Consider the following 56,785-nt stretch of genomic DNA (forward strand, 5'->3'; position numbering starts at 1 on the left):
AACCCTGCGGGTTGGTGTCCGGCGACTGGCCGGCCCACAGCGGCGCTTTGCCGGTGATGGACGGTGCCGCGAAGGTGACCGGGGCGGTCGTGCTCGTCGACGTGATCAACGTGCTGCTGGCCGTCGTCGTCTCGGACGGGGCCGCCAGCACGCCCGCACATACCGCTACGGCACCCATCGCAGCGCTCCCGCCGATGATGCCGATCGCCCATTTCAAGGTGATGCCGGAAGTTCCTGGTCGACTCATGATTTGCCTCCCGCGTACTCGGGACCGCTTCGCCGCGCCGTCGGGGCGCGGCTGGTCATATATTTCGAGTCAAGCGCGCCACTCTGACAGCGCGCTGGACTGGTTCTGCCAGTTCGCCAACGCCGCAATTGCCCACCTGAGAGGCCGCTGGACCGGCTCTGACAGTTCCCAACACCGCACGAGCCGGTCATCGATGCCGGGTTCACGAATTGGGCTCGACAAACACCCACGATGCACGGGGATTTCGGAAAAACTGTTACCGGACAACCGGTTGCGGGAGAGTTGGGCCGGGGTTGTGAATGCGCCCCCGCCGCGAACTCATCAGCCCGGGTCCTGGCCCGGGTACAGCGGAGCGGGGCCGGTAATGGCCGGCGCGGCGCTGATGATCGGCCCGACTGTCGTGGCGCTGACGACTGAACTGACCGAGGTGCCGTTGGCCGATGTCGATTGCACGGACTGCGCCTGCGCTCCGACAAGTATCACGGTCGTCACACCGACGACCATGCTCCCGGCGATAACGCCGATGGCCCACTTGTTGCTTACTTCAGAATTCTTGGTTCGACTCATCGCGGGTCTCCCACCTAGACGCGATCTGCCGCGATTTCACCACACCGTTGGGGCACGCAGCCGGTCATCTGTTTTCAAGTCGCCCCGACCGTCAGGTATTCCCACCGAATCAGAATTGGCACGTCACCAGCTCGCGCCGAAGCGGCCGCGGCCAGTAGGCGCCAATCCCGCACTAGTGCGCCGGGATCTCCTAACCTGTCCAGATGCGGATTCCAGCGAGCGGCCCATGACGCGGTTCCTGATCCGCCGATTGTTCAACTACGCGATCCTGTTGACGCTGGCGACGTTCCTGACCTTCGCGCTGACGTCGGTCACCTTCCATCCGCTGGACAACCTGTTGCAGCGCAACCCGCGGCCACCGCAATCCGTCATCGACGCCAAGGCCCACGACCTGGGTCTCGACCGGCCGCTGCTGCCGCGCTACGCCAACTGGGTGTCCGGTGCGGTACGCGGGGACTTCGGGAAAACCGTTACCGGGCAACCGGTTTCCGAAGAACTGGGACGACGGGTGTGGACCAGCCTGCGGCTGGTGGCCATCGGGTCGATCCTGGGCTCCATCATCGGCGTCATCATCGGGGCGTGGGGCGCCATCCGGCAGTACCGTCTCTCCGACCGGACCATCACCGTGCTCGCGCTGCTGATTCTCAGCGCCCCGACGTTCGTCATCGCGAACCTGCTGATTCTCGGCGCGCTCGGCGTCAACGAGGTGCTGGGCTTCCAGCTGTTCCAGTACACCGGTGAGACGTCGCCATATGCCGCGGGCGGCTGGCACGGGTTCGTCGACCGGGTACAGCATCTGGTGCTGCCGACGACGACCCTGGCACTCGGCGCCATCGCCGGTTACAGCCGCTATCAACGCAACGCGATGCTCGATGTGCTCGGCCAGGACTTCATCCGGACCGCCCGGGCCAAGGGCCTGACCCGGCGCCAGGCGCTCTTCAAGCACGGCCTGCGCACCGCACTGATCCCGATGGCCACGCTGTTCGCCTACGGCGTCGCCGGTCTGGTCACCGGCGCGGTGTTCGTCGAGAAGATCTTCGGCTGGCACGGCATGGGTGAGTGGATGGTGCAGGGCATCAACGGCCAGGACGCCAACATCGTCGCCGCGTTCACCTTGTTCTCCGGGACGACGATCCTGATCGGCGGCCTGCTCTCGGACGTGGTCTACGCCGCCCTCGATCCCCGGGTGCGGGTCTCATGAGCGTCCAGTTCGGGCTGCCCCGCGCCCGGTTCGCCTCGCGCCGTACGTTGGTGGCGCGGCGCTTCGTCCGCAACCGGCCCGCGGTGGTGTCGCTGGTGCTGCTGGTGGTGCTCTTCGTCGGCTGCTACGCCCTGCCGCCGCTGCTGCCCTACTCGCACACCGACATGGATTTCGACGCGCTCCTGCAGCCACCCGACGGCCGGCACCTGTTCGGCACCAATGCGCTCGGGCAGGACGTCTTCGCGCAGACGTTGCGGGGCATGCAGAAGTCGATGCTGATCGGTGTGTGCGTGGCCGTCATCTCGACGGCCATCGCCGCGACGGTCGGCTCGGTGGCGGGCTACTTCGGGGGCTGGCGCGACCGCGTGTTGATGTGGATCGTGGACCTGTTGCTGGTGATCCCGGGTTTCATCCTCATCGCGATCGTGACGCCGCGCATCCGGCATCAGAGCACGGTGCTGTGGCTGGTGATCCTGCTGGCGGCGTTCTCGTGGATGATCAGCTCACGCATGGTGCGCGGCCTGACGATGAGCCTGCGCGAACGCGAGTTCGTCACGGCGGCAAGGTATATGGGTGTCAGCCATGCCCGCATCATCGCCCGGCACATCGTGCCGAACGTGGCGTCCATCCTGATCATCGACACCACACTCAACGTCGGCATGGCGATCCTGGCCGAAACCGGTTTGAGTTACCTCGGTTTCGGTGTGCAGCCACCCGACGTGTCGCTGGGCACGCTGATCGCCGACGGTACGCCGTCGGTCACCACGTTCCCCTGGGTGTTCCTGTTCCCGGCCGGTGTCCTGGTGCTGATCGTGCTGTGCGCCAACCTGATCGGTGACGGCCTGCGCGACGCGCTCGATCCCTCGGCCCGGCCACGTCGGCGGCGGGTGGTGAAGCGATGAGCGCGCCGTTGCTCGAGGTCCGCGACCTCACCGTGACCTTCCAGACGTCCGATGAGGACGTCTCGGCGGTGCGCGGCATGAACTTTTACATCGCCCCCGGCGAGGTGCTGGCACTGGTCGGGGAATCCGGCGCCGGTAAATCGGCGACCGCCATGGCGGTGGTGGGCCTGCTGCCCGAGCACGCCCACGTGACGGGTTCGGTGAAGCTGCAGGGCAAGCAGCTCGTCGGGCTCGACGACGACGCGATGTCCCAGGTGCGCGGCCGGGTGATCGGCACGGTGTTCCAGGACCCGATGTCGGCGCTCACCCCGGTGTACACCGTCGGCGACCAGATCGCCGAAGCCCTTCGCGTGCATGACCGTTCGATGGACCGGCGGGCGGCGCGGACCCGGGCGGTGGAACTGCTGGAGCTGGTCGGCATCAAGCAGCCGGCGGCCCGGGCGCGCGCGTTCCCGCATGAGCTGTCGGGCGGTGAGCGCCAGCGCGTCGTCATCGCCACCGCGATCGCCAACGACCCGGACCTCATCATCTGCGACGAACCCACCACGGCGCTCGACGTCACGGTGCAGGCACAGATCCTGGACGTGCTGCGTACCGCCCGCGACGTCACCGGCGCCGGGGTGCTGATGATCACGCATGATCTGGGTGTGGTCGCCGAATTCGCCGACCGCGCAATGGTGATGTACGCCGGCCGGGCGGTGGAGACCGCGCCGGTGGCGAATCTGTACCGCGACCGCGTGATGCCGTACACCGTCGGCCTGCTGGGCTCGGTGCCGCGGCTCGACGCGCCGCAAGGCTCACGACTGGTGCCGATCCCCGGCGCACCGCCGTCGATGGCGGCACTGCCGCCGGGATGCCCGTTCGCACCGCGCTGCCCGCTGGCCGACGACGACTGCCGGGCGGTCGAGCCCGCGCTGCTGGACGTCGCACCCGGGCACGCCGCCGCCTGCATCCACACCGACCAGGTGACGGGCCGCAGCGCAGCCGAGATCTACGGCGTGGCAACCGAACCCGAGGTCGTGGCCGAGGATGACGCCGACCGACCCGTGGTGCTCGCGGTCAGCGATCTGGTCAAGACTTTCAAGCTCAGCGGCGGGATGCTGCGGCGCAACGTCGGCGAGCTGCGTGCCGTCGACGGTGTCAGTCTGCAGCTGCGGCAGGGCCGGACGCTGGGCATCGTCGGCGAATCCGGTTCCGGCAAGACCACGACGCTGCATCAGATTCTGAACCTGACCGCGCCGCAATCGGGTTCGATCACGGTGCTCGGCCACGACGTGGCCGGACTGACCCGCGACACTCGCCGCGAGTTGCGTGGCGACCTGCAGGTGGTGTTCCAGGACCCGGTGGCGGCACTGGATCCGCGGCTGCCGGTGTTCGACGTCCTGTCCGAGCCGCTGCGGGTCGGCGGCTTCGACAAGAACCGCATCGATGACCGCGTCACCGAACTGCTCGGCATCGTCGGCCTCCGGCACGAGGACGCTGCCCGCTACCCCGCCGAGTTCTCCGGTGGGCAGAAGCAGCGCATCGGCATCGCCCGCGCCCTGGCGCGTCAGCCCAGGATTCTGGCGCTCGACGAACCGGTGTCGGCACTCGATGTCTCGATCCAGGCGGGCATCATCAACCTGCTGCTGGACCTGCAACAACGCTTCGACCTGTCGTACCTGTTCGTCTCGCACGACCTTTCGGTGGTCCGCCATCTCGCCCACACCGTGGCCGTGATGTACAAGGGCGCCGTCGTCGAACAAGGTGACGCCGCAGAGGTTTTCGGCGCCCCGCAGGACCCGTACACCCAGCGGTTGCTCGATGCCGTGCCGCAGCCGGGAGGTGAATGATGCGTGCCGATCGCCGCAGTCGACTGTGGGTGGCCCTGATGGCTACGGTCGCGCTGGTCCTCACTGTCAGCGGCTGCTCGACTCAGTACCGCGGATCCAGTGCCGGCGCACCGAAACTCGGTGCGGCCAACGACCTCAACCCGCGCGACCCGGCGACCCTGAAGGTCGGCGGCAATCTGCGGCTGGCGCTGACGGCGTTTCCGGACAACTTCAACACCCTGAACATCGACGGCAACACCGTGGACACCGCCTCGCTGCTGCGGCCCACGCTGCCGCGGGCCTTCATCGTCGGCCCCGACGGGTCGACCACCGTCAACCACGACTACTTCACCGACATCCAGCTGACCGGCACCAATCCGCAGGTCGTCACCTACACGATCAACCCCAAGGCCGTGTGGACCGACGGCGCCCCCATCACCTGGGAGGACATCGCCGCGCAGGTCACCGCCACGACAGGTAAGGATCCCAGGTTCCAGATCGCCAGCCCCAACGGCAGCGAGCGGGTGGCCTCGGTGACCCGCGGCGTCGACGACCGGCAGGCCGTCATGACGTTCTCCCGGCCCTACGCCGACTGGCGCGGCATGTTCGCGGGCAACGGCATGCTGCTGCCCAAGGTCTCGACGACCGATCCCGAGGTGTTCAACAAGGGGCAGTTGAACAAGCCCGGGCCGTCGGCGGGTCCGTTCGTCATCTCGAACGTCGACCGCGGCGCACAACGAATCACGTTGACCCGCAATCCGAAATGGTGGGGCGCCCGGCCGCTGCTGGACAGCATCACGTTCCTCGTGCTCGACGATGCAGCTCGTATCCCGGCGCTGCAGAACAACGCCATTGATGCCACCGGGCTGGGCTCGATCGACGACATGGTGCGCGTCCGGCGTACCAAAGGCGTCGACATCCGCACCGCGCCCGGGCCCACCTGGTCGCATCTGACGTTCAACGGCGCGACCGGCTCGATCCTTGCCGATCCGGCACTGCGCCACGCCGTCGCCATGGGCATCGACCGGAAGACCATCGTGACCGTCCTGCAGCACGGCCTGGTGGACAACCCGGTGCCGCTCAACAACCACATCTACGTTGCCGGGCAGGAGGGCTACCAGAACAACAGCGGCGGGACACCTTTCGACCCCGCGGGAGCCCGACGCGAGCTCGACGCGCTGGGCTGGAAGCTGCCCGCGGGCCGCTCGGTGCGGGAGAAGGACGGCAAGCCGTTGAAGGTGCGGATCGTCTTCTACGACGCCCCCAGCGGTCGGCAGATCGGGCAGCTGACGCAGAAAACCCTCGCCGACATCGGCGTCAAGCTGGAACTCGTGGTGTCCTCCGGCGCAGACTTCTTCAGCCAGTACATCATTCCGAGTAACTTCGACATCGCCGCCTTCGCCTGGCAGGGCGACGCCTTCCCCTTGAGCGGTCTGACCCAGATCTATGCCTCGGGCGGCGAGAGCAACTTCGGCAAGATCGGCACGCCCGAGATCGACGCCAAGATCGAGCAGACGCTCGACGAACTCGATCCCGTCAAGGCACAGGCCCTGGCCAACCAGCTGGACCGCATGCTGTGGGCCGAAACGTTCAGCCTGCCGCTCGCGCAATCCCCCGGAAATGCGGCGGTCCGAAGCACTTTGGCCAACTACGGCCCGGCGGGCCTGGGCGACCTGAACTACATGACGATCGGCTTCACCAAGTCCTGAGCTGCCTGATGGCCCGTGGCAGCCCGGCCGGCACCAGCGACTCGGCGGCCGCGGCCGTCGCGATGCCCTTGACCATCAGGCGCACCGTGAAGTCCGGCGGCATATTGTCCAATTCCGTTGCGCGGTCCGGCAATTCCGCATATTCGCCGGCACACACCGCAGTGGCGATGGTCAGTGCCGCACCCTCACGCATGTCGAGCACGCTATGTCCGGCGCTGGGCAGTTCCAGCAGCACAGCGTCCGGAATCAGGTCGGCGACCCGCTGGGCGATAGCCGGCGGCGTGATCAAGTCCCGGCCGCCGGAGATCACCACGGTGGGCCAGTCGAATCCCGGCATCGCGGCCACCAGGTCGAAAGGTTCGGCAACGAAATCGGGGTCGCCGGTGGCCGATTCGCGGTATGCCAGCGCCGGGTCGAGCGGCAGACCGTCGGGCTCGGGGGCATAGTTGAGCTCCTGGTAGCCGATGTGCTCGACCAGGTCGGGCTCATGCCGGTACGGCGTCTTGCTCTCGAACAGCAGCTTGGTGCTGTGCCCGATGGCGCCCCAGAGGAGCCCGCGTCCGGTGAGCAGCAACTCGAGCTGCTGCTCCAGAACTTCCGGGCCGACCAGGCCGTACAGACCCGTCGCCAGTTGCACGACCCAAGGCGTCAGCTGCCCGTCGGCGGCCAGGTCCCGCACCCTCTTGGCGAGCCCCTCCGTCGCCGGTTCGGTGCCGTCCCACAGCACGGCCCGGGTGGCCTCGCGCACCGCGTCGATGTCGTCGGCGCACAGCAGCGGTGAGTCCAGCACCATGGCATGCACGCGGGCGGGATGGCGCACGCCGACGCCGGCGGCCAGGTAGCTGCCGTAGGACGTGCCGTAGATCACCGCGGACTCGACGCCGGCGTCGTCCAGGACCGCCGCGATGTCGTCGACCGCGGCCTCGATGGTCAGCGCCTCAGTGGGCAGGTCGGCGCCGTCGTCGTCGTGTCGGGACATGCCGACGCCGCGGTGCTCGACCATGATGACGTCCAGACCGGCGGCCGTCGCCCGGCGGCGCAAATTGCGGTAGTGCCCGATGGACGCCGCACCCGGCCCGCCCGGAATGATCACCAGCGGATGCTCGCTGAGCGGCCCGGTCCGCACGTAGAACAGATCGAATTCCTCTGCGCCACTTGACCGGACCGGCCGCCGCACCGACCGTACCCCCGGCAGCGCCGCGAGCTTGTCGTGCGCCTTGCGGCGCTTGGCGTTCATGGTCATCGACACTCATTCTGCCGCGTTTGGTTCGGCGCGAGCGTAAGCCGTGCCTGTGACTGTCCTGGTACGTAGAACTGGGACATGACCATCCTCGACCTCCCCGACACGACAACGTGGACCGACCTGCTGGCCGATATCGCAGCGGGCGCCAAAGACCGCGATCTGGACGACGTGAATCCCTTCGACCAGGTGGCCGCGCTCAAGCGCGCCGGATTCGGCACCCTGCGCCTGCCCACCGAGCTGGGCGGAGCCGGACTCACGGTGCCGCAACTGTTTTCCGCCGTCATCGACGTCGCCCGCGCCGATCCGGTGGTGGCGCACATCTTCCGTACGCATTTCTGGTTCGTCGAGGAGCGGCTGCGCACCCTGGACCAGCCCGGGTCCCGGGCCTGGCTGGACAAGGTGGCCGACGGCAAGGTGTTCGGCAATGCGTTCAGTGAGAAGGGCTCCCACGCGGTGGGCAGCCTGGTGTTCAACACCCGCTTGACGCCGGGCCACGACGGCGGATTCATCTTGACCGGCGAGAAGTTCTACAGCACCGGAACCCTGTTCTCGGACTACCTGACCGTGACAGCGACCACCGATCATGATTCGGTGGCGACCGTCATCGTCCCGGCCGATCGCGCCGGCGTGACGATCATCGACGACTGGGACGGTTTCGGTCAGCGCCGTACCGGCACCGGCACCACGCGGTTCCAGGACGTGACGGTGCTGCCCGACGAAGTGCTCACGGACACGCGGTACGACGCCGAGCCTGTGCCGTCGGTGCAGTACACCCTGTTGCAGCTGTACATCCACGCCGTGGTGGCCGGAATCCTGGAGAACATCGTGGACGACGGGATCGCGCTCCTGCGGTCCCGCGAGCGCAGCTTCAGCCACGCCTCTGCCGCATCACCGACCGACGACCCGCTGCTGCAGCGCCAGCTCGGCGAACTGGCCAGCTCCGCCTACATCGCCCGGGCCGCAGTGCTGGATGCGGCGGCAGCGATCGGGGCGGCCATCGATTCGACCGGCCCGGACGGTGTGCCCGACGCGGCGCTGGTCGCCCAGGCCCAGCTGCAGGCGGCGAAGGTGAAGGTGCACCTGGACGACATCGCGCCGCGCGCCGCCACCAAGCTCCTGGAGCTCGGCGGTGCCAGCGCGGCCAGCCGGCAACGCAACCTCGACCGGCACTGGCGCAACATCCGCACCATCACGCTGCACAACCCCGTCGGTTACAAGGCCCGGGTGGTCGGGCAGAACCTGTTGCACGGCACCGCGATTCCCGCCAACGCCTACTTCTGACCTCAGTCGGTAATGAGGTCGGCGGCCTTCTCACCGATCAGCACGCTCGGGGCGTGAGTGTGGCCCCGGATGATGGTCGGCATCACCGAAGCGTCGGCGACCCGCAGCCCCGCGACCCCACGGACGCGGAGCTGCGGGTCGACCACGCTGGCCTCGTCGCTGCCCATCCGGCAAGTGGTGGTCGGGTGATACAGCGTGTGCGACGTGGTGGCCAGTGCCAGCTCCAGCGTGCGGTCGTCGAGATCGTGCGCACCCACCGGGCGGGCGATGTCGCCCAGCAGTCCCTTCAGCGCCGGGGCCTGGGTCATGTCCGCCAGCATCCGCAGGCCCGCCAGCAGTGCCTTGCGGTCCGCACCCTCGGGGTCGGACAGGTAGCGCGGGTCGATGATCGGCTTGGCCAATGGATCGGCCGAGGCCAGCCGGATGGTGCCGGTGCTCTTGGGCTTCACCAGGATCGGCCCCATCGCCACCGCGTCGCGCGGGTAGGCGTCGCCGAGGCCCTCGTCGAAGAACGGCGCCGGGGCGAAGATCAGCTCGATGTCGGGTTGCGCGAGTTCAGGGTCACTGCGGACGAAGCCATATGCCTCACCGACATTCGAGGTCAGCATGCCGCGGCGGCGGGTCAGGTAGTTGAGCAGCTGCACCGGTTTTTCCGCGCTGATCAGGGTCTCGCAATGGGCGTCGAACCCGAGCAGCACGACCAGGTGGTCCAGCAGGTGCGACCCGACGCCCGGCGCGTCGTGGACCACGTCGATGCCGTGCTCGGCGAGATGTTCGCGCGGACCGATGCCGGACAACATCAGCAGCTGCGGGCTGTTGATCGCGCCGCCGCACAGGATCACCTCACGGCGCGCCCGGACGATCTGACGACGCCCGTCCGCCTCGTACTCGACGCCGACCGCCCGCCCGTCCTCGATCAGCACGCGGGTTGCGGTGGCGCCGGTGCGCAGATGCAGGTTCGACCTGCGCAGCGCCGGCCGCAGATAGGCGTCGGCGGTGCTCCACCGCGCGCCGCGGCGCTGACACACCCGGGTCTCGACGAACCCCTCGTAACCGGACTGCTCGGCGGCCTCCAGCCACGCGGCCGTGACGCCGCGCGGGCTGCGCTGGGGGCTGAGCACCAGCGGCCCGGCCTCGATCCGGTCGAAATACTTCTTCACGGCCGCGTACGACCACTCTTCGCCGGCGAGCTCACCCCACTCGTCGTAATCGGCGGGCAGGCCGCGCACCCACATCATGGCGTTCATCGACGACGAGCCGCCGAGGGTCTTGCCGCGCGGCCAGTAGATGCGGCGGCCGGCGAGCTCGGGCTGCGGTTCGGTCGAGTAATCCCAATCGAACTCGCCGCGGAACAGCTTCGCGAAAGCCGCCGGGATACGGATGAACTGGTTCTTGTCGACGGCCCCGGCCTCCAGCACCACCACCTGCGCGGTGCCGTCGGCGCTCAGTCGATCAGCCAGCACCGCACCGGCCGAGCCGGTCCCCACGACGACGAAGTCAGCGATCACCGCCGCAGTCTGTCACGAAACGCGGCCTACCAGGGGCCTAAGCGGTGAGCTCGATGCGCGTCGCGTCGCCGACGCTGGCATAACGCTCGGGGCTGCAGGTCAGCACGATCACCTGGCCGTCGCCGCCGACCGCGTCGAACACCTCACCCATGCGCGTCAACCGGCCCGCATCGGTGAACCCCAGTGCGTCATCGATGATCACCGGGACGGTGTCCTCCTTGGCCACCAGCGCCGCGCCGGCCAGCCGGGCGACGATTCCCAGCTGTTCCTTGGCCCCACCGGAGAGGCTCTCGTACGGCACGGTGGTGCCCGCGACGGTGCGACTGCAAATTCGCAGATCACTGTCGACCTCGACGGCGAAGCTGTCCCCGAACACGATGCGCCCCAGCCGTTCCACCTCGGTGCGGAACGGTGCCACGTACCGCTGCCGGGCCTGTTCGCGGTGCCGGCCCATCACCGTCCGCAGTAGTTCAGCGGCCCGGGCCCGACGACCCACTGCGGCGTGTTCGGACTCCGCATGCCGCAGCGCGATCTCGGCGGCATCGAGCTGGCTCTGGCGGCCCTGTGTCCCGTACACCTTCAATTGCGCTGCCACATCCCGCAATTGGTCATCGAGTTCGCGGCGCCGGGTACCGAGCCGGGCCGAATCCGCAGTGGCCGCCGCCAGTTCCGCATCGACAGTGTCGGGCGCGGCGGCAGCCAGCGCCGTGGCGAGTTCCTGTTCGCGCGCCGTGGCCGCGGCAGCCTGCTCCCCCAGCGCCGCGACGCGCTGGGTCAAGGCCGCGTCGTCCTCCAGCTCGCGCTGCCGGGTCAGTCGCTCGGTGGCCTCGGTGAGCGCGGCCGTCGCCGCCGTCACCTTCTCGCGGGCGACCGTCGCCGCGGTCAACGCGGCCGCCACCGCGGCCGCCGCGGCGGTGGCCGTGTCGCGGCATTGCTCGTACTCGGTTGTCGCCCGGCGCTGTTCGGCGTCGGCGGCTTCCAGCTCGGCTCGTGCCGCCCCGACGTCGATGGCGTCGGTGTCGCCCAGCTGCTCCCGCAGCCCCGCCAGCCGAGCCGCGAGCGCCTCGACCGTGTCGGCGCCCAGCAGCGTCTGGCGGGTGACGGTCAGCCGATCACGCTCGGCTTCGAGTTCGCGCCGCCGGGCGTCCAGGGCCCGCGCGGCCTCGACGTCAGCAACCCCGTGTGGCTGGAGCGCAGCCGCCAGCGCAGTGCGCGCCGCGTCGAGAACGGCGCTGGTGTCCGCGGCCGGGGTACCGGGCAGCACCCGCACCGTCAGCAGCCCGGGGAGTTCGACATCGGTCCGGCCGCCCGCGCTCGTGGCCCACTCCGACCCGGCGGACAGCGTCACGTCCTGGTCACCCACGCGCAGCTCGACGTCGCCGTGAGCCACCAATTCGATTCGCGCCGAGGCGAGTTCAGCGGCCGCGGCCGCACGGTCCACCGCGGCGGCGGCGGTTTCGATGGCGCGCATGCCCGCCGCGGTCAGCGTGATCTTGCCCAGCTGATCGGCCACCGCCGCCAGTTCGTCGGCGGCGACCTGCACCCGCTCCAGCAGGCCGGACAGCCGAACCGCCTCAGCGCGCTGGGACAGTTGGTCCACCACCTGCCGCGCCGCATCCAGGCGGATACGACCGGCCTCCACCACGGACCGCGCCACCGCCACGGCGGTGTCGGCGGCCTGCTGCAGCTGCGCCGCGGCCACCTGCTGTTGCGCGGCGTGCTCGGCGGCGGCGGTCAGTTCACCGATGCCGGCGGTCCGCTGTTCGACGTCGGCCTGCAGCCGCTGCCGCTCGTCGAGAGCACTGCGTGCTGCCGTCGCGCTAGCAACCGCCGCCTGCGCCTGCACGCGTGCCTGGGCAAGCTCGTCGCGGACTCGAGCCACCGCCGTGGCCGCTTCCCGAGCCGCCGCCAGCCGCACCTCGGCGGCCGCCAGTTGCTCAGTGGCCGTGGCCAATTCCTTCGTCAGCTCGCCGTGGCGGCGGACCGCTTCGTCGACCTCGGCCACCGCGGCGGTACGCGCCGCGACCTCCGCCTGCGCGGCCTTCAGGCCCTTAATGGCCTCGGCCCACACACCGGTGGGGCGGCCGGTCTGCGTGAAGTACTTCAAGAACTCGGCGTCGATCCGGTCGACCAGCAGCGGCTCGTTGCCCGACAGCGCACCCTCGAGTGCACCGGCCTGGCCGGCCGCGACATCGAGTGCCCGAGCCAGCGCGTCGCATCCGGCGAGGTCGACCGGCACCATGGCGGCAGACTGCAGAATGCGCTGGGCCCGCCAGAGTTCGGTGTCGACCGTCTCCTCCAGCATCGCCCGCACCCGGTCGTGCGCCTCGTCGCCGGTGAGCTGCTCGCGGCGCGGAGCGAGGATGGTCAGCCGGGTTTCGGCCTTCTTGTGGAACCGCTTGTAATACTCGAACCGGTAAGGGCCGGTGGAGATTTCGGCCGTCACCTCGGCGCCCACGTCAACATGAGTCGGCTTGACCTGCTTGACCTCTTTCTTGGTCGAGCGGTCCTTGGACTCCAGCAGCAGATCGAGCGCCTCGATCATGGAGGACTTGCCGATTTCGTTGGCGCCGGCGACCACCACCACGCCGCGCTCGGGAAATTCGATCTCGCGGTGGGTGATGCCGCGGTAATTGGTCAGGACCAGCCGGTGCAACTTCATGCGGCACTCCCCCGATCGACCAGGCGCAACAGCAGCGCGAGTGCCGCACGTGCGTCGTCGGCGTCGTCGCCCGAAGTGCTTGCGGTGCCGACCAATTCGTCGACCGCTGCCGCGGCGAACCCACCGATGCCCAGGTCCGAGAATTCGCCGTCCGCCGGGACCACGACGAGGTCGGTGTGTCGTTCCCACGTCGTCAGCGCGGCGAACAGGCGCGCGTAGCGGTCGAGGCAGGCGTCGAGCGCGGCCTTGTCGGAGATGGTCAGTGAACCCGTCAGCGCCAACCGGACGACGGTGCGTTCCTTGTCCGGCAGGCCGTCGAGGTTCAGGTCCAGATCGGCGATATCGCGATCCGTGTCGACGATCCGGCGCAGCGTGACGAACCTCCACTGACCCACCCGGCGGGACTCGACCGTGACCGACTGATCCGTGTCATCGACGTCGACCACCAGGACGTGGCCCGAATCCGCTTCGATGTCATCGTAATTGGTGACTTCGGGTGCACCGGAGTACCACACCCGGCCGGTGCTGCCGACCTCGGTGCGAGAGTGCTTGTCCCCCAACGCCACATAGTGGACCGCGCCCCGCCGTACCGCGGCCTCGACGGTGTCCAGCCGGATCAGTGCCGGTTTCGTGGGATCGGGATCGAGGACGTCGACCCCGCCGTGCCCCACCACGATTCGGGTGACGCCGTCAGCCGGCAGGTCGGCCACCGCGTCGCCCGTCAGGTCCGTGGTGGGCGCCTTGGAGCGCCACGGCGCGCCGACGATCTGCACCCCGGGCCGCAGATCGTGTACCCCGTCGAGCACCGTGACGTTGGGCGGGCATTCGGCCAGGAACAGCGTGCTGGTGTACACCGACGCCGGATCCAGCGGATCGTGGTTGCCCGGCAGCAGGAACACCGGAATCTTGATGGCGCGCATGGCCTCCAGCGACAGGCTGACCTCACGCGGATCGAGCTGGTTGTGCTCGAAGACATCCCCCGCCACGACGACGAACTCGGCACCCACCTCGGTGCACAGCGCCCCGAGGCGCGCCACGGCGTCACGACGTGCGGCCGAGTAGCGCGGCTGCGCCTCACCGCCCAGGAAATGCCGGGTCATACCGAGCTGCCAGTCGGCGGTGTGGACGAAACGCATGCGGCGAGTGTAAAACCCGGCACTGACAACTCCGGGGATCTACGGTGGGCGGGTGACGGGAACCCGAACATTGATCCTGCTGCGGCACGCGAAATCCGACTACCCCGACGGGGTCGCCGACCACGACCGGCCGCTCGCCAAGCGCGGTGTCCGCGAAGCGGCACTGGCGGGCGACTGGATTCGGGAACATCTCCCGGCCGTCGACGCCGTCCTCTGCTCGACCGCCACCCGAACCCGGCAGACGCTCGAACGCACCGGCATCACCGCACCCGTGACCTATGTCGAACGCCTCTACGACGCGACGGCCGGCATCGCCATCGAAGTCATCACCGGCGCGCCGGAGGCGGCGAACACGGTGCTGGTGATCGGCCACGAACCGGTCATGTCGTCGCTCGCGCTGAGTTTGGCGTCGCTCGACACGAGCGACCCTGACGCCGCCGGCCAGATCGCGATGAAGTACCCGACGTCAGCGATCGCGGTTCTGCACACCGACCGGCACTGGTCGCAGCTGGAGCTGCGCAGCGCCACGTTGGACCAGTTCCACATCCCCCGTTAGGAGTTGGTGGCGAGCGTCAGCTCCATCAGTTTGGTGGCCATACCGCAGGTGTCGGCGCCCGGCCCCTGCGGATTGACCCACCAGCCCACGACACCGGCAGCGTCACTGGCCACGCCGCACGAACCGTTGGGGTCGTTCGGATGCATGATGATCGACTTCACGCCGGCGATCGCTTTGGACTCGTACTTGTAGTTCAGATGCTGGGCGACCTTGGTCTCCTCATCGAGGCTGCCCTGCTCGTACCAGAACCGGGTGATGTCGATGAGGCCCGCGGACTGGTTCAGCGCCTGCCACCGGCACACCGCACCCACGAAGGTGCTCTGGATGTCCAGCGGATCCGCGCCGACCGTCTTGGCCAGCACGTCATTGGTCAGCACGTCGCACTCTTTGAGCAGGTTCGGGTACGAATCCGCCGAATGCTCGCTGCCGCCGCCTGCGCCTTCTTTCATCGCGGTGCCCTCGACCGAGCGGGCGCAACCCACCAGCGCCAGCGCCGACATCACGGCGACCGCTCCAGCCAGTTTCCGTCGTGTCATTTCGCGTTCGCAATCGATTGCCGGGCCAGTTCCTTGGCGATGTCGCACGGTTCGGGGAACGGCTTCTGGGAGAAGCTGATGGACCATTCGATGAAGTCGTCGTCGAACTGGATGCCGACCTCACACAGGCTCTTGCCGATCATCGGGTCCTCACCGAGCGCGACGAAACCGGAGTGGCCGTTGATGTTGATGTCGCTGACGTCGGCCCGTGTCCGTTCCTCGGTCTTGCGTTCGCGGCCGATCGGGCTGCCGCGGTACCAGGTGAAGGAGAAGTGCGGGCCGAGGATGCCACCGTTGACGAGCCACTGGCACCCCACGGAGTTCTTCGCGGTGTTCACAAGGCCGGTGACCTGGGTCAGCTGGCTGACGGTCTGATCGCTGACGCCGCCGCACACCGGGAACATCGGGCCGTGCTTTGCCGGGCCCGAGGCAGCGGGGCCCGACTGGCCGCCCGCCTGAGCGGTGCCGCCGTTGCCGTCGTCCGAGCAGGCGGACATCGCCGGAATCATCGCCGCGGCAAGCACGGTCGCGGCGGCAGTCTTCACCTGTCTGCGGGTCACGCCATGCACTGTAGCGGCAGGTTCTGAGGTCAACCACCGACATGCCGACTGACCTGGTCTTTCTATAAGCATTCCCGGGTGTGCCACAGTAACCGCATGCTCTGGGCACTGCTGCGGCAGTACACGAGGCCGTATCGGCGGCAGCTGGCGGTGGTGGCGACGCTGCAACTGATCAGCACGCTGGCCTCGCTGTATCTGCCGACGCTCAACGCCCGCATCATCGACCACGGCGTGGCGCGAGGCGACACCGGTGTGATCGGGCGGCTCGGCACCGTCATGCTCGCCGTCAGTGCGCTGCAGGTGCTGTGCGCCATCGGCGCGGTCTACTTCGGTTCCCGCGCCGGCATGGGCTTCGGCCGCGACCTGCGGTGGGCCGTGTTCCGCCAGGTGCTCGGCTGGTCCAACGCCGAAGCCGTGCGGTTCGGGGCGCCCACGCTGATGACCCGCACCACCAATGACGTCCAGCAGATCCAGGTACTGGTGCAGATGACCTGCACCATGCTGATCACCGCGCCGATCATGTGCATCGGCGGCATCGCGATGGCCGTGCACCAGAACGCCGGCCTGTCGTGGCTGCTGCTCGTCAGCGTCCCGGTGATGGCGGTGTGCAACTACCTCATCATCTCCCGGCTGCTGCCGCTGTTCCGCCGCATGCAGCGGTTGATCGACAACATCAATCGGGTACTGCGCGAACAGCTCACCGGCATTCGCGTGGTTCGGGCCTTCTCGCGCGACGACGCCGAACGCGCCCGGTTCGCGGACGCCAATCACGACCTGACCGACACCACGCTGACCGTCGGGCGGTGGCAGGCACTGATGCTGCCCGCCACCACTCTCGTGGTGAATCTGTCCAGCGTTGCGGTGATCTGGTTCGGCGGCATCCGCATCGACCACGGCCAGATGCAGGTCGGCTCGCTGATCGCGTTCCTCTCGTACTTCATGCAGATCCTCATGGCCGTGCTGATGGTGACCATCGTGCTCGTGATCCTGCCGCGGGCGTCGGTGTGCGCCGAGCGGATCACCGACGTGCTCGTCACCGAGCCGACGATCGTGTCGCCCGCTGCGCCCGTGGTGCCGGAGGTCCGGCGCGGGGAGGTACGGGTGGAAGCAGCCACCTTCGGGTACCCCGGGGCCGACGACCCTGTGCTGCACGGCGTTTCACTGACCGCTTCGCCCGGGACGGTGACGGCCATCGTGGGATCGACCGGCTCCGGAAAGTCGACACTGATGGCGCTGCTGTGCCGGATGTACGACGTCACGTCCGGCTCCGTGATGGTCGACGGCGTCGACGTCCGGGACTACGACCCCGAACAGCTGTGGTCGATGATCGGGGTGGTGCCGCAGCGCGGGCACGCGTTCTCCGGCACGGTCGCCGACAACCTGCGGTTCGGCAAGGCCGATGCGACCGAAGACGAGATGTGGGCGGCGCTCGGTGTCGCGTCGGCCGATTTCGTGGCGGACCACCCCGAGGGGCTGGGCATGCCCGTCGCACAGGGCGGCACGAACCTCTCCGGGGGACAGCGCCAGCGCCTCGCCATCGCCCGGGCAGTCGTCCGGCGGCCCGCGGTGTACCTGTTCGACGACGCCTTCTCGGCGCTGGACGTCCACACCGACGCCCGGGTGCGGGACGCGTTGTCCGCGGTGGCTGCCGAGGCCACGGTGATCATTGTCGCCCAGCGCCTTTCGACGGTCGCCGCCGCCGATCAGATCGTCGTACTCGACAGCGGCCATGTGGTGGGCGTCGGCACGCATTCCGAGCTGATCGAGTCGTGCCCGGTGTACCGCGAATTCGCCGACTCGCAAGCGGTTGTGGCCGGAGGCCTGGCGTGACCCGGCCGCCGTCGGCCGCCATGCTGGCTTCGGGTCAGCGGTCCGAGAACTTCCGCGGTACGGCGCTGCGGTTGGTGAAACAGCTGGCACCGCAACGGGGTCGGGTGATCGTGGTGATGCTGTTGGGCATCGCCGGGATCGCCGTCGGCGTGATCGGACCGCGCATCCTGGGCCATGCCACCGACCTGTTGTTCAATGGGGTTCTGGGCCGCGGGCTGCCGGCGGGCATCAGCCGTGAGCAGGCGGTGGCAGCGGCGCGGGCCCGGGGCGACAACACCTTTGCCGACCTGCTCGCCGGGTCCGACGTCGTTCCGGGACAGGGCGTGGACTTCACTGCGATCGGCCACGTGCTGACGCTCGCGCTGCTCCTGTATCTGGTTTCTGCGGTGATGGTGTGGGCCGAGGCACGACTGCTCAACACCATCGTGCAGCGCACCATGTTCACGCTGCGCTCCCACGTCGAGGACAAGATTCACCGGCTGCCGTTGTCCTACTTCGATTCCCGGCCCCGTGGGGAGATTCTCAGCCGCGTCACCAACGACATCGACAACGTCCAGACGTCGTTGACGATCACCGTCAGCCAACTGCTGACCTCGGCGCTGACCGTGGTGGCGGTGCTGGCGGCGATGATCTGGATTTCGCCGCTGCTGGCGTTGATCACCGTGCTGACGGTGCCGTTCACCTTGCTGGCGACGCGCATCATCACCAAGCGATCGCGACAACAGTTCATGGCGCAGTGGCGCAACACCGGCCGGCTCAACGCCCACATCGAAGAGACCTACAGCGGCTTCACCGTCGTCAAGACATATGGCCACCGGGCACTCGCCGAGGAGAAGTTCCGCGAACTGAATGACGATGTGTACCAGTCGAGTTTCGGGGCGCAGTCACTGTCCGGACTGGTCTCCCCGATCACGACGTTCATCGGCAACGTCAGCTATGTCGGCGTCGCGGTGGTCGGCGGTATCCAGGTGGCGACCGGGCAGATCAGCCTGGGCAGCATCCAGGCATTCATCCAGTACGTGCGGCAGTTCAACCAGCCCTTGACCCAGATCGCGTCGATGTACAACACCATGCAGTCCGGGATGGCCAGCGCCGAGCGGGTTTTCGAGTTCCTGGACGCCGACGAAGAGGCCGGAGCTGGACCGGCACTTGGCCGTGTTTCGGCCGTGCCGGAGCTGGGCTCGGTTGCGGCGGACCGCGGTTCGGTTGCAGCTGACCCTGGCGAAGCCGCGGCCGGCAGTTCCGCGGCTGCGCCGGACCTCGTCGAGTTCGAGCGGGTCAACTTCTCCTACGTACCCGGGACCCCTGTCATCGAGGACCTGTCGTTCGTCGCCGAACCGGGCACCACCGTGGCCATCGTCGGGCCGACCGGGGCCGGAAAGACCACGCTGGTGAATCTGCTGATGCGGTTCTACGAGCCGGATTCCGGCCGTATCCTGTTGGGCGGCCGCGACATCGCGACGATGAGCCGCGCCGAGCTGCGGTCGCATATCGGTATGGTGCTGCAGGACACGTGGCTGCTCGCCGGCACCATCTACGACAACATCGCCTACGGACGTCCCGACGCCACCGAGGCCGAGGTGATCGAGGCGGCCCGTACCGCGCGCGTCGACCACTTCGTGCACACGCTGCCGAACGGGTACCAGACGCGGCTCAACGAGAACGGTGTGAACATCAGCGCCGGCGAGAAGCAGCTGATCACCATTGCCCGCGCGCTGGTCCGGCAACCCCAGCTGTTGATCCTCGACGAGGCCACCAGTTCCGTCGACAGCCGCACCGAGCTGCTGATCGCCCAAGCCACCGCGGAGCTGCGCCGTAATCGGACCAGTTTCATTATCGCGCACCGGCTTTCCACCATCCGAGATGCCGATCTGATCCTCGTGGTGCAGGCCGGTCGGATCGTCGAGCGCGGGTCCCACGACGAGCTGCTCCAGCGACGCGGGGCCTACTGGAAGATGACGCAGGCCTGACGGTCGCGGGCTAGGCCCACCCACCGGGCATCCCTCCCACCGAAGGTTCCCTGTGTTCAGCCGGTGCGCGGGCCTGCCACTCCGCCGCTGAAGAGGCAGGCCCGCGATGTGTTGTCACTGTTGAGTTGTCAAGGTGCGCAATGCTTTAGGTGTTATGCGGCGTGGTCGAGGTGCATGGTGCGGCGGTTGTGGGCGGGTATCGGTTTTCGGTGTGGGTCGACGGCCGCGGGTGGGATGAGCCAGGGGTGTTTGTCCAGGCCCATGACCACATCCCAGCCGTCGTGGTGGACGTTGGCGTGGCAGGCCGGGCACAGCAGGCACCCGTTGGCTAGTGATGTCTCACCGTGGTGGGTCCAGTGGATGATGTGGTGGGCGTGGGTGCGTCCGGGTGGGGCGCCGCATTTGATGCAGCATTCATCCCGCAGATACAGCGCTTTGCGCAGGTGCGCCGGGAACAAACGTTTCTCCCGGCCCATGTCCAGCGGTACGTGTTCGCCGTCGACGATGATCGTGGTGACGGTGGTGTCGCAGCAGATTCGTTCCAGGGTCATGGTGCTGATCGACCCGATGAATTCCAACGCCGCCAGGTCGGGGGCATCCGCCGGGACGGTCACCAGCAGTTGGGTGCGCGGGGCCGAGGCGACGTCCCCGCCGCGGGCGGCGATGTCCAGCACCGCCTCCAGCGCATCCGCCCGCCGCCTGCCCGCGGTGCGGGTGTCGGGGGTGCCGTCGGGTTCTGGCCGCGGTGCCGAGTGTTCCTCGATCGCTGCGACCAGCTTGGCGCCCACCTCCACGTCCAAGTCCGCGCGCACCTGCACCCGACCATCGGAGGTGACGCGGTGCTCGACGGTGTTGATCGACCGGTCCTCGGCGGCCGGCAACCCACCTTCGGCAGCGGCGACCCGGTTGCCCAGCCGGCGGGCGCGTTTGTCGATGTCGGCGGGGGTGGCGCCGGAGAAGAACTGTCCCAACAGATCGGTCACCTGCTGGTACCGGGTCTCCTCGTCCAGCTCGCCGGGTGCGCGGGCGCGGATGTGGTTGATGCCTTTGACGATCGCATCGACATGCTCCCCGGAGATCGCACCGTCGGCGGCATGGGCCGCCAATGTGGGCAATGCCGGTAACGCGGCGCCGACCCGGACCAGCCGCTGCGCGACCGACGGCGCACACCCCAACGCCATCAACAACTCCCTCGGCGTCCGCCCCTGCGCGGCCGCGGCACCACAGCGGTCCAGCGCCCCGGTCAGCATCGCCGCCAGATGGTCGGCCACATTGCGCAGCCGCAGCACGCACGTCATCGCCGCAACGACCTCGTCCACCGACATCTCGTCGGAGACCTGCACACTGCGAAGGTGATCGAGAAGAGCGTTGAGATCCGGTGTGATTCCCATGCCCAATTGTATCGAACACATGTTCGAACAGCAAGGAGTTTTTCGGCCTACATCAGGACATCGGTGACGGTTCGAGCGATCCCGGAAGGGCAGTTGCGACCGCCGAACTTGGGCTGCGGGGTCCCGTGGCCCGGGCGTGCCGTCGATCCGGCACCGAATGCGCCGATGCCGACGGGGAGGATGCGCAGGCGGGCGGCGCGGGAAGACGCGCGGGCGCGAGGTGTCGAATACACAGGCGCAGCAGGGAATTTCACTCGCCTAGAGACCGCGTCGCCACCCACAGACCTACGGCCGATACGGCGTGACCCTCGGCAGCCAGGCAGGTACCGACTCGCAGTAGCGCCGGTACTCGTCGCCGAACTGCCTCAGCAGCGCGGGTTGCTCATAGAAGTAGACGAACGCGGCCGTCCCAAGCACGAAAAAGACTGCATACCAAAGCAATACCGGCTGACCAAGGACCAGCGCCTGACCAACGATGACGGCCGCGACCGCGAGGTACATCGGGTTGCGGACGTACCGGTGCGGGCCCGTCACGACCAAGTTCTGCGTCGGCGCGGCCGGCAGGGGCGTGCCGAGCCCATCACTGGCGAATTTGTAGATTGCCGCGAGCAGCACCGGGAGGCCCAGAGCGATCAGCACCACGCCGCCGATCCATGTGCCGGGCACGCCGAACAGGTCACCGATCCGCCGCCAACCGGTCAGCGAATATGGGATCAGGCCGGCCATGGTGCCGGGCACGACGACGGTGAAAACCGCACTGCGCACCAGGCTTTGGCGGCGCAGGGACGCCGTCGAGCCCATGACTCAGGCCGCGAACGCTGCCGTCAGTTGGACCCGGATGACTGGATCGGATTCGAGGCGATGCCGCAGCGCACTCTCGAACTGCCAGATGGACGCGAGGTCGTGGTCCATCCGGCAGTCCACGGCTGCGGCCGTGCCCGACGGCGGCGGACTGTCCGCGATGTGGTCGGCAACGGGCTCCAGCAAGGTCCGCGGCGCCGCCAGGTAGTAACCGGGATTCGGACCGCCGACCTCGGCCGCGTACAGCAGCCCGTGCTCGGTGATGATGATGTGCGTGGCCAGGACCCGCACCGGCCCATGCCGCTCCGCGGTGCCCCATTCCTCGGCCGCCAACCGTCCCTGGATGGCGTGCAGTCGCACGTCATCCGTGAGGAATTTCGTGAAGTCACCCGGCGCGAGCACCCGGGCCGACGCGAGGTCGGCATTCAGGCTGCCGCACAGCATCTCGCCGATGTAATTGAACAACCGATCGCTCATGACGCGCTCCCATCGGGCCAGTACCTTGAGCCTGCACCCGAGCGGCGGCGAACGTCAATGGTTGATCAGAGTTGCGGACCCTCCGCGCGAAGATCGTCGACCGCCGTCATGGCGTCACGCAGTTTCGCGAGCCACTCCTCGGCATGTTCGCCGACCAACCGGACCGACCACGCCAGCGCATCGGACCGCGACCGGGCCACGCCGGCGTCGACCAGGGTGTCGAGAACCTGACGCTCTGGCTGCTTCAGGCGGGTCATCACCGGAACAGCCAAGTGGGTGAACAGGATTCGCTCCGACTCCCCCACCGATACACCCCAGGCCACTTTGCGGCCGTAGCGGGCCTCGGCCTCGTCGGCGATCCGCATGCGCTCGACCCGGGTCTCTTCCCGGAACCGCGCCACGCGCCCGGAGGCCCGGGCGGCCGTTTCCGGATTCTCCGGCTCGGGCAGTCGCCCGATCACCACGATCTCCTCGCGGTCCACCGTGACCTCCGGGTCGCCGGCGAACCACTCTTCCGGGAGCCGGCCGGCGAACCAGTCGGCGGCGTCGCCCGCGTCGGGCTGCTGCGCTTGTTGCCAGCCGCCGCGGCGGTCCTGGCCAGAATGACGTTGCCTCATGCTTACATGATTACACCGTTACAGCTGTAACGAAACGGCCTTTCACCCCAAGCGAACGTACGCCACAAAAAGGGCTCTATCAGCGCTTACGCAACAGCGCGGAACCGGCGAAGACGGCCACACCGAGCGCCACCAACGCCAGGAACACCGCCCAGCCCGGACTGACGAAGACACCGACCAGGACGATGGCGGCAATCACCGGCGATGCCAGGAACAGCAGCATGCCCGGGTGTTCCTTCGCTACCGCGAGGGCACTCTTCGCCCGGACCGGGTCAATTTCTTTGCGCGCCATGGAACCAGGATGCCACCCGAGGCGACTAAAGGAAGAGATTCAGCCGACAACCGAATCCGAGACCCGAATCACAGCCCTACCTATACCCCCTATGGGTATATACTCCAGGCATGAGTCAGGTACTTGAAGTTCAGGGCATGTCGTGCGGACACTGCGTCGCGTCCATCACCTCAGCTGTCGAGCCGCTGCCCGGCGTAACCGGCGTCGAGGTGGACCTCAAGGCCGGGACCGTACGAGTGGACGGCGAGGCCGATCGGGCCGCCGTTGCCGCCGCCATCGAAGACGCCGGATACGACGTCGTCCAACCAGCATGACCACGTCGGTCACCCTGTCCGTGGGCGGCATGACGTGTGCGTCGTGTGCGGCCCGAATCGAGAAGCGGCTCAACCGGATCGACGGTGTTCACGCCAGCGTGAACTTCGCGACCGAGCAGGCGGCCATCACCTACCCGGACAGCGTGACCACCGACGATCTTGTCGCGGCCGTCGAGGCCACCGGCTACACCGCGAGCGTCGACAAGGCCGATACCCCCGCCGAACCGGCCTACCTGCCGCGCCTGCTGGCGTCACTGGCCCTCACGATCCCCGTCATCGCGCTGTCCATGATTCCGGCCTTGCAATTCCCGCACTGGGCGCTGTGGGCGCTGGCCCTCGCCACCCCCGTGGTGTTCTGGGGCGCCTGGCCGCTGCATCACGCCGCGTGGACCAACCTGCGGCACGGCGCGGCGACGATGGACACCCTGGTGTCGCTGGGTGTGCTCACGTCGTACCTGTGGTCGGTATGGATGCTGGCCATGGGCAGCGACCACCTCTACCTCGAGGTCGCCGCCACCGTCACGACCTTGATCCTGGCCGGCAAGTTCTTCGAGACCCGCGCCAAGCGGCAGTCCGGGGCCGCGCTGCGCGCGCTGCTCGATCTCGGCGCCAAGGACGTCGCGGTGCTCCGTGACGGCTACGAAACCCGGGTGCCCATCGAGGAACTGGCTGTCGGAGATGTCTTTGTCGTCCGCCCGGGCGAGAAGATCGCCACGGACGGCGTGGTGGTGACGGGAACGTCTGCCGTCGACGCGTCGATGTTGACCGGCGAATCGGTGCCTGTCGAGGTCGGCCCCGGCGATCAGCTGGCCGGCGCAACGGTGAATGCCGGTGGGCGCCTTGAGGTCAAGGCCACCCGTGTCGGCGCCGACACACAGCTGGCGCAGATGGCGCGCCTGGTGGCCGATGCGCAGAGCGGCAAGGCCGACGTGCAGCGCCTCGCCGACCGGGTGTCGGCGGTGTTCGTGCCGGTGGTGATCGGGCTGGCGCTGCTGACGTTAATCGGCTGGCTGGTCGCCGGCGGCACGGTGAGTGCCGCGCTGACCGCCGCCGTTTCGGTGCTGATCATCGCGTGCCCCTGTGCCCTGGGCCTGGCCACACCGACGGCCCTGCTGGTCGGCACCGGCCGCGGCGCGCAGCTGGGCATCCTGATCAAGGGCCCGCAAGTACTCGAATCGACCCGCAAGGTCGACACCGTCGTGCTGGACAAGACTGGAACGGTGACGACCGGGAAGATGACGGTGGCGGCAGTACATGCCCAGTCCGACAACGTGTTACGGCTCGCCGGAGCCTTGGAGCACGCGTCCGAACACCCCATCGCCCAGGCCATCGCGACCCGGGCCGCCGCCGACGGGCCGCTGCCGGCGGTCACCGACTTCGTCAACCACGACGGCCGCGGCGTCACTGGCGTAGTCGACGGTCACGAGGTCGCCGTCGGGCGGTACAGCTGGCTGGCCACGGCGGCCACCCCGGAGTTGGAGAACGTTGCGCACACGGCTGAGGCGGAAGGCCGTACCCCGGTGTGGGTCGCGATCGACGGCGCCACAGCCGGCGTCATCGTGGTGTCCGACAAGGTGAAAGACACTGCCGCCGAAGCCATTGCCGACCTCGAGAAGCTGGGACTGACCCCGGTCCTGCTGTCCGGGGACAACGCCCGCGCGGCCGGCGCGGTGGCCGCCGAAGTCGGCATCGCGACGGTGATCGCCGAGGTGCTGCCCGCGGACAAGGTCGACGAGATCAAGCGCCTGCAGGATCAGGGCCGGGTCGTGGCGATGGTCGGCGACGGCGTGAATGATGCTGCCGCCCTTGCCCAGGCCGACCTGGGACTGGCCATGGGTACCGGCACCGATGTGGCGATCGAGGCCTCGGACCTGACCCTGGTCAGTGGCGACCTGCGGGCAGCGGGCGACGCGATCCGGCTGTCCCGCGCCACCCTCAAGACCATCAAGGGCAACCTGTTCTGGGCGTTCGCCTACAACGTCGCGGCGATTCCGCTGGCGGCCGCGGGCATGCTGAACCCGATGATCGCCAGTGCGGCAATGGCTTTCAGCTCACTGTTCGTCGTGAGCAACAGCCTGCGGCTCCGCAGTTTCAAACCGAGCAGGTAACTACCAGATCTTCACCCAGTCGACCAGCATCTCGGCCGGGTACGTTCCCCCTGACGGGTCGCCGCCACCGGACCCGGCGACGGCGAGGCCCAGGATCGGGAACAGCGTGTAGCCGGGGTCGTTGAAGTGCCAGTTGGGCAACGACTTTGCCGGGACATTGAAGTACGGTTGCGCGCCGTCGGTGTAGTCCAGCCAGAACCGCATCCCGGCGTCGTCCCACTGGCAGCGCCAGTTGTGCCAGGCACTGTCCGGCGTGATGTTGTGCGAAACATGTTCGCCGCCATTGAGGTTGACGTGCACGGTCGTACCGTGGGCCCAGCTCCCGTTGCCGTACCACTCCATGATGTCGACCTCGCCGCCGATTCCGGGCGAGTTGTTGGCCAGATACCAGGCCGGCCAGCAGCCCGGCGTCAGGCAGTTGAGCTTGATCCGGGCCTCGAAGGTATGGCCGATGCCGGCCTTGAAGGTGCCGAAAATCTTGCCGCTGTAGTACGTGTTCCCGTCCTTGGCCGCCCGGATCACCAGGTTGGACTTACCGTCCAGGAGCAGGTTCTTGCGGTCGTTCCGGTACTGGCCGACGCGTTCGGGCATCTCCCAATACGTCGGGTTCTCCATCGACTCACGGGCCGTCGCGATCTCCCATTTCGAGGTGTCGGGCGACGATCCGGCAGGGCCGTCGAAGTTGTCCTCGAAGATGAGTTTTCCGGGCGTATCAGCGTGGGCCTCGGCCCTGGGAAGCGTGGCGGCCAGCAGGCCCAGCCCCGCCATCGACAGCATGCTGCGACGATCAATGTCTGGCATGCCTACCCATGTAAGCCGCGTCTCGGCCTTCGTGCAAGCCGGTATACGAGGGGCATCGGTGCCGCGGTTACTCCACGCCGCGGCGGGCGCGGAACAGTTTCACCTCGTCACGGATGCCTTTGAGCCGTCGTGCACCGGCGAAAGACCACTCGAAATCCGGCGCGTCGCCGACTGCCTCACGTGCGGATTCAGCCAGCAGAACCGACCCGGGCCGGGCCACTCCCGTGACCCGGCTGGCCTGGTTGACCGGCCGGCCGAACCAGTCCCCGGCCCGGCTCACCGCTGGCCCCGTCGCCATGCCCGCCTTGAGGCGCGGCAGGAATTCGTCTTTCTCGGCCGCGTCGACGAGCTGCAGCACCATGTTCAGCAGCGGGACCGGCTCAGCGCTGACCAGCATGACCTCGTCCCCGATGGTCTTGACGAACCGCACCGGCGGCTCGGCTAGATCGCGCGCAAGATCGGCCAGCCGCTGCGACAACTGCTCCAAATCCTCCGGCGGCAGTTCCTCCCCCAGACTGGTGAACCCGACGAGATCGGCGAAGGCCACCGACACCTGCCCGGACCCGGGCAGCGGCCGTCCGGCCATCCGTTCGGTGGCGCTGACCTCCTCTTCCAGCATGGCGTGCAACAACTGGGTCCGGAGCATGTCCTGGATCATCGGCCCGAGCAGCGGCGCGGCCTCGCCGATCAGCGCCGCGGTGGCTTTCGCGCCGTCGAGTTCGCTGACACCCGGTTGCAGAATCGCGGACAACGCGGCAAAACGCATGACCTCGACGGTGCGGGACAGACCTTCGGCCATGACCTGGACGACCGCGACGACCTGATCCTCCGGCAGGCCGAGCCGGAGGAACCGCTGGGCGTAGCCGACCAGGTCGCTGTCGACCGGCAGGAACAGCTCGGCGTCCAGGTCTTCGGACCGGGGCCGGCCGGCTGCATGCAGAATTCGTTGCAGCAGGTCCAGATTCACGCCCCACCGCTCGCTGATCTGCCGGGCCGACAACCTGGTGCCGTCATCACCCAACGCCCGCCGCGAAGGCAGCAGCATCGGCGCGAACGACTCGTTGATCTGGTCCTCGGTGAACCCCTCGGACAGCAGCCAGTCGGTCAGCTCGGCACGGTCGACCGGCTCGGCAGCTTGTTCACTCACCCGGCCAACCTATCGCGCCTGGCAGCCCCGCAGAATGGGCACATGACCGAGCCAGAGATGCCGCTACGCACGGGGCTGCCGGCGATTGTCGGCGCCGACCCACGGGTGCTGATCCTCGGCTCGTTTCCCAGCGAGAAGTCGCTGGACACCGGCGAGTACTACGCCAACACGCGGAACCAGTTCTGGCGGCTGCTGGGTGCGCTCATCGGGTTCGACGCGGAGCTGCCCTATGCCGAGCGCCTCGACGCCGTCACCGCCGCCGGGGTGGCGCTGTGGGACGTCGTGCACAGTTGCCGTCGAGTCGGCAGCCTGGACGCCAATATCGACCGAAAGACGTTGGTGCTCAATGATTTCGACGCGTTCCTGACGCAACACCCGACGATCGAGCGGGGCTTCGTCAACGGGCTGACGGCGTACACGCTGTTTCAGCGCGCCGACATCGCGCTGCCCGCCGCCCGCCTGCCGTCGAGCAGCGGAGCGCTGACCATGTCGTTCGCCGACAAACTCGCGGCGTGGCAAATGATCCGCTGAACGTTTCACCTCGGCCGATGGGGGTATGCCGCGCGAATGTGGTGTGTATCCGCATCCGGACCCAGGGGGTTTACCCATGTCACGCATCGCCAAGAACCTGCCGGGATTCACGAAGTATCTGGGTGCGGCGCTGACGGCGCTGACGATCGGTGGTCTGATCGCACCGACGCCGGTCGGCGCGTTCTCCCGACCCGGATTGCCCGTCGAATACCTCAACGTCCCATCGGCGGCCATGGGCCGCGACATAAAAGTCGAATTCCAGGCCGGCGGTCCGCACGCCCTCTACCTGTTGGACGGCCTGCGCGCGCAAGACGACAACAACGGCTGGGACATCAACACCCCGGCGTTCGAGTGGTACAACGGCTCGGGCCTGTCCGTCGTGATGCCGGTCGGCGGCATGTCGAGCTTCTACACCGACTGGTATCAGCCGGCCGTCGGCAACGGCACCACCCAGACCTATAAGTGGGAAACCTTCCTGACCAGGGAATTGCCGGCGTGGTTGGCCGCCAACAAGCACATCTCAACCGGCGGTAACGCGGTGGTCGGGCTGTCGATGAGCGGATCGACCGCACTCATGTACGTGGCGGACCACCCGGACAAATTCCGGTACGCCGGTTCACTGTCCGGATTCCTGAACTTGTCCGACTCGTTCTGGCCGTCGCTGGTCGGGCTGGCGATGAACGATTCCGGCGGCTTCAACCCCGGCGCCATGTGGGGGCCTCCCGGTGATCCGGCATGGGCGCGCAACGACCCGACGGTCAACGTCGGCAGGATCGCCTCGTCTGGCGCCAGGCTGTGGGTGTACTGCGGCACCGGCACGCCGGACGACCTGGCGGGCGCGACAAGCGGTGTGCCACAGCAGTTCCTGGAGAGTTTCACGCTCGCGTCGAACACCAAGTTCCAGGGCGCGTATCAGGCCGCGGGCGGGCACAACGCCACGTTCAACTTCCCGCCGACGGGCACGCACACCTGGGCCTACTGGGGGCAGCAACTCCTGCAGATGAAGCCGGACATCCAGGCCGCGCTCGGCGCGCGCTAACCGACCGGAGGCCGCCGGCCCGCCCAGGGTCGCGCACCTTCGATCTGCGCACTCAGCGACAGCAGCGTCGCCTCGTCAAAGGGCCTGCCCACCAACTGAATCGACGTCGGGACACCGTTATTGTCCAGCCCCCACGGCACCACGGCCGCCGGTTGACCGGTGACATTGAACATGGCCTGGAACGGCACGCGCGCGGCGACCGATGCCAGCGTCGAGACGGCGCCGCGGCGCTGGTACTGCCCGACCCGCGACGGTCCAGTCGCCGCGCCCGGGGTGATCACCACGTCGACACTGTCGAAAACGGATTGCACCCGAGCGGCGAGCGCGGGTTCGGCGGCGCGGATCGCGTCGATGCGCCGCTGCGAGATCAACCCACCGATCCGGGCGAAGGACCGGGTGCGGCGGTCCAGTCGCTCCGGGTGCGGCAGCGCGGACACGTCGTCGTAGACACCGCGGAAGTAGCGCGGCAGGGCGTGGCCGTACACCGCCGACCGCGGATAGTCCGGATCTCGTTGGATGACGTCGTGGCCCAGTTCGCGCAACAGCTCGCCCGCCTGCTCCACCGCGGCGCGCTGCTTGGCGCCCACCCGTGCCGTCACCAGCGGTGGCACCTTGGTGCTCAACGCAATCCGCAAGCGTCCGGGTGCCCGTCGTGCGGCAGCCACGAAGCCGCCGTCGGTGGTGGCGTCGAGGAACAGGGCCGCGTCCTCGACGGTGCGGGCCAATGGCCCGTAGGCCACCAGGCCGCACCACGAATCGTCGTGCGGGCTCAGGGGCACGCGGTCGCGCTGCGGTTTGATGCCGAACAGTCCGCACCAGGTGGCGGGAATCCGGATCGAGCCCATCCCGTCCGATCCCAGCGCCATTGCCGCCAGCCCGGCGGCGACCGCGGTGCCACTGCCCCCGCTGCTGCCGCCCGGCGCATAGTCCGGATTCCAGGGGTTTCGCGTGGTGCCGTAGGTCAGTGTCTCGGTGAAGGGCCAGATCATCAGCTCGGGCACCGTGGTCTTGCCCAGGATCACCGCGCCGGCATCGCGTAGCCGCCGGATCACCTCGGCGTCCGTGGTGGCGGCCGGTCCGTGCGCGCTGCTGCCGAACGTGGTCAGTTCGCCCGCCACATCGGTGTCGTCCTTGATGGCGATCGGTACGCCGAGCAGCGGTAGCCGTTCCCCTGCGTCCAGCCGGGCCTGCGCGGCCTGCGCCTGGGCCCTGGCACTCTCGGCCAGAACTGTTCGATAACAACGCAATTCGGCATCGATGCGCGCGATCCGGTCCAGGTACAGTTCGACGAGTTCGGGTGCGGTCACCGTACCGGCGGCGAGCATCCTGGCCTGTTCGGCGGCGCCGGCGAACGCCAGGTCACGAGGGTCCATGCGGCGCAGATTACCCATCATCGGCGGTGTTTTGTGGCGTACTCCCCCGGCGTGCAGCCGAGCATCGCGTGGAAGTCGTTGATGAAGTGCGCTTGGTCGTACCAACCCGATCGCACTGCCAGGTCGGCGAAGTCGAGGTCCGGCACTGTCTCGATCTGCAGTGCCGCGTGCTGCAGACGGTAGCGGCACAGCACCCATTTCACCGGCACCCCGACGTACCGGCGAAACACCCGCTGCGTGGTCCGCTCACTCCAGGGAGACAGCGCCATCACCTGCTCGACCCGGTGCAGCTGTGAATCGGCGCGAATCCGGTCGAGCAATCGCGTCAGGTCCCGATACGTGGCGTCCACATCGGTGTGGTTGCCGATCGCGGCGTCGAGAGCCGCTGCGGCCCGGTCGATATCGTCGGCGAAAGGGACTGCGGCGCCCAGTAATTCCGCACCCACCGGCAGCACGCGGCCCGTCAGCGCGCCGGCGTCCCGGCCGAACCGGGCCGCGAAGCCGCCGGGCCGGAATCTGGCGCCCACCACCGAACCTGCCCCTGACAGCGTGGTCGTGAACACCCGCTCGACCACGCCGTGCACCAGCGTCGCCGGCAACCGGTGACCATGCCGGACCTCGTCGGTGCCCCACTCGTGTGTCAGGTGCACCGCGGGAAAGGTGATGACGGTGCTGTCGAACGGCTCGGCGTCCCGTAAATCCCAAGTGACGGACCAGAAGTTCTCGACCCAGACTGCTGCCGCGGCGGACGGCTGCCACTGCTGCAGGTCGAACACCGAGCCGGTATTGGCACGGCCGACCACACCCAGCTTGGGAGCTGTTGTCGGGTTTTTCCAAGCCGCCACACCATTGACCCTACGAAACTGGGTGCCATGAGCGTGCAACCAATTCCCCAGGGCTACACCAGCCTCACCCCGTTCCTGGTGATCGATGGGGCCGCCGCCGCGATCGACTTCTACGTCGAGGTGTTCGGCGCGCGGCTGATCGAGAAGATGGACGCGAGCGACGGCAAGGTGGCCCACGCCGAGCTGGACTTCGGTACCGGCCGGCTGCAACTGTCCGATCCCAACCCCGAGTACGAACTGGTGGCGCCGCCACGCAGCGGTCCGGTCACGCATTCGGTGGTGCTGTACTGCCCCGATGTCGACGCGGTGGTCGACCGGGCCGAGCGGGCCGGCGCGACGATCCGGGAAGCGACACAGACTTTCGTCACCGGTGACCGGTTCGCGTCGATCGTCGATCCGTTCGGTCAGCGCTGGGCGGTGATGACACGCGTCGAAGAGGTCGACGCCGCCGAACGCGACCGCCGGTTGTCGGAGTGGGCGGCCTCCAACGTCTGACCCCGGTTGGCCTACCGTGAACTGATGGCCTGTGTGTTCTGCGACATCGTCGCCGGGAAGGCGCCCGCGGTACGCGTCTACGAAGACGCCGACTATGTGGCGTTCCTGGACATTCGCCCGTTCTCGCGCGGCCACACCCTGGTGGTCCCCAAGCGGCACTACGAGAACCTCATCGACACCCCGCCGGACGTGGTGGCCGGTATGGCCAAGCTCGGTCAGCGCATCGCCCAGGCCTCGCGCGAGTCCGGCCTCCACGCCGACGGCAACAACATCGCGATCAACGACGGCAAAGCCGCATTTCAGACGGTGTTCCACATCCATCTGCACGTCGTCCCGCGCAAGCTGGGCGACAAGCTGGCGTTTGCCAAAGGGATGCTGCTGCGCCGTGATCCGGACCGGGAGACCAGCGGAAAGATCCTACTGGAGGCGGTGGCGCGGCTGTCTGATCCACAGGCAGACTTGCAGCCATGAGCATGCCCCTGTGGGAGAAATACCTCGGTCTCCCGTTGCTGAAGATGCACGACCGGATCTACCAGAAGACCGAAGGCCGGATCGGGCACCAGTTCCCCGGCGTCCCGCCGAGCCTGCTGCTGCACACCGTCGGCGCCAAGACGGGCCTGGCACGCACCACATCGCTGACGTACGCGAAGGACGGCGACGCCTACCTGGTGGTCGCGTCCAAGGGCGGCGAGCCGACGGCGCCCGGCTGGTACTTCAACCTGAAGGCCAAGCCCGACATCGAGATCAACGTCGGGACAAAGCGGATCCCGGTGACCGCGCGCGTGGTCGGCAAGGACGACCCCGACTACGCGCGGCTGTGGCAGATCGTGAACAAGAACAACGCCAACCGGTACGCGGGATATCAGAAGCGCACCACCCGGCCGATCCCGGTGGTCGCGCTGACGCCCCGCTAGAGCAGCTGCTCGGCGAGCAGCCGCAGTGTCGTCTCGCGAGCCGGCGCGGTGGCTGGATCGCAGCCCCGGCGAGCGGCGGCGACGGGGCTGACCATCACCTCGTCGACACCGAAATGCGATGCCAGGTCGCGGATTTGGTCCGCGGCCTCCGCGGGTGCGCCGACGACGGCCCGCTCCATTCCCGCGGCGACGATGGCCTGCTGCGTGGCGGTGAGCTGGTTGTGCTCCGAGTCTTCGACCAGATCCAGCGCACGCAGCGGCTCGCCGGTGCGCAGCCATGCCATCATCTGCAGGTTGGGGCGGATCAGCTGTTCGGCCTCGTCGCGCGTCTCGGCCACGCAGGCGTTGACGGTCATGAACGTGGTTGGCTTGTCCGCGAATTCGCTGGGGCGGAACTCTTCGCGGTACGTGGCCAGGGCTTCCTCGGTGCCCTGCCCGGAGAAGTGGTGGGCGAACACGTACGGCAGCCCCTTGGCCGCGGCGAGGTGCGCCGAATACATCGACGAGCCCAGCAGCCACAGTTTCGGCGGGCTCACCGCCGACGGGGTGGCCTTCAGGATGTAGTTCTTGTCCAACAGGTTTCGTCCCTCGAGGGACACTTTGACGCCGCCGGGGCTCATCAGCGCGACGACGTCGTCGAGGTACTCGGGGAAGCGCTGAATGTCCTCGTCGGTGCGCCCGGCCGGGCCGCGCAGCGCGATCGAGGTGACGGGGTCGGTACCCGGCGCCCGGCCGACGCCGAGGTCGATGCGGCACGGCGCTGCCGCCTCCAGGAGCGCGAACTGCTCGGCGACGGCCAGCGGCGCGTGGTTGGGCAGCATCACGCCGCCCGAGCCGAGTCGGATCTGAGTGGTCTGCGCGGCCAGGTAGCCAAGGACGACGGGCGGGCTGGTGGCGGCGACCGCGGGCATGTTGTGGTGCTCGGCCACCCAGTAGCGGGTGTAGCCCAGCTGATCAGCGACCTTGGCGAGGCGCACGGTGGCGGCGAAGGCATCGCCGGTGGACTGGTCGCTACGGACCGGGACGAGATCGAGGACAGACAACTGCACGATCTAATCCAACTCTTCGGGGCGGGATGCGATTCCCTTGGCCGTGCTGAACACGTCGTCCAGCATGGCCGGAGTGAGCCGGCCGGTGAACGTGTTCTGCTGGCTCGGGTGGTAACAGCCGAGGAGCCGCCGCCCGTCGGGCAGCGCCGCGAGCGCACCGTGACCGAACTTCGGATACGGCCGTCCCGCTCCCGTCAGCTCCAGCGCGGCCTTCCACGCGAAGCCACCGAGTGCGACGACGACGCGGACGTCCTGACCCGTCAGCCGCCACTCCGCGCTCAGCCACGGCTCGCACGTGAGGCGTTCCTCCGGCGTCGGCGCATTGTCCGGCGGCGCACACCGGACCGCAGCCACCACCCGAATGTCGTTGAGGGTCAAGCCATCTGCCGCATCGATACTCTCGGCGCTGCTGGCCAGGCCGACGCGGTACAGCGAAGCGAAGAGAAAGTCGCCCGACCGGTCGCCCGTGAACACCCGGCCGGTCCGGTTGGCACCGTGGGCGGCAGGCGCCAGACCCAGCACCCAGATGCGCGGCCGGTCCACGCCGAGCCCCGGCGCCGGCCGGCCCCAGTACGGTTCGGCGGCATAGGCCTTGCGCTTCGCCACCGTGCGCATGGCGACGTCCTCACGCCAGGTGACCAGACGAGGACAGCCCCGGCACACCGACACCTGCGCGTCGAGGTCGGCCAGACTGGTACAGCGACGGGCCCTGGCCCGGACCTGCGCCGCCGTGCGGGCGACGGGGGTGTCGGCGTCGGCCGGGTCCCCGGGCCAACCCGCGCCGGCCGGGACCGGGGACGGGAACAACACTCCGGTTCGGGGATGTGGCAGCACCCCAAGATTCTGCCCTCTTGGCGGCGCGGTTAAGCGGCGAAGTTGTCCAATTGCACGCGATGGTAGGCCGACCGCAGCCGTTCGTAGCGGTAGCGGTTGTACGCCAGCGGATCGAGGACGACGGCGCGCGGCAGGTACCGCCAGGCCACCTGAGAGGCCTTCAGATACAGGGCGTATTCGAGCCGGTTCAAGGGCGTCGACCGAATGTCGAGCAGCTCCCGCATCTTCGGGTGGGCATGGCGCCGGCCCAACACCTTCGGCACCCGCAACGCGATCGGGGTCAGCACGTTCCACAGCGGCAGCAGGAGCACCCGCAGTTGCTTCGGCAGCAAGTCCGGCACGGGCAACGTGTCGAAGCTCTCGTCGGCATATTGCAGAAATGCGTTGTCCGCCAAGTGCTGTTCGGCGACGCGGTCGTAGTAGGCCTCCATGTCGGCCAGGGTCTCAGGCAGTTTGGCCCGAGCGCTGGGCAACTCCAGATAGCTCATCATCCACCGCAGGGTCCGATACACGGCCTCGCGCTGCTCGGCATCGAGGTCCTCGCCGCGGACCGCGACGTAGCCCCGGTAGAACAGATTCAGCGAGCTGACGGCGATCCAATTCCAGAGTTCGGGGTCGAGTGCACTGAACCGCGTGTCGGCGAACTCACCGTTGCCGGTTCCCCGCACGCCGGCATGCAGCCGTTTGAGTTCCTCAGTGTCCCCAAGCCGGTCGGCCTCGTCGCCGAACAGCATCAGCATGCCGAAGGCGAGCGACCGGATGCCCCGGTCGGTGAAGTTCTCCTGAAATCGTCCGGACCAATCGACCGCTGCCGCGATCGGGCGGTATGCCACCTGGTCGAGTGCGAGGCGCCCGAAGAGCCCGAGGCTCAGCGGCGAGCCCAACCACCACCGGACGTCGGCCGCCAGCTCGGCATGCGGCTGGCTCGGGTGCCACGGCTCCACGCCGGCCCCCACGGGCGATGCAGTCATGGTCATGCGCGCATCCAATCTGTCATCAAGCGTTGATAGATGAGATGAGGCAACCATCTGTCAACGCGTGTGTCAAGATTGGTGGCGTGAGTGAGGCGCGGCAGTACGGCGGCATGAGTGGCGCCGACCGCATCGCCGATCGGCGGCGTCGCTTCATCGCGGCAGGCCTGGAGCTGATGGGCACCAAGGGCATCCCCGCGACCACCCTGCGTGGCGTAGCGGAGCAGGCCGGCCTGGCGGCTCGCTACTTCGCCGAGTCGTTTCCACGCATCGAGGACCTGCACATCGCGGTTTTCGACGAGATCACCGCTGAAGTGGAAGAGCGTGGACTCGCCGCGATCGCCGACACCAAGGGCGGCCCCCGCGCACGGTCGCGCGCGGCGCTCAGCGCACTTGTCGACGTCGCACTGACCGATCGGCGCAAGGGCCGCATCGTCCTGATCGAGTCCGCGTCCTCACCCGTCCTCGGCCCGCGTCGCCTCTCGGAAGCTCAGCGATTCGCGGGCATCGTCGCCGGGCTCAGCGGCTCCGCGACAGACCCGCGGCCGATCGATCTGCAACTGGCGGCGCAATTTGTCATCGGTGGGGTCGCCGAGACGCTCACCGCGGTCCTCGTCGGGGCGATCTCCGTCGACCGCGACCACCTCATCGACATGCTGAACGACCTGTTGTTTGCCGCATTACGCGGCGTCCGCGCAACTGCGGGTGCGGTCAGAACGGGATGACCGACTCACTGTTGAGCTTGAGCCACACCCGGCGCACCCAGCGCCGCACCGGACCAGATGACAGGTGGGCGATCAGTTCACGGTCGTCGATCAAGTAGCCGCCGGGCACCCGCTGCCAGAGGCCAGCCATCCAAAGCTCGAGTGCCGCAACGGTTGTCACCGACCCTGACGCGATCAGATCGAGCGCCTCGTCGGCCACGAAAGCCGGCCGGCGCGTGCGCACGCTATGGCTCACGGCGCGCACGTGGAGCTCGATGGCGGTCGCAGACACATGCGCTCCGCGACGGCTGTCGCGCAGCGCTCCCATCTCGGCCAACAAGGCCTTGCTGTACACATAGCTGACGATACCCGTAACACGGGCGTTACATGGGATTAATGCCCCCGGCACATGACGCGAGTCTTCGCTGGTCACCACCGGGCTCCTAGACTTGCCCGCGTGCATACCGCGCTGCCCAGCCTCATCGCCGACCTGCCCGCCGACGCCGTCGTCACCGATCCGGACATCGTCGCGTCCTACCGACAGGACCGCGCACTGGATCCCGACGCCGGCACTCCCATCGCAGTGGTGCGACCGCGCAGCACCGAGGAGGTGCAGACGGTCCTGCGGTGGGCCAGCGCACACAAGATCGCGGTGGTGCCGCGCGGCGCCGGCACCAGCCTGTCCGGCGGGGCGACCGCCGTCGACGGCGGCATCGTGCTGACCACCGAACGGATGCGTGACATCGTCGTCGATACGGCGACCCGCACCGCCGTGGTGCAGCCCGGCCTGCTCAACGCCGAGGTCAAGAAAGCCGTTGCGGCCCATGGCCTCTGGTACCCGCCCGATCCGTCGTCGTTCGAAATCTGCAGCATCGGCGGTAACGTCGCCACCAATGCCGGCGGCCTGTGCTGCGTGAAGTACGGCGTCACCACCGACTACATCCTGGGCCTGCAGGTGGTGCTGGCCGACGGCACGGCGGTGCGACTCGGTGGCCCGCGGCTGAAAGACGTTGCGGGACTGAGCCTCACCAAACTCTTCGTCGGCAGCGAGGGCACCCTCGGCATCGTCACCGAGGCGACCCTGCGCCTGCTGCCACCACAGCACCGCGGGTGCACCGTGGTGGCGAGCTTCGACTCGGTGCGCGCGGCCGCCGACGCCGTCGTGACCGTCACCGGCCGGATTCGCCCGTCGATGCTGGAGTTCATGGACGACGTCGCCATCAACGCCGTCGAGGACAAGCTGAAGATGGGCCTGGATCGCGGCGCCAAAGCCATGCTGGTGGCGGCCTCCGACGACCGCGGCCCGGCGGGCGTCGAGGACACCGAGTTCATGGCCCGCGTGTTCACCGAAGCCGGTGCGACAGAAGTCTTTTTGACCGACGACCCCGACGAGGGCGAGGCCTTCGTGGCCGCCCGGCGGTTCGCCATCCCGGCGGTGGAGGCCAAGGGCCCGCTGCTCCTGGAAGACGTCGGGGTGCCGCTGCCCGCGCTGGCGGACCTGGTCGACGGCGTGGGTGAGATTGCCCGCAAGCACGACCTGTTGATCTCGGTGATCGCGCACGCCGGGGACGGCAACACCCACCCGCTGATCGTCCACGACCCGAACGACGCCGAGAACACCCGGCGGGCCAACATCGCGTTCGGCGAGATCATGGACCTGGCCGTGTCGCTCGGCGGCACCATCACCGGCGAGCACGGCGTCGGCCGGCTCAAGCGGCCCTGGCTGGCCGGCCAACTCGGCCCGGAGGTCATGGAACTGAACCGCCGGATCAAAGCGGCACTGGATCCCGACAACATCCTGAATCCGGGGGCGGGGATCTAGCCGAACAGCAGCGCCACAACACCTCGGCGGTGTTCATGGCGCATGCCGATGGACCCTTGACACATCTGGCCCGCCGACGTACACATAAGACATGACGGCGATTTTGTCTCACGAGACATCCGACTCCCCCGTGGCGTTCCAGCTTGCCGATTCCGCCGGGTGGGTCGATCCCTGGCCGATGTACCGCTCGCTGCGCGACCACGATCCCGTCCACCATGTCGTACCCACCGACAATCCCGGCGCCGACTACTACGTGCTGTCCCGGCACGCCGACATCTGGACCGCGGCGCGCGATCACCAGACGTACTCCTCGGCGCAGGGCTTGACCGTCAACTACGGCGAGCTGGAACTCATTGGCCTGCAAGACAACCCGCCGATGGTGATGACGGACCCGCCGGTGCACACCGAATTCCGCAAGCTGGTGTCGCGCGGCTTCACACCGCGCCAGGTGGAGGCCGTCGAGCCGAAGGTGCGCGAGTTCGTGGTGCAGCGACTCGAGAAGCTCAAGGCCGCCGGTGGCGGTGACATCGTGGCCGAGCTGTTCAAGCCGTTGCCGTCGATGGTCGTCGCGCACTACCTGGGTGTTCCCGAAGCCGACCGCGACCAGTTCGACGGCTGGACCGAGGCCATCGTCGCGGCCAACACCGCCGAGGGCGGCCTCGGCGGCGCGCTCGAGACGCTGGGCAGCGCGCTCGGCGACATGATGGGGTACTTCACCGCGCTGATCGAGCGCCGCCGCAAGGAGCCCGAAGACGACACCGTGTCGCATCTGGTCGCCGCGGGCATCGGCGCCGACGGCGACATCAGCGGCGTGCTGTCGATCCTCGCGTTCACGTTCACCATGGTCACCGGCGGCAACGACACCACCACCGGGATGCTGGGCGGCTCGGTGCAACTGCTGCACCGGCGCCCCGATCAGCGCCGGCTGCTCGTGGAGAACCCGGACCTCATCACCGAATCCGTCGACGAACTGCTCCGGCTCACCTCGCCGGTCCAGGGCCTGGCCCGCACCACCACCCGCGACGTCACCATCGGCGACACCACCATCCCCGCCGGCCGCAAGGCTCTGCTGCTCTACGGTTCCGGTAACCGCGACGAACGCCAATACGGGCCCAACGCAGGCGAATTGGACGTGACGCGCGCCCCGCGCAACATCCTGACGTTCAGCCACGGTGCGCACCACTGCCTGGGCGCGGCGGCCGCACGGATGCAGTCCCGCGTCGCACTGACCGAACTGCTCTCCCGGATACCGGAATTCACCGTCGATGAGGACAACATCGAGTGGGCCGGGGGCAGCTACGTGCGACGCCCGCTATCGGTGCCGTTTACGATCGGCTGATGGCAAACGACTGGCTGGCCGGCCGCCGCACCGAGGTCGCGGCGGAGGCCATCCTGGACGCCGCCGACCGCCTGTTCGCCGAGCAGGACGCGGCGACCGTCGGGATGCTCGAAATCGCCAGGGCGGCAGGGTGTTCCCGCGCCACGTTGTACCGGTACTACGAGAACCGCGACGTGCTCCACCTGGCCTACGTGCACCGCGAGGCGTTCCGGGTGTTCGCCCATGTCGGCGAGCAGATCGCCGACATCACCGACCCGCGCACGCGCCTGCTCGACGGCGTCGCGATCGCGCTGCGCAGTGTGCGGGAAAGCCCGGCGCTGTCATCGTGGTTCGTCGCCACCCAGCGACCCATCGGTGGCGAGGTCGCCGCGCAGTCCGACGTCATCACCGGACTGGTGGCGGCGTTCCTGTCGGCGTCGTGGCCCGAACTGGAGACCGAAGCCGCGCACCGCCGGGCCGGCTGGCTGGTCCGGATCCTGGTATCGCTGTTGATGTTCCCCGGCGCCGACGAAGACGATGAACGCGCGATGATCGACGAATTCGTTGTGTCCCAGCTGGTTCCGAGCGATCAGGCTTCCCAGTAGGCGCGAGCCTTGATCGCCTTCTTCGGAATCTGGTAGTCCTCGCGCAGCACCTTGACCACCGAGCGGGTGGTCCGGTTGTCGCACGCCACCCAGCCGAAGTGATCGGAGGCGTCGAACGCAGACGCCCGCACGGTCTCGACGAGCGCCTCGCCGTTGTTCTTGCGGTCGACCCACGTGACGGTCAGCCCCGGCGCACCGGTGCCCACCTGAAGATCGCGGTCGTCGTCGTGACCCGCCTCCAGATACACCTGGATGGGCGCCTCGCCGATCGCCTGCAGCAGCGAGTTGATGGCCGGCAGCGATGCGGTGTCACCGACCAGTACGTATCCGGCCGGCGCGGGCTCGGGCAGCTCGAAGCTGCTGCCGAGCAGCGTCACCTCGAGGGTGTCACCGGGCTTGGCGTCCTGCGCCCAGCGGGTGGCGAGGCCGTCGTGCAGCGCGAAGTCGATGTCCGTGGTGCCGGCCACCGGATCAGGGTTGACCAGCGTGTAGCCGCGCTGGTGCGCCTTGTCGCCGTCGGGGAACCAGCCCCGGACCCACATGGTCGGGTGCACCGGCCGCTCGGCGAGCAGGTTGCCGGTGGTGAAATGCAGCCGCAGGTAGTGCGGGGTGATCTGGGTGCGGCCGGTGACGGTCAGCTCGTAATCGCCGCCCCGCCACAGTTTGACCAGCGCGCCCTGGATTCCACGCGACGGCTTCGACTCGGTCATGTTGCACCCTCCGATTGGACTCTTAGGGCAGCATAACCTAATTGATGGTGTTGGTTGATTGCCTGCGGTTTGTGCTGGCCACAGCTATCTTCGAGCCGTGTTCGGCATCCTCCGGCCCTGCCGGCATCGGCTCGGCAAGGAACTTGCGGCCGTCTGGACCGCCCAGTTGTGCGGCCTATGTCTCGCGCTTCGCGATGACTACGGTCAGGGCGGCCGAGTCGCCACAAACTACGACGGCCTCGTCGTGTCGGCGTTGGTGGAGGCGCAGTCCACCGCGGCGCCCGGCCGCCGGGAGGCCGGCCGCTGTCCGCTGCGCGGCATGCGCAAGGCCGATGTCGCGGTAGGCGAATCGGTTCGGCTGGCGGCCGTCGTCTCCCTGGTGCTCGCGGCGGCACGGGTGCGCGATCACGTCGATGACGGCGACGGGGTGTTCGCCGCAGCAGGAGTGCGGCCCGCGGCCCGACGGATCGCCGACCGGTGGGAGCGCCAAGGTACGGATGTCGGTACCGCGCTGGGCTTCGATACCGGCGTGCTGATGGAAGCGATCAGGCGGCAGGCGGCGCTGGAAGCCGCTGCGGCACCGGGTGGTTCGTTGCTCGCGGTCACCGAACCCACCGAGACGTCCGTCGCCGCGGCGTTCGGCCACACCGCGGTGCTGGCCGGCCGGCCGGCGAATGTCGCGCCGCTGCGCGAGGTCGGCCAGCTGTTCGGGCGGGTCGCGCACCTGCTCGACGCGGTCGAGGATCTGCACGACGACGAGGTGCACGGAAAGTGGAATCCGGTGGCCGCCACCGCGACACCGGTCGGAGACGTCCGGACCATGTGTGACGACGCGGTGCTCGGCATCGAGCTGGCCCTGGCCGACGTGCAGTTCACCGACGGGCGGCTGGTGCACCGGCTGCTGACGCGCGAGTTGCGGCGGGCCGTGTCCCGGACCTTCAGCGACGCGGGATACCGGGCGACGGAGGTACCTCCCGACGCCGAGCCACCGGTCGCGTCATTCGGCGAAGCTCCGCTGGACGACGTGGTCGGGATCGAAACGGGCGAAGAGAATCCCGAGGAGAAGGTCCAGCGCAAGGCCGGCTGGTTCGACGGCTGCTTCGCGTGCGACTGCAGCGGCTGTTGCTGCGACTGCGATGGCTGCTGTGACTGCGACGGCTGCTGTTGCGATGGCTGCTGCGACTGCTGCGACTGTTCCTAGTTCCGCACCCGCGTGAACCGGTGCAACAGCCACGACGCCGGAACGGTGAACAGCATCGTCAGCGTGAACAGCGCGAAGGTCGATCCCGTCCAGATGTGCTGGTGCATCACCTCGACCATCACCAGTTCCATGATGACCAGATGCACCAGGAAGATCTCGTACGAGATCTCACCGAGGAAGACCATCAGCCTGCTCCCCAGCAGGCGCGCGTACCAGCCGCGGTTCCCCAGGCCCAGCGGCGCGACGACCAACGTGGCGATCGACGCGTAGAGCACCGCCTTCCACAGGCTCTCCCCCAGCGTCGCCGGCGACGTCGTCGGCGCGCCGGCGATGGGCGTGGACGCGATGAGATAGCAGACCAATGCCAGTGGGATGCACAGGAATCCGTAGGCCCGCACCCCCATCACGGACAGCACCGAGAGCAGCATGCCGCCGACGAACCAGATCAGGTAGGTGGGCAACCAGAGGCGGGCGCCGTCGGGCAGGAAATCGGTGGTGTGCACCAGCGTCAGCCATGCCAGGCTCGACACGGCCAGTACCCCCAACGCGCCGAGCAGCCGGCCCGGCCGCCACTGCCGTCGGCACAGCAGCACCATCAGCAGGTAGGCCAACACCGGAAGGGCAACGTAGAAAGCAACTTCCACCGCCAGGCTCCACATCTGGGTGAGGCCCTGATGCAGCCAGGAGAACAGGTAGTTGTCGGTGTAAATCTGGGTCAGCGTGAGATTCCGCAACAGCCCCAGCCAGGTGTGCCCGGGGTTGGGGCCGGCCGTCCGGAAGTGATACAGCGCGTAGGCCGCCAACACCGTCACCACATACGCCGGCATGATCCGCCGTACCCGGTGCCAGGCGTAACGCCGCACCGACGGTGCGTCGTAGGGCTTTTCGGCGTCGGCCCGAGCCAGCGCCTTCACCCACGGGGTGAACAACAGGAACCCCGACAGCACGAAGAAGATCGGCACACCGATCTCCGCGCGTGAGTACATCAGCCCGACATACGTCTGGGTGTACTTGCCGGTCGTGAAGGCCGCGTGGGTCAAGACCACCAGCAGTGCGGCGACAGCACGGACCCCGGTGAGCGAATCAACCCGGGTCACTTGTACTTACGCTTGCCCTCGCCTCGACCTTCGCCGTGTCCACCGCGCCGGTCGTCGTCACGACCCCGGCCCTTGTACGGTCCGCGGTCCTGACGGCCACCACGGTCGGAGTACGAACCCCGGTCCGAGCCGCGGTCCTGGCGACCACCGCGGTCCGAGTACGAACCCCGGTCGGGGCGTCCGCCACGATCCTCGTAACCGCCGGAACGTCCACCCTTGTCGAGCTCCAGATGAATCAACTGGCCCGAAATACGGGTGTTCTCCAGCTTTTTGAGCGTGTCCTTGCTCAGCTTCGCGGGCAACTCGACCAGCGAATGATCCACCCGGATGCTGATGTGCCCGAAGTCGCTGCGGTTCAGACCGCCCTCGTTGGCGATCGCGCCGACGATGGCACCCGGAATCACCTTGTGCCGCTTACCCACCGCGATGCGGTAGGTGGCCAGGTCGTCGCGCGTCGAGCGCGGCTTGCGCTCGCGATCGCCACGGTCCCCGCGATCGTCACGGTCCGGACGCTCACGCCGCTTCTCCGGCGGCGGCTCCTTCATGAGGAACTCTTCGCCACCCTGCGTCTGCACCGCCAGGGCCGCCGCGATCTCGGCGAGCGGCACGTTGTTGTCGCGCTCGTAGTCCTCGATCAGGCGGCGGAACAGCTCGATGCCCGGCGCACTGAGCGAGTCGGTGATGGCATCGCGGAACTTCGCCACGCGCTGGGCATTGACGTCGTCGACCGACGGCAGCTGGGACTCGATGAGCTTCTTGCGGGTGACGCGCTCGATCGAGTTGAGCAGGTGCCGTTCGCGCGGGGTGACGAACAGCAGCGCGGTGCCCGAGCGACCCGCGCGACCGGTGCGCCCGATGCGGTGCACGTAGGACTCGGGGTCGTGCGGGATGTCGTAGTTCAGCACGTGCGAGATGCGTTCGACGTCCAGGCCGCGCGCCGCGACATCCGTGGCGATCAGGATGTCGATCGAACCGTCCTTGAGCCCATTGATGGTCCGCTCACGGACGGCCTGCGGGATGTCACCGTTGATCGCGGCCGCGGAAAAGCCACGGGCCCTGAGCTTTTCGGCAACTTCCTCGGTGGCCTGCTTGGTGCGGACGAAGACGATCATCGCCTCGAACGGCTCGACCTCGAGCAGCCGGGTGATGGCGTCCATCTTGCGGGGGCCGGCCACCTGGATGTAGCGCTGCGTGATGTTCTCGGCGGTCTGCGCCTTGGCCTTGATGGTCACTTCGACCGGGTCGTGCAGGTACCGGGCGGTGATCTTCTTGATGGCCGGCGGCATGGTCGCCGAGAACAACGCAACCTGCTTGTACTCGGGGGTGTCGGCGAGGATGCGCTCGACGTCCTCGGCGAAGCCCATCTGCAGCATCTCGTCGGCCTCGTCGAGCACCAGGTAGTCCAGGTGCGAGAGATCCAGGCTGCCCTTCGACAGGTGGTCGATGACGCGGCCCGGGGTGCCCACCACGACCTGCGCGCCGCGCTTGAGGCCCGCGAGCTGCGGCGTGTAGGACGAGCCGCCGTAGATCGCCAGTACGTTGACGTTCAGATGCGCGCCGTACTTGCTGAACGCCTCGGCCACCTGCAGCGCGAGTTCACGCGTCGGGGCCAGCACCAGACACTGGGTGTTGCGGCTCGCCGGGTCGATCTTGGACAGCACCGGCACCGCGAACGCGGCGGTCTTGCCGGTACCGGTCTGGGCGAGGCCGACGACGTCGGAACCGTTCAGGATCGCGGGGATGGTCGCGGCCTGGATGGGCGACGGAGATTCGTAGCCGACATCGGTCAGCGCCCGCAGCACCTCCGGACGGATGTTCAGGTCGGCGAAAGTGACCTCGGCGCCGGTGTCGGCGGAGGTTTCTGAAGCGGGATCAGCTGTGGTGTTGGGGCCGCCCGAATCCGGGTCGGCCTCGGGCGAAGACGTCGTCATTATGCAAGGAGTCTAGAGGGTTATCAGGCCAGGTACGCCCAGCATGGCTGACCGGACTCCCCCTGGTCCGCCTTATAGGGTGGCCGGGTGCGCTGCGCCGAACCGAAACTGATGACGATCGCGGTGGCCGCACTCGCGGCGGCAAGCCTGTCCGCCTGTGGGTCGGGTGACTCCACCGCCTCCAAGACCCCCGAGCCGACCGCGCCGGCCGCCGCCAAGAAAACCGCCGCGCCGACCGTCGCCGCAGGTCCGAAGACCAGCGCGGCCCCGGCCGACCCCTGCGCCGTCAGCCTCACGGCGCCGGATATCGCCAAAGCGGTGTCGACGCTGCCGGCCGACCCGCGCAGCAAACAGGGGTGGAGCCCCGAACCGCTGGCCGGGAACTACAACCAGTGCGCGCCACTGTCGGTGGTGATTGTGAAAGCGAACACCAACGCCGAACAGCCGAACACCCGCGCCGTGATGTTCCACCTGGGCCAGTTGATCCCGACCGGGGTGCCCGACACCTACGGGTTCAACGGCATCGACCTCGCCCAGACCACCGGCGACACCGTCGCCCTGAGCTACACCAACCCGGCCAGCGGGCTCAAGAGCATCGTGCGGTTCCACTGGAACGGCAACGGTGTCGAGCTGATCGGCAACACGCACTAGCTGCGCAGCACCTTCTCCATGGCCTTGCCCTTGGCCAGTTCGTCGACCAGCTTGTCGAGGTAGCGGATTTTCTGCATCAACGGGTCCTCGACGTTCTCGACGCGGACGCCGCACACCAGACCGGTGATCAGGGTGGCATTCGGATTCAGTGTCGCCGCGGCGAAGAAGTCCTCGAACGTCGTCTCTGCTTTCAGGTGCTCGGCCAGGGTGGCCTGGTCGAATCCGGTCAGCCAGCAGATGACCTGGTCGAGTTCGGCGGTCGTGCGCCCCTTCTTCTCCACCTTGTTGACGTAGTGGGGATAGACCGACGCGACGCTCGTGGTGAAAATCCTGCTCACTCCAGCCAAGGTAACCCCGGTCTGTCGGCGGGCTGCCATATGGTGGCGACGTGTTCCTCAGTCCGACCGATCACGCTGCGCCGGTCATCTACAGCGCGTCGGATCTCGCGGCCGCGGCGCGCTGCGAGTACGCGCTGCTGCGCCGGTTCGACGGGCTGCTGGGCTGGGGACCGAAGGCCGTCGTGGACGACGACCTGCTGGCCCGCACCGCCGAACTGGGTGACGCGCATGAGCAGCGGCATCTGGAGCAGCTGCGGGAGGCGTCCGGCGACAACGTCACGATGATCGGCCGGCCGCGGCCGTACACCGTCGCCGGGCTGCTGGCCGCGGCCGAAGCCACCCGGGCCGCCGTCGACCGCCGGGCACCGGTGATCTATCAGGCCGCGATGTTCGACGGCCGTTTCCTGGGATTCGCCGACTTCCTGATCCTGGAGGACGGCCGCTACCGCCTGCGGGACACGAAACTGGCCCGGTCGGTGAAGGTCGAGGCGCTGCTGCAGTTGGCGGCCTACGCCGACGCGCTGACACAGGCCGGCGTGCCGGTGGCCCCCGAGGTGGATCTGGTGCTCGGCGACGGCACCATCGCCAGTTATCCGGTGGCCGAGCTGCTTCCCGTTTACCTGCCGCGGCGCGCGGCGCTGCAGCGGCTGCTCGACGAGCACCGCACCGGTGGCACACCGGTGTCCTGGGAGACGCCCACGCTGCGGGCCTGCCACCAGTGCGAGGACTGCGAAGTCCAAGTCCGCGAGCGGGACGACCTGCTGCTGGTGGCCGGGATGCGGGTGAGCCAGCGGGCCCGGCTGCTCGACGCCGGCATCACCACCATGCACCAGCTGGCCGAGCACAGCGGCGCGGTGCCGGGGCTCTCGTCGCGCATCGTGGCCAATCTCGTCGGGCAGGCGCGGCTGCAGGTCGCGCCGCCGATCGACGACAAGCCGCAGTTCGAGGTCATCGACCCACAGCCACTCACCGCGCTGCCCGAACCCGACCGCGGCGACCTGTTCTTCGACTACGAAGGCGACCCGCTGTGGACCGAGAACGGCCGGGACTGGGGCCTGGAATACCTGTGGGGCACCCTGACCGCGACGGGACAGTTCCACCCGTTGTGGGCGCACGACCGGACCAGTGAACGGCAGGCGCTCATCGATTTCCTGGCGCTGGTACGCAAGCAACGCAAGCGGTACCCGAACATGCACATCTACCACTACGCGGCCTACGAGAAGAGCACGCTGCTGCGGCTGTCCGGGCGCTACGGCGTCGGCGAGGCCGAGGTGGACGAGTTGCTGCGCAGCGGTGTGCTGGTCGACCTGCTGCCGTTGGTGCGCAAGAGTATTCGCGTCGGGACCGAGAGCTACAGCATCAAGTACCTGGAGCCGCTGTACATGGGCGGTGAGCTGCGTGTCGGTGAGGTCACCAAGGCCACCGACTCCATCACGCAGTACGCGCGCTACACCGAACTCGAGGCGGCCGGCGAACACGAGGAAGCCGCGACCGTCCTCAAGGAGATCGAGGACTACAACCACTACGACTGCCGCTCCACGTTGCGGCTGCGCGAGTGGCTGCTCGGCGTGGCATGGGCCGCGGGCATCGCGCCGCGCGGCCCGGCAGTCGGTGGCCCCGCGCAACCGGAGGCGGCCGCGCCGGCCGACGACGCCACTCAGCGTGCGCTGGCGAAGTACGCGGGCGACGGCACCACGGCTCGCTCGGACAAGCAGCAGGCCGTCGCCATGATCGCGGCCGCCCGCGGATACCACCAGCGCGAGGAAAAGCCGTTCTGGTGGGAGCATTTCGACCGGCTCAACAACCCGGTGGACGAATGGGCCGACTGCACAGACGTTTTCGTGTCCACGGCAACCCCGCACGTCGCCGTCGACTGGAACATCCCGCCCAAGGCCCGCAAGCCGCAGCGCCAGGTGTTGCTGCGCGGCGAGATCGCCGCCGGCTCGCTCCGGCCCGGCGCCGAGGTGTTCGCACTCTACGAGCCACCTTCTCCGGCAGGACTTTCCGACGATCCCGACGTCCGCGCCGCCGGTACCGCCACGGTGGTGGACTGCAACGAGGACGGCACCGAGGTGCTGATCGTGCACCGCACCGGCAAGGACGGCGACGAGTTCGGCCAACTGCCCTTCGCCCTGACGCCGGGTCCGCCGCCGAACACCAAACCGCTGCGGACCTCGATCGAGACGACGGCTGCCGAGCTCGCCGCCGGGTTGCCGTCGCTGCCGCCCAATGCGCCGCTCGACATCCTGCTGCGGTCCGCCCCGCGCACCCGGTCCACCGGCCCGCTCCCCCGCACCGGCGACGCAGCGCGCGATATCGTCGCCGCCCTGCGGGATTTGGACTCCTCGTACCTTGCCGTGCACGGCCCGCCGGGCACCGGGAAGACCTACACCGCCTCGAAGGTCATCGCCGACCTGGTCAACCTCGACCACTGGCGCATCGGCGTCGTGGCGCAGGCGCACGCCGTCGTGGAGAACGTGCTGAGCAGCGTGGTCAAGGCCGGGGTCGACGGCCGGGTCGTCGGCAAGAAGCGTGCCCCCGAGGGCGCACCGTTCAGCGACGTGCCGGACAACCAGTACGCGCGCTTCATCGAGGACAACAACGGCTGCGTGATCGGCGGCACCGCTTGGGATTTCGCCAACGACGGCCGGGTCCCGCGCGGCAGCCTGGATCTGCTCGTCATCGAAGAGGCCGGCCAGTTCAGCCTGGCCAACACCATCGCCGTCGCACCCGCGGCGAGCAATCTGCTGCTGCTCGGCGACCCGCAGCAGCTGCCGCAGGTCAGCCAGGGCACCCACCCCGAGCCGGTCGACGAGTCGGCGCTGAGCTGGCTGGTCGAGGGCCGCCACACCCTGCCAGCCGAACGCGGCTATTTCCTCGACGTGTCGTACCGGATGCACCCGGCGGTGTGCGCTCCGGTATCGGCGCTGTCCTACGACAATCGACTGCTGGCGGCCGAAAGTGTCAGCGGCGCACGGCGATTGGCCGGTATCGAACCCGGTGTGCACCTGATCACGGTCGAGCACGAGGGCAATGCGACGGACAGTCCCGAGGAGGCCGAGGCGATCATCACCGCCATCGATGGCCTGGTGGGCAGGCAGTGGACCGACGAGGACGGCACGAAAACCCTTGGCCCCGAAGATGTCCTGATCGTGGCGCCGTACAACGCGCAGGTGGTACTGCTGCGCGAGCGGATGGACGCGGCGGGCTACGGTGACGTCCAGGTGGGTACCGTCGACAAATTCCAGGGGCGGCAGGCCCCCGTGGTGTTCGTCTCGATGACGGCGTCGTCCATCGCCGAGGTGCCCCGCGGCATGGGCTTTCTGCTGAACCGCAACCGGCTCAACGTGGCGATCAGCCGCGCCAAATACGCTGCCTACGTGGTGCGCTCGGCGCTGTTGACCGACTATCTCCCCTCGACGCCGGACGGGATGATCGAACTCGGCGCGTTCCTGTCGGTGACCGCCGGGAGCACGGGGTGACGCTCCTCGCCGAACTGACCGCGATCGTCGGCACCGGGTACGTCACGACCGATCCCGACGTGCTCGCCGGACGCGTCGTCGACCAGACCGGGCGCTACCGCGGCCAGGCCCAGGCGCTGGTCCGCCCCGGCAGCGAGGACGAGGTTGCCGCAGTGCTGCGCGCGTGCCGCGATGCGGGCGCCTGCGTCACGGTGCAGGGCGGGCGGACGTCACTCGTGGCCGGCACCGTCCCCGAGCACGACGACATTCTGCTCTCCACCGAACGGTTGTCGGCGGTCGGAGCTGTCGACACCGAGGAACGTCGCATCCGGGTCGGCGCCGGAGCGACCTGCGCCGCGGTGCAGCGCGCCGCGACCGCTGCAGGCCTGGTGTTCGGCGTCGACCTCGCGTCCCGCGATTCGGCCACCGTCGGCGGCATGGCGTCGACCAATGCCGGCGGCCTGCGGACCGTGCGCTACGGCAATATGCGCGAACAGATTCTGGGCCTCGAGGTGGCGTTGCCCGACGGCACGCTGGTGCACCGGCACAGCCAGGTGCGCAGCGACAACACCGGTTACGACCTGACCTCGTTGTTCGTCGGCGCGGAAGGCACGCTCGGGGTCATCACCGGCCTCGACCTACGGCTGCACCCCGTCCCGCCCCATCGGGTGACCGCGGTGGCCGGGTTCGACGACCTCGACGCCCTGATCACCACCGGGCGAAGGCTCCGGGACACCGACGGCATCGCGGCACTGGAACTGGTCGACACGCGTGCCAGCGCCCTGACCGCGGAGCACCTCGGTGTGCACGCCGCCGTCGGCGGCGCCTGGCAGCTGCTGGTCGAAATGGCCGGTGACACCGACCAATCCGACATTCTGGCCGACGTGTTGGGCGATGCGGAGCTGACCCGAGAACCCGCGGTGGGCGTCGACGTCAGCGCACAGCAGCGGCTGTGGCAGGTCCGCGAAGCCATCGGCGAGGTGCTGGGCTGGTATGGCCCGCCACTGAAATTCGATGTGTCGCTGCCACTTTCCTCGGTCGCACGGTTTGCCCGTGCGGCGGTGGCGGTCACCGAAGCGCACGCGCCCGAGGCCATCCCCGTACTGTTCGGCCATATCGGCGAGGGCAACCTGCATCTGAACCTGGTGCGCTGCAACGTCTCCGGCGAAACCGAACGAGCCCTCTACACCGCGATGATGAACCTAATCGCCGACTGCGGTGGCAACGTCAGCTCCGAACACGGCGTCGGCACCCGCAAGCGCGACTACCTGACCATGTCGCGCACCGACGCCGACGTCGCGGCCATGCGCACGGTGAAGGTGGCGTTCGACCCGACCGGGTACCTCAACCCCGCGGTGCTGTTCCGCTGATCCGGTCCCAGAGGCTCCGGTAGCGTCAATATGGTGCGCCGATTCGCCGTGGTTGTTGCTCTCGGGCTGCCCTTGCTCGCGATCACCTCAGCACCCGACGGCCACGCCGCCCCGGCCTGCGGCACCACCGATCCGAGCCGCGCGCCCGCGGTCATCACCGGGTTCGACGGCTACGCGGCGGTGAACGTCTGCGATTACGCGGGGCCCAAGCATTACGGCTGGTCGTCGTACCGGTTCAAGACCGCCGGCGGCGTGCACTGCGAGCTGTACGACGGACCGAACTCGTGGCAGTACTACTCCAGCATCACGTGCTGGGGGAAGCTGCCGGGCGTACCCGCGGACGTGACCCAGGTGGAAGTCGCGGCCGGCAGCGTGGCGAGTTTCGGCCAGGCCGATGTGAAGCAGAAGGAAACGCAAAACGGTGGCGTGCCCGTCGACCCGGCCAGTTACCGGGAGCTGGCCCCCGGCCAGAAGATCGTCGTCCCCGGTGCCAAAGGCTCGGTCGACGAGAACGACGAAGTGTGCGCGACGGCGGGCGACGGCGCCCTCACCTGTGAAATCCAGAATCCCGGCGAGGCCTGGGGCCAGGACCGGAAGACCCACGGTTTCGTGCTGTCTGCGCAGGGCAGCCGCGTCTACTGAGCACGCGCAGAGACCGCCGCTGAGGCATCCGCGAGTGTGCGGACAGATCACAGATCTGCCGTTCCACGCGCACTGATTGCACACTCGCATGGATTGGTGGCGATCCTGCGGCACGAGCGTGCGAAGAGATCACCGATTCAGCGATTTCGGCGATCTGACTGCACGCTCGCGAACCGATCTTGACTCACATCGAATGCAAACCGTAGACGCCTGGGTCGTCGGCCTCGTCGTCTTCGCGGTAATGCCGCCCCCGGCGCGGTGCCGAAGGCGCCTCAGCTTTCATGACCTCCGGCCGACGCGGGCTGTGCCAGTGGTCGACGCGCATCGGGATAGGTGAGGTGCGCGGCTCGTCGGCGGCTTCGGACTCGTAATGCGCGTAGTCCTCGTCGGGTTCGGCGGGCACGTCGTACCAGTCCCACGGGTCGGAATCGTCCACGGCGTCGAACTCGGTGCGGTCGACGGTGTACTCGACGTAGTCGTCGTCATCGGGAAAGTAATTGGGCTCGGGCGGCTCCGGGACGGAGGTCCGGGGCCGCACCAGCGGCGCCGCCGTCGCCTGACCCCGCAGGAACAGTGCGGCGACGACCCCGAACAACGCGACGAACGCCGGCAGCAGCAGCGACTGCGACATCGCGGTGGCGAACGGCTCGTGCAGGAACGGCGGCAGGGTCACCGGTGTGCCTTCGCCGGCGACGGGCCGTCCGCCGGTCGGCATCTCGGCGCTGATCCGGGACGTCATGTAGGCGGCCATGCCGGCGCTGCCGAGTACCGAACCGACCTGCCGCGTCGCGTTGTAGACGCCGGATCCGGCGCCGGCCAGCCGCGGCGGCAGGTTGCGGGTGGCGGTGGCCGCCAAGGGCGACCAGATGAACGCCATGCCGATGCCCATGGCGATGAACGGCAGCACCAGCTGCCACAGCGGGGTATCGGGGGTCAGCCCGAACGACAGCCACGTCAGCCCGATCGCCAGCGCCGAAAAGCCCGATCCGACGATCGGCTGCGGCGGATGGCGGTCGATGAGCTTGCCCACGAGCGGCGCCAGCATCCCGGACACCACCGCCATGGGCGCGGTGAGCAGAGCCGACTCCGTCGCGCTCAGGCCGAGGACGGCCTGCGCATGGAACATCACCGGCAGGATCATCGCGGTGACGCAGAAGCCGATGGTGGCCACGGCCACGTTGGACAGGCAGAAGTCGTTGTCGTGGAACACCGTGAGCGGGATCAGCGGCTCGTCCGGGTTGACCGACTGCCAGTACACGAAGGCGGCCATGAAGCCCAGGCCGGCGAGGATCACCAGCCAGATCCACCAGGCCCAGTCGTGGGTCTGCCCCTCCTGCAGGCCGAACACGATGCCGAACATGCCGACGCCCGACAGCACCACGCCGAGGATGTCGAAGCGGTGCCGCTCGGTCGGCAACTGCGGGACCAGCACCCAGGCCAGAGCCAGGCCGACGATGCCGATCGGCACGTTGACGAAGAAGATCCACTGCCAGCCGAGGTGGTCGACCAGGACGCCACCGGCCAGCGGGCCGACCAGCGTCGCCACCCCGGCCGTGGCACCCCACACGCTCATGGCCGCGCCCCGGCGTTCGGGCGGGAAGATTCGCGTGATCGTGGACAGGGTCTGCGGCGTCAACAGCGCCGCGCCCAGACCCTGCACGACGCGTGCGGCGATCAGCATCCCGATGCTGCCGGACAAACCGCACCACAACGACGCCAGCGTGAACACCGCCAGGCCCGTCAGGTACAAATTGCGGGGCCCGAAGCGGTCACCGAGCCGGCCCGCGACGAGCAGCGGTACCGCATACGCCAGCAGGTAAGCGCTGGTCACCCAGATGACACCGTCGTAGTCGGTGCCGAGCTTCTGCATGATGACGACGTTGGCGACGGCAACGATCGTGGAATCGACCAGGATCATGAAGAAGCCGAACATCATGGCCCAGAGGGCATGCCACGGCCGACTCACTTGCGCAGCACTCACCGACGAACTCCGGCGGAAATCAACGTATGCATGCAGTCGGTATCAAGTCTGGTGGCCGGCCGATGTGCCGGTCTCGACTTCGACGCTACGGACAGTCGCGGATCCGAACAAGTCAGCAGTTCGGCGCCGCGACCACAGACCTAATGGCGGTGGCGTTCGTGTCCCGATTCGCCCTTGTCGCCGACGGCCAGCAGTGCGAACAGGGCGACCACGACGCCCGTCGTCATCACGCCCGCGAGCGCCAACTCACCGTTGCCCAGCGCGCCGACGAGCGGCGCCACTGCCGCGCCGAGCCCGAACTGGGCGGCACCCAGCGCGGCCGCAGCGGTGCCGGCGGCATCCGGGTGACGAGCCAGCGCGACGGCAGGTGTGTTCGGAATCACGAGCCCCATCGCGGCCAGCATGGCCCACACCGGGATCAGGAAACCGGCCAGCCCGCCCACATGCAGTACGGCCAGCGCGACGAACACGAGGCCGAACACCGACGCGGCGATCAGGGCGACCACAGCGATCTTCTGCGGCTCGAACCGGCGCAGCAGCACGACGTTGAACTGCGTGGAACCGATCAGCGCGATGGCACCGGCCGCGAACACCAGGGCGAAGGTCTGCTGATCCAGGCCGTAGCGGCCCTGCAGCACGAACGCGGCCCCCGCGATGTACGCGAACAGGCCCGACATGCCCAGGGCACCGACGAGGACCAGCACCACGAAACGGATATCGCTCAGCACCTCGACGTACGTCCGCAGGATGGCGCGCAGTTGCAGCGGGCGCCTGTCGGCGACCGCGAGGGTCTCGGGCAGGGCCAGCACCGCCACCGCCAGGATCGCGCCGCCCAGCACGGCGAGCGCGGCGAACACCCAGTGCCACGAACCGCGCAGCAGCACGGCCGCACCCAGCGATGGCGCCAGCACCGGCGCCACGCCGAGGACCAGGATCAACCGCGACATCACGACGGCCGCGACCGACTCTTCGAACAGGTCGCTCACGACAGCGACGGCCACCACAGATGCCGCGGCGGCACCCACACCCTGCAGCGCGCGGGCGATGCCCAGCACCTCGATGTTCGGCGCGAACAGGCACAGCAGCGAGGCCGCCATGTGCAGCAGGATGCCGGCGACCAGCGGGCGCCGACGGCCCAGCGCGTCCGACAGCGGACCGACGATCAGCTGGCCGAGGGCCAGGCCGCCCAGCGTCCCGGTCAGCGTCAGCTGCGCGACCGACGACGACAACCCCAGCTCAGAGGCGATGCGGGGCAGCGCCGGCAGGTACATGTCGATGGTCAGCGGGCCGAGTGCGACCAACAGGCCCAGCACCACGATCATCCGGGTACGGCTCGGCGCCGGACGTACTTCCGGGGCCTCGGCGGGCACGCCACTGTCGGTCGCGTCGCCTACCGCTGTCAGATCCACAAGGGGCGATGCTGCCATGAATATGGTTAGCAATGCATACCGGTTTTTTCTTCCCGGCAAATCGGCAGCATTCAGATGTGATCGCCGGCTCAGCTGGTGCCGGGCACTCAGATGGCACGCCGATCGTTGACCACGCGTTAGCCTGAATTCCTGTGTACGGAGATGGAGAGGCCGGCCGATGAGTGCTCGCTCCAGCATGAAGGGGCAGTTGCCTGTGAAGCATGACGCCCACACCGAGAACCCTGGCGCTGCCGCCAAGGCGCTCTCGCACATCCTCGAGGGCGGGGCCCGGGTGCAGGCGCCGGCTGTGGCCGCCTACGTGAACCGGCTACGGGAGCACAACCCCGGTGCCACCCCGGCCGAGATCATCACCAAGCTCGAGAAGCACTACATGGCCGCGACCATGGCCAGCGGTGCCGCCGTCGGATCGGCCGCGGCCTTCCCCGGCATCGGCACGCTCGTCGCGATGTCGGCGGTTGCCGGTGAGACCGTGGTGTTCCTCGAAGCGACCGCGGTGTTCGCCCTCGCGGTGGCCGAAGTGCACGGCATCCCGGTCACCGAGCGGGAGCGTCGTCGCGCGCTGGTGCTCGCCGTTCTCGTCGGTGATGAAGGCAAGCACGCCATCGGAGACTTGCTCGGCACCGGCCGCACCAGCGGCGCGTGGCTGGCCGACGGCGCGGCGACCGTACCGCTACCGGCTGTCTCGCAATTGAATTCGCGGCTGCTGAAGTTCTTCGTGAAGAAGTACACACTCAAGCGCGGCGCCATCGCCTTCGGCAAGCTGCTGCCGGTGGGCGTCGGCGCGGTGATCGGCGGCGTCGGCAACCGGTTGATGAGTAAGAAGATCATCGAGAACGCCCGCGCGGCGTTCGGGCCCGCCCCCGCGCGGTGGCGCCAGACGCTGCTCGTGCTGCCCGAGGCGCGGGATAGCAAACCCTCCGCAGATTGATCCACCAATAGGTGGGCTTCCGCCGTCCGCGGAATCGGCCGACGGGTTAGCCTTAGGCGGCACGGGGGCGGGCGACCGCCAACACAACAGAGGGCGGGTACGCCGGGCTGAGGTCCGGCGCTCGTCGGACAGAAGGAAACGAGGCGAATAGCGGCCGTGAGCACATCACCTTCACCATTCGGTCAGAACGAGTGGCTGGTCGAAGAGATGTATCGCAAATTCCGTGAGGACCCGTCCTCGGTGGACCCGAGTTGGCACGACTTCCTTCGTGACTACAACCCCGAACCCATCACGGACACAACGGATTCCGTAACCGTGGCAACCCCGGCGCCCGCCGCCGCACCCGCGGCTCCGGCGGCCGCGCCGGCTCCCGCCGCGGCCCCTGCCGCTCCGGCTGCCCCGGCCGCCGCGCCTGCCAAGGCCGCCCCCGCCAAGGCTGCCCCCGCCAAGGCCGCCGCCGGACCCGCGCCCGCAGAGGACTCCGAGACGCAGACGCTGCGCGGCGCCGCGGCCGCCGTCGTCAAGAACATGAACGCGTCGCTGGACGTGCCGACCGCCACGAGCGTGCGCGCCATCCCCGCGAAGCTGATGATCGACAACCGCGTCGTCATCAACAACCACCTCAAGCGCACCCGCGGCGGCAAGATCAGCTTCACCCACCTGCTGGGCTACGCGATCGTCCAGGCCGTCAAGCAGTTCCCGAACATGAACCGGTACTTCGCCGAGGTCGACGGCAAGCCGACGGCCGTCACACCGGCGCACACCAACCTCGGTCTGGCCATCGACCTGCAGAACAAGGACGGCTCGCGCCAGCTCGTCGTCGCAGCCATCAAGCGTTGCGAGACAATGCAATTCGGCCAGTTCATCGCCGCGTACGA

General features: G+C 68.3%; 53 protein-coding genes (2 of these 53 running past the window's edge). 26 read left to right on the forward strand and 27 right to left on the reverse strand.

The genetic code is table 11. The annotated features are described in order from the left end of the window. Both VXD91_RS28110 and VXD91_RS28115 read right to left on the reverse strand, forming a co-directional pair. Positions 1-247, reverse strand: partial view of a hypothetical protein gene (locus VXD91_RS28110; RefSeq protein ID WP_293015003.1) — the 5' portion only. Its footprint begins 2 nt before the window's first position; 247 of the gene's 249 nt are visible here — the first part of the coding sequence; it begins with the start codon at positions 245-247; the stop codon is cut by the window's left edge — 1 of its three bases falls inside, at position 1. Between the two features lie 321 nt (positions 248-568). Continuing rightward, positions 569-814 carry a hypothetical protein gene (locus VXD91_RS28115; protein ID WP_226521011.1) on the reverse strand — a complete coding sequence of 82 codons (246 nt, stop codon included), beginning with the start codon at positions 812-814 and terminating at the stop codon, positions 569-571. Positions 815-1,040: 226 nt separating this feature from the next. On the opposite strand from VXD91_RS28115, the gene VXD91_RS28120 reads away from it, so the two are divergent. From VXD91_RS28120 to VXD91_RS28135, 4 genes are read left to right on the forward strand one after another with little or no spacing between them, the layout of a single operon-like run. Next, entirely contained in the window at positions 1,041-2,015 is a 975-nt protein-coding gene (locus tag VXD91_RS28120) for an ABC transporter permease (RefSeq protein WP_293014998.1), read from the forward strand. Then, the gene (locus VXD91_RS28125) at positions 2,012-2,917 is read left to right on the forward strand and encodes an ABC transporter permease (protein WP_293014995.1); all 906 of its coding nucleotides are present in this window, start codon (positions 2,012-2,014) and stop codon (positions 2,915-2,917) included. Before VXD91_RS28120 ends, VXD91_RS28125 begins: the two co-directional genes overlap by 4 nt. Continuing rightward, on the forward strand, positions 2,914-4,749 hold the full coding sequence (locus VXD91_RS28130) for an ABC transporter ATP-binding protein (RefSeq protein ID WP_293014992.1): 1,836 nt from the start codon (positions 2,914-2,916) through the stop codon (positions 4,747-4,749). The genes VXD91_RS28125 and VXD91_RS28130 overlap by 4 nt, the downstream gene beginning before the upstream one ends. Positions 4,750-4,787: 38 nt before the next feature. After that, positions 4,788-6,437: an ABC transporter family substrate-binding protein gene (locus tag VXD91_RS28135; protein ID WP_346416911.1), complete on the forward strand. Its 1,650-nt coding sequence runs from the start codon at positions 4,788-4,790 to the stop codon at positions 6,435-6,437. On the opposite strand, the gene VXD91_RS28140 is transcribed toward VXD91_RS28135, so the two are convergent. Further along, complete coding sequence (locus VXD91_RS28140) at positions 6,424-7,680, reverse strand: alpha/beta fold hydrolase (protein WP_212812562.1); 1,257 nt, start codon at positions 7,678-7,680, stop codon at positions 6,424-6,426. The genes VXD91_RS28135 and VXD91_RS28140 overlap by 14 nt on opposite strands. Positions 7,681-7,758: 78 nt before the next feature. Here VXD91_RS28140 and VXD91_RS28145 point away from each other — a divergent pair, with 78 nt between their 5' ends. Further along, complete coding sequence (locus VXD91_RS28145; RefSeq protein WP_212812563.1) at positions 7,759-8,961, forward strand: acyl-CoA dehydrogenase family protein; 1,203 nt, start codon at positions 7,759-7,761, stop codon at positions 8,959-8,961. A gap of 2 nt (positions 8,962-8,963) precedes the next feature. On the opposite strand, the gene VXD91_RS28150 is transcribed toward VXD91_RS28145, so the two are convergent. The 3 genes from VXD91_RS28150 to VXD91_RS28160 are packed head-to-tail and all read right to left on the reverse strand — an operon-like array spanning position 8,964 to position 14,267. Beyond that, positions 8,964-10,469: a GMC family oxidoreductase N-terminal domain-containing protein gene (locus tag VXD91_RS28150; RefSeq protein WP_346416912.1), complete on the reverse strand. Its 1,506-nt coding sequence runs from the start codon at positions 10,467-10,469 to the stop codon at positions 8,964-8,966. A gap of 37 nt (positions 10,470-10,506) precedes the next feature. Then, positions 10,507-13,131, reverse strand: coding sequence for an AAA family ATPase (locus tag VXD91_RS28155; RefSeq protein WP_346416913.1), 2,625 nt, complete (start codon positions 13,129-13,131; stop codon positions 10,507-10,509). After that, complete coding sequence (locus VXD91_RS28160; RefSeq protein WP_346416914.1) at positions 13,128-14,267, reverse strand: exonuclease SbcCD subunit D; 1,140 nt, start codon at positions 14,265-14,267, stop codon at positions 13,128-13,130. The genes VXD91_RS28155 and VXD91_RS28160 overlap by 4 nt, the downstream gene beginning before the upstream one ends. A 52-nt stretch (positions 14,268-14,319) precedes the next feature. Between VXD91_RS28160 and VXD91_RS28165 the strand changes: the two genes are divergently transcribed. Next, a complete protein-coding gene (locus VXD91_RS28165; protein WP_346416915.1) occupies positions 14,320-14,823 on the forward strand; it encodes a histidine phosphatase family protein in 504 nt (167 codons plus the stop codon). On the opposite strand, the gene VXD91_RS28170 is transcribed toward VXD91_RS28165, so the two are convergent. Both VXD91_RS28170 and VXD91_RS28175 read right to left on the reverse strand, forming a co-directional pair. Further along, positions 14,820-15,359: a DUF3558 domain-containing protein gene (locus tag VXD91_RS28170; protein WP_212812568.1), complete on the reverse strand. Its 540-nt coding sequence runs from the start codon at positions 15,357-15,359 to the stop codon at positions 14,820-14,822. The two genes, VXD91_RS28165 and VXD91_RS28170, sit on opposite strands and share 4 nt — an antisense overlap. After that, positions 15,356-15,868 carry a DUF3558 domain-containing protein gene (locus VXD91_RS28175; protein WP_212814925.1) on the reverse strand — a complete coding sequence of 171 codons (513 nt, stop codon included), beginning with the start codon at positions 15,866-15,868 and terminating at the stop codon, positions 15,356-15,358. Before VXD91_RS28175 ends, VXD91_RS28170 begins: the two co-directional genes overlap by 4 nt. Before the next feature lie 147 nt (positions 15,869-16,015). On the opposite strand from VXD91_RS28175, the gene VXD91_RS28180 reads away from it, so the two are divergent. Further along, a complete protein-coding gene (locus VXD91_RS28180) occupies positions 16,016-17,749 on the forward strand; it encodes an ABC transporter ATP-binding protein (protein WP_346416916.1) in 1,734 nt (577 codons plus the stop codon). Between the two features lie 20 nt (positions 17,750-17,769). After that, positions 17,770-19,719, forward strand: a complete 1,950-nt coding sequence (locus tag VXD91_RS28185) for an ABC transporter ATP-binding protein (RefSeq protein ID WP_346416969.1) — start codon at positions 17,770-17,772, stop codon at positions 19,717-19,719. A 152-nt stretch (positions 19,720-19,871) separates the two neighbouring features. On the opposite strand, the gene VXD91_RS28190 is transcribed toward VXD91_RS28185, so the two are convergent. The 5 genes from VXD91_RS28190 to VXD91_RS28210 form a co-directional block, all read right to left on the reverse strand. After that, positions 19,872-21,110, reverse strand: a complete 1,239-nt coding sequence (locus VXD91_RS28190) for a DUF222 domain-containing protein (RefSeq protein WP_346416917.1) — start codon at positions 21,108-21,110, stop codon at positions 19,872-19,874. Between the two features lie 285 nt (positions 21,111-21,395). Continuing rightward, the gene (locus VXD91_RS28195; RefSeq protein ID WP_212812572.1) at positions 21,396-21,911 is read right to left on the reverse strand and encodes an isoprenylcysteine carboxylmethyltransferase family protein; all 516 of its coding nucleotides are present in this window, start codon (positions 21,909-21,911) and stop codon (positions 21,396-21,398) included. A 3-nt stretch (positions 21,912-21,914) separates the two neighbouring features. After that, positions 21,915-22,388, reverse strand: coding sequence for a glucose-6-phosphate dehydrogenase (locus VXD91_RS28200; RefSeq protein ID WP_318986572.1), 474 nt, complete (start codon positions 22,386-22,388; stop codon positions 21,915-21,917). A 65-nt stretch (positions 22,389-22,453) separates the two neighbouring features. Next, positions 22,454-23,005: a hypothetical protein gene (locus VXD91_RS28205; RefSeq protein WP_346416918.1), complete on the reverse strand. Its 552-nt coding sequence runs from the start codon at positions 23,003-23,005 to the stop codon at positions 22,454-22,456. Positions 23,006-23,084: 79 nt separating this feature from the next. Further along, positions 23,085-23,297: a hypothetical protein gene (locus VXD91_RS28210; protein ID WP_346416919.1), complete on the reverse strand. Its 213-nt coding sequence runs from the start codon at positions 23,295-23,297 to the stop codon at positions 23,085-23,087. A gap of 110 nt (positions 23,298-23,407) precedes the next feature. Between VXD91_RS28210 and VXD91_RS28215 the strand changes: the two genes are divergently transcribed. Together VXD91_RS28215 and VXD91_RS28220 are read left to right on the forward strand one after the other, a co-directional pair. Beyond that, positions 23,408-23,611, forward strand: a complete 204-nt coding sequence (locus tag VXD91_RS28215; RefSeq protein ID WP_212812576.1) for a cation transporter — start codon at positions 23,408-23,410, stop codon at positions 23,609-23,611. Further along, positions 23,608-25,719: a heavy metal translocating P-type ATPase gene (locus tag VXD91_RS28220; RefSeq protein WP_318986575.1), complete on the forward strand. Its 2,112-nt coding sequence runs from the start codon at positions 23,608-23,610 to the stop codon at positions 25,717-25,719. Before VXD91_RS28215 ends, VXD91_RS28220 begins: the two co-directional genes overlap by 4 nt. Here the strand turns inward: VXD91_RS28220 and VXD91_RS28225 are convergent, their stop codons facing one another. Both VXD91_RS28225 and VXD91_RS28230 read right to left on the reverse strand, forming a co-directional pair. Then, complete coding sequence (locus VXD91_RS28225; protein WP_346416920.1) at positions 25,720-26,520, reverse strand: family 16 glycosylhydrolase; 801 nt, start codon at positions 26,518-26,520, stop codon at positions 25,720-25,722. A 67-nt stretch (positions 26,521-26,587) separates the two neighbouring features. After that, complete coding sequence (locus tag VXD91_RS28230; RefSeq protein WP_318986577.1) at positions 26,588-27,667, reverse strand: adenylate cyclase regulatory domain-containing protein; 1,080 nt, start codon at positions 27,665-27,667, stop codon at positions 26,588-26,590. A 42-nt stretch (positions 27,668-27,709) separates the two neighbouring features. Between VXD91_RS28230 and VXD91_RS28235 the strand changes: the two genes are divergently transcribed. Next, positions 27,710-28,198: a DNA-deoxyinosine glycosylase gene (locus VXD91_RS28235; RefSeq protein WP_318986578.1), complete on the forward strand. Its 489-nt coding sequence runs from the start codon at positions 27,710-27,712 to the stop codon at positions 28,196-28,198. Positions 28,199-28,274: 76 nt separating this feature from the next. Continuing rightward, the gene (locus VXD91_RS28240; protein WP_318986579.1) at positions 28,275-29,237 is read left to right on the forward strand and encodes an alpha/beta hydrolase family protein; all 963 of its coding nucleotides are present in this window, start codon (positions 28,275-28,277) and stop codon (positions 29,235-29,237) included. Here the strand turns inward: VXD91_RS28240 and VXD91_RS28245 are convergent. Both VXD91_RS28245 and VXD91_RS28250 read right to left on the reverse strand, forming a co-directional pair. Next, positions 29,234-30,610, reverse strand: coding sequence for an amidase (locus tag VXD91_RS28245; RefSeq protein ID WP_346416921.1), 1,377 nt, complete (start codon positions 30,608-30,610; stop codon positions 29,234-29,236). The genes VXD91_RS28240 and VXD91_RS28245 overlap by 4 nt on opposite strands. A gap of 17 nt (positions 30,611-30,627) precedes the next feature. Continuing rightward, a complete protein-coding gene (locus tag VXD91_RS28250; RefSeq protein ID WP_346416922.1) occupies positions 30,628-31,455 on the reverse strand; it encodes a helix-turn-helix domain-containing protein in 828 nt (275 codons plus the stop codon). Between the two features lie 27 nt (positions 31,456-31,482). On the opposite strand from VXD91_RS28250, the gene VXD91_RS28255 reads away from it, so the two are divergent. From VXD91_RS28255 to VXD91_RS28265, 3 genes are read left to right on the forward strand one after another with little or no spacing between them, the layout of a single operon-like run. Then, positions 31,483-31,950, forward strand: coding sequence for a VOC family protein (locus VXD91_RS28255; RefSeq protein ID WP_346416923.1), 468 nt, complete (start codon positions 31,483-31,485; stop codon positions 31,948-31,950). 24 nt (positions 31,951-31,974) lie between these two features. Further along, positions 31,975-32,421, forward strand: a complete 447-nt coding sequence (locus tag VXD91_RS28260; RefSeq protein ID WP_346416924.1) for an HIT family protein — start codon at positions 31,975-31,977, stop codon at positions 32,419-32,421. Then, positions 32,418-32,864 (forward strand): nitroreductase family deazaflavin-dependent oxidoreductase, encoded by a 447-nt coding sequence (locus tag VXD91_RS28265; protein ID WP_212812586.1) that lies wholly within the window; start codon positions 32,418-32,420, stop codon positions 32,862-32,864. Before VXD91_RS28260 ends, VXD91_RS28265 begins: the two co-directional genes overlap by 4 nt. On the opposite strand, the gene VXD91_RS28270 is transcribed toward VXD91_RS28265, so the two are convergent. The 3 genes from VXD91_RS28270 to VXD91_RS28280 are packed head-to-tail and all read right to left on the reverse strand — an operon-like array spanning position 32,861 to position 35,724. Then, positions 32,861-33,913 carry an LLM class flavin-dependent oxidoreductase gene (locus VXD91_RS28270; protein ID WP_346416925.1) on the reverse strand — a complete coding sequence of 351 codons (1,053 nt, stop codon included), beginning with the start codon at positions 33,911-33,913 and terminating at the stop codon, positions 32,861-32,863. The genes VXD91_RS28265 and VXD91_RS28270 overlap by 4 nt on opposite strands. A gap of 3 nt (positions 33,914-33,916) precedes the next feature. Further along, on the reverse strand, positions 33,917-34,744 hold the full coding sequence (locus VXD91_RS28275) for a uracil-DNA glycosylase (protein WP_346416970.1): 828 nt from the start codon (positions 34,742-34,744) through the stop codon (positions 33,917-33,919). A gap of 32 nt (positions 34,745-34,776) precedes the next feature. Continuing rightward, positions 34,777-35,724, reverse strand: a complete 948-nt coding sequence (locus VXD91_RS28280) for an oxygenase MpaB family protein (protein ID WP_346416926.1) — start codon at positions 35,722-35,724, stop codon at positions 34,777-34,779. 80 nt (positions 35,725-35,804) lie between these two features. On the opposite strand from VXD91_RS28280, the gene VXD91_RS28285 reads away from it, so the two are divergent. Then, positions 35,805-36,443: a TetR/AcrR family transcriptional regulator gene (locus VXD91_RS28285; RefSeq protein ID WP_244872639.1), complete on the forward strand. Its 639-nt coding sequence runs from the start codon at positions 35,805-35,807 to the stop codon at positions 36,441-36,443. Here the strand turns inward: VXD91_RS28285 and VXD91_RS28290 are convergent. Next, positions 36,430-36,855 carry a hypothetical protein gene (locus tag VXD91_RS28290; RefSeq protein WP_244872640.1) on the reverse strand — a complete coding sequence of 142 codons (426 nt, stop codon included), beginning with the start codon at positions 36,853-36,855 and terminating at the stop codon, positions 36,430-36,432. The two genes, VXD91_RS28285 and VXD91_RS28290, sit on opposite strands and share 14 nt — an antisense overlap. On the opposite strand from VXD91_RS28290, the gene VXD91_RS28295 reads away from it, so the two are divergent. The 3 genes from VXD91_RS28295 to VXD91_RS28305 all read left to right on the forward strand — a co-directional run bounded on the left by VXD91_RS28295 (position 36,832) and on the right by VXD91_RS28305 (position 40,167). Continuing rightward, positions 36,832-38,244: an FAD-linked oxidase C-terminal domain-containing protein gene (locus VXD91_RS28295; RefSeq protein WP_318986588.1), complete on the forward strand. Its 1,413-nt coding sequence runs from the start codon at positions 36,832-36,834 to the stop codon at positions 38,242-38,244. The genes VXD91_RS28290 and VXD91_RS28295 overlap by 24 nt on opposite strands. A 91-nt stretch (positions 38,245-38,335) precedes the next feature. Further along, a complete protein-coding gene (locus tag VXD91_RS28300; protein WP_346416927.1) occupies positions 38,336-39,583 on the forward strand; it encodes a cytochrome P450 in 1,248 nt (415 codons plus the stop codon). Continuing rightward, a complete protein-coding gene (locus VXD91_RS28305) occupies positions 39,583-40,167 on the forward strand; it encodes a helix-turn-helix domain-containing protein (protein ID WP_318986590.1) in 585 nt (194 codons plus the stop codon). Before VXD91_RS28300 ends, VXD91_RS28305 begins: the two co-directional genes overlap by 1 nt. Here the strand turns inward: VXD91_RS28305 and VXD91_RS28310 are convergent. Next, positions 40,152-40,877, reverse strand: a complete 726-nt coding sequence (locus tag VXD91_RS28310; protein WP_346416928.1) for a siderophore-interacting protein — start codon at positions 40,875-40,877, stop codon at positions 40,152-40,154. The two genes, VXD91_RS28305 and VXD91_RS28310, sit on opposite strands and share 16 nt — an antisense overlap. Before the next feature lie 97 nt (positions 40,878-40,974). Here VXD91_RS28310 and VXD91_RS28315 point away from each other — a divergent pair, with 97 nt between their 5' ends. Next, positions 40,975-42,078: a DUF5685 family protein gene (locus VXD91_RS28315; RefSeq protein ID WP_346416929.1), complete on the forward strand. Its 1,104-nt coding sequence runs from the start codon at positions 40,975-40,977 to the stop codon at positions 42,076-42,078. Here VXD91_RS28315 and VXD91_RS28320 read toward each other — a convergent pair. Beyond that, positions 42,075-43,175: an acyltransferase gene (locus tag VXD91_RS28320; RefSeq protein ID WP_346416930.1), complete on the reverse strand. Its 1,101-nt coding sequence runs from the start codon at positions 43,173-43,175 to the stop codon at positions 42,075-42,077. The genes VXD91_RS28315 and VXD91_RS28320 overlap by 4 nt on opposite strands. After that, complete coding sequence (locus VXD91_RS28325; protein WP_346416931.1) at positions 43,172-45,106, reverse strand: DEAD/DEAH box helicase; 1,935 nt, start codon at positions 45,104-45,106, stop codon at positions 43,172-43,174. The genes VXD91_RS28320 and VXD91_RS28325 overlap by 4 nt, the downstream gene beginning before the upstream one ends. Before the next feature lie 111 nt (positions 45,107-45,217). On the opposite strand from VXD91_RS28325, the gene VXD91_RS28330 reads away from it, so the two are divergent. Beyond that, positions 45,218-45,757, forward strand: coding sequence for an LppP/LprE family lipoprotein (locus tag VXD91_RS28330; RefSeq protein ID WP_212812598.1), 540 nt, complete (start codon positions 45,218-45,220; stop codon positions 45,755-45,757). Here VXD91_RS28330 and VXD91_RS28335 read toward each other — a convergent pair. Next, positions 45,754-46,134 carry a DUF2200 domain-containing protein gene (locus VXD91_RS28335; RefSeq protein ID WP_207548051.1) on the reverse strand — a complete coding sequence of 127 codons (381 nt, stop codon included), beginning with the start codon at positions 46,132-46,134 and terminating at the stop codon, positions 45,754-45,756. The two genes, VXD91_RS28330 and VXD91_RS28335, sit on opposite strands and share 4 nt — an antisense overlap. Positions 46,135-46,145: 11 nt before the next feature. Between VXD91_RS28335 and VXD91_RS28340 the strand changes: the two genes are divergently transcribed. The 3 genes from VXD91_RS28340 to VXD91_RS28350 are packed head-to-tail and all read left to right on the forward strand — an operon-like array spanning position 46,146 to position 51,568. Continuing rightward, positions 46,146-49,577 carry a TM0106 family RecB-like putative nuclease gene (locus VXD91_RS28340; protein ID WP_346416932.1) on the forward strand — a complete coding sequence of 1,144 codons (3,432 nt, stop codon included), beginning with the start codon at positions 46,146-46,148 and terminating at the stop codon, positions 49,575-49,577. After that, positions 49,574-50,926 carry an FAD-binding oxidoreductase gene (locus VXD91_RS28345; protein ID WP_346416933.1) on the forward strand — a complete coding sequence of 451 codons (1,353 nt, stop codon included), beginning with the start codon at positions 49,574-49,576 and terminating at the stop codon, positions 50,924-50,926. The genes VXD91_RS28340 and VXD91_RS28345 overlap by 4 nt, the downstream gene beginning before the upstream one ends. A gap of 33 nt (positions 50,927-50,959) precedes the next feature. Beyond that, positions 50,960-51,568, forward strand: a complete 609-nt coding sequence (locus tag VXD91_RS28350) for a hypothetical protein (RefSeq protein ID WP_346416934.1) — start codon at positions 50,960-50,962, stop codon at positions 51,566-51,568. A 184-nt stretch (positions 51,569-51,752) separates the two neighbouring features. Here the strand turns inward: VXD91_RS28350 and VXD91_RS28355 are convergent, their stop codons facing one another. Both VXD91_RS28355 and VXD91_RS28360 read right to left on the reverse strand, forming a co-directional pair. Further along, a complete protein-coding gene (locus tag VXD91_RS28355; RefSeq protein WP_346416971.1) occupies positions 51,753-53,504 on the reverse strand; it encodes an MFS transporter in 1,752 nt (583 codons plus the stop codon). Between the two features lie 185 nt (positions 53,505-53,689). Beyond that, complete coding sequence (locus VXD91_RS28360; protein ID WP_212814932.1) at positions 53,690-54,871, reverse strand: Bcr/CflA family efflux MFS transporter; 1,182 nt, start codon at positions 54,869-54,871, stop codon at positions 53,690-53,692. Positions 54,872-55,136: 265 nt separating this feature from the next. Between VXD91_RS28360 and VXD91_RS28365 the strand changes: the two genes are divergently transcribed. Next, on the forward strand, positions 55,137-55,907 hold the full coding sequence (locus tag VXD91_RS28365) for a hypothetical protein (RefSeq protein ID WP_212812605.1): 771 nt from the start codon (positions 55,137-55,139) through the stop codon (positions 55,905-55,907). A gap of 156 nt (positions 55,908-56,063) precedes the next feature. Beyond that, positions 56,064-56,785, forward strand: partial view of a multifunctional oxoglutarate decarboxylase/oxoglutarate dehydrogenase thiamine pyrophosphate-binding subunit/dihydrolipoyllysine-residue succinyltransferase subunit gene (locus VXD91_RS28370; RefSeq protein ID WP_212812606.1) — the beginning only. 3,001 nt of this gene lie beyond the right edge of the window; only the first 722 of its 3,723 coding nucleotides appear in the window; it begins with the start codon at positions 56,064-56,066; the stop codon falls past the right edge of the window.

Source organism: Mycobacterium sp. SM3041 (assembly GCF_039668335.1).
Taxonomy (GTDB): Bacteria; Actinomycetota; Actinomycetes; order Mycobacteriales; family Mycobacteriaceae; genus Mycobacterium.

Bases quoted from the DNA above. Each gene is read 5' to 3' on its own strand.
- VXD91_RS28205 (WP_346416918.1), bottom strand. From the start codon at position 23,005: ATGAGGCAACGTCATTCTGGCCAGGACCGCCGCGGCGGCTGGCAACAA.
- VXD91_RS28365 (WP_212812605.1), top strand. From the start codon at position 55,137: ATGAGTGCTCGCTCCAGCATGAAGGGGCAGTTGCCTGTGAAGCATGAC.
- VXD91_RS28195 (WP_212812572.1), bottom strand. From the start codon at position 21,911: ATGGGCTCGACGGCGTCCCTGCGCCGCCAAAGCCTGGTGCGCAGTGCG.
- VXD91_RS28175 (WP_212814925.1), bottom strand. From the start codon at position 15,868: ATGATTCCGGCGATGTCCGCCTGCTCGGACGACGGCAACGGCGGCACC.
- VXD91_RS28330 (WP_212812598.1), top strand. From the start codon at position 45,218: ATGACGATCGCGGTGGCCGCACTCGCGGCGGCAAGCCTGTCCGCCTGT.
- VXD91_RS28145 (WP_212812563.1), top strand. From the start codon at position 7,759: ATGACCATCCTCGACCTCCCCGACACGACAACGTGGACCGACCTGCTG.
- VXD91_RS28115 (WP_226521011.1), bottom strand. From the start codon at position 814: ATGAGTCGAACCAAGAATTCTGAAGTAAGCAACAAGTGGGCCATCGGC.
- VXD91_RS28305 (WP_318986590.1), top strand. From the start codon at position 39,583: ATGGCAAACGACTGGCTGGCCGGCCGCCGCACCGAGGTCGCGGCGGAG.
- VXD91_RS28360 (WP_212814932.1), bottom strand. From the start codon at position 54,871: ATGATCGTGGTGCTGGGCCTGTTGGTCGCACTCGGCCCGCTGACCATC.
- VXD91_RS28280 (WP_346416926.1), bottom strand. From the start codon at position 35,724: ATGACCATGACTGCATCGCCCGTGGGGGCCGGCGTGGAGCCGTGGCAC.
- VXD91_RS28245 (WP_346416921.1), bottom strand. From the start codon at position 30,610: ATGGACCCTCGTGACCTGGCGTTCGCCGGCGCCGCCGAACAGGCCAGG.
- VXD91_RS28180 (WP_346416916.1), top strand. From the start codon at position 16,016: ATGCTCTGGGCACTGCTGCGGCAGTACACGAGGCCGTATCGGCGGCAG.
- VXD91_RS28240 (WP_318986579.1), top strand. From the start codon at position 28,275: ATGTCACGCATCGCCAAGAACCTGCCGGGATTCACGAAGTATCTGGGT.
- VXD91_RS28265 (WP_212812586.1), top strand. From the start codon at position 32,418: ATGAGCATGCCCCTGTGGGAGAAATACCTCGGTCTCCCGTTGCTGAAG.
- VXD91_RS28310 (WP_346416928.1), bottom strand. From the start codon at position 40,877: ATGACCGAGTCGAAGCCGTCGCGTGGAATCCAGGGCGCGCTGGTCAAA.
- VXD91_RS28335 (WP_207548051.1), bottom strand. From the start codon at position 46,134: ATGGCAGCCCGCCGACAGACCGGGGTTACCTTGGCTGGAGTGAGCAGG.
- VXD91_RS28120 (WP_293014998.1), top strand. From the start codon at position 1,041: ATGACGCGGTTCCTGATCCGCCGATTGTTCAACTACGCGATCCTGTTG.
- VXD91_RS28200 (WP_318986572.1), bottom strand. From the start codon at position 22,388: ATGAGCGATCGGTTGTTCAATTACATCGGCGAGATGCTGTGCGGCAGC.
- VXD91_RS28260 (WP_346416924.1), top strand. From the start codon at position 31,975: ATGGCCTGTGTGTTCTGCGACATCGTCGCCGGGAAGGCGCCCGCGGTA.
- VXD91_RS28155 (WP_346416913.1), bottom strand. From the start codon at position 13,131: ATGAAGTTGCACCGGCTGGTCCTGACCAATTACCGCGGCATCACCCAC.
- VXD91_RS28160 (WP_346416914.1), bottom strand. From the start codon at position 14,267: ATGCGTTTCGTCCACACCGCCGACTGGCAGCTCGGTATGACCCGGCAT.
- VXD91_RS28325 (WP_346416931.1), bottom strand. From the start codon at position 45,106: ATGACGACGTCTTCGCCCGAGGCCGACCCGGATTCGGGCGGCCCCAAC.
- VXD91_RS28220 (WP_318986575.1), top strand. From the start codon at position 23,608: ATGACCACGTCGGTCACCCTGTCCGTGGGCGGCATGACGTGTGCGTCG.
- VXD91_RS28295 (WP_318986588.1), top strand. From the start codon at position 36,832: ATGACGCGAGTCTTCGCTGGTCACCACCGGGCTCCTAGACTTGCCCGC.
- VXD91_RS28355 (WP_346416971.1), bottom strand. From the start codon at position 53,504: ATGATGTTCGGCTTCTTCATGATCCTGGTCGATTCCACGATCGTTGCC.
- VXD91_RS28135 (WP_346416911.1), top strand. From the start codon at position 4,788: ATGGCTACGGTCGCGCTGGTCCTCACTGTCAGCGGCTGCTCGACTCAG.
- VXD91_RS28185 (WP_346416969.1), top strand. From the start codon at position 17,770: ATGCTGGCTTCGGGTCAGCGGTCCGAGAACTTCCGCGGTACGGCGCTG.
- VXD91_RS28130 (WP_293014992.1), top strand. From the start codon at position 2,914: ATGAGCGCGCCGTTGCTCGAGGTCCGCGACCTCACCGTGACCTTCCAG.
- VXD91_RS28300 (WP_346416927.1), top strand. From the start codon at position 38,336: ATGACGGCGATTTTGTCTCACGAGACATCCGACTCCCCCGTGGCGTTC.
- VXD91_RS28255 (WP_346416923.1), top strand. From the start codon at position 31,483: ATGAGCGTGCAACCAATTCCCCAGGGCTACACCAGCCTCACCCCGTTC.
- VXD91_RS28125 (WP_293014995.1), top strand. From the start codon at position 2,012: ATGAGCGTCCAGTTCGGGCTGCCCCGCGCCCGGTTCGCCTCGCGCCGT.
- VXD91_RS28235 (WP_318986578.1), top strand. From the start codon at position 27,710: ATGACCGAGCCAGAGATGCCGCTACGCACGGGGCTGCCGGCGATTGTC.
- VXD91_RS28225 (WP_346416920.1), bottom strand. From the start codon at position 26,520: ATGCCAGACATTGATCGTCGCAGCATGCTGTCGATGGCGGGGCTGGGC.
- VXD91_RS28170 (WP_212812568.1), bottom strand. From the start codon at position 15,359: ATGACACGACGGAAACTGGCTGGAGCGGTCGCCGTGATGTCGGCGCTG.
- VXD91_RS28140 (WP_212812562.1), bottom strand. From the start codon at position 7,680: ATGACCATGAACGCCAAGCGCCGCAAGGCGCACGACAAGCTCGCGGCG.
- VXD91_RS28215 (WP_212812576.1), top strand. From the start codon at position 23,408: ATGAGTCAGGTACTTGAAGTTCAGGGCATGTCGTGCGGACACTGCGTC.
- VXD91_RS28210 (WP_346416919.1), bottom strand. From the start codon at position 23,297: ATGGCGCGCAAAGAAATTGACCCGGTCCGGGCGAAGAGTGCCCTCGCG.
- VXD91_RS28190 (WP_346416917.1), bottom strand. From the start codon at position 21,110: ATGGGAATCACACCGGATCTCAACGCTCTTCTCGATCACCTTCGCAGT.